Raw genomic sequence first — 57,671 nt, 5'->3', positions numbered from 1 at the left:
GTTCCACAGCTCACGAAGACCTTCCTGCTTTTCTGCTTCTTCACTTGCAAGCAGCAGCTGGTTCTGCACGTCGTCCAGCTTTGTTTCTGCATTTTCAAGCAGCTTGCGGCGCCGTTCTTTTTCCTTTTGCTGCCCTTTCAGCGCACTGGCAGCACGTTGATGCTGCGACTCAAGCTCCTGCAGCTTTTCACCGGCCATTGACCATTTCTCGTGCCGCTCTTTTATCTCTTCAACAAGCACGCCTGTCTCCACTTGGCGAAGATCATCCTTAAGCCCCAGAAATTCCTCTGCCACGGAAGCCTGTTCTTTTAATGGTTCCAGTCTGGATTCAATTTCATACAGAATGTCTCTGACTCTGCTAAGATTGTCCTCCGTATCATGAAGCTTTTTAGCAGCCTGCTGTTTACGCTGTTTATATTTACGAACGCCGGCAGCTTCTTCGAATATCGCGCGGCGGTCTTCCGATTTTGAGCTTAAGATTTCTTCCACCCGTCCCTGGCCGATAATAGAAAATGATTCTCTGCCGATACCGGAATCCATAAAAAGCTCAATAATATCCTTCAATCGGCACGGCTGGCCGTTCATTAAGTATTCACTGTCTCCAGAGCGAAAAACTCTTCTAGTGACGGCAACTTCGGTATAATCAACGGACAGCTGCTTTTTCTCATTATTTAATACGAGCGTGACTTCCGCCATGTTCTGGGCGGCTCTTCCCTCGCTGCCTGAAAAAATGATGTCTTCCATTTTGGCACCGCGCAGATTACGGGCGGATTGTTCACCCAGCACCCACCTGACACTGTCTGATATATTGCTTTTCCCGCTGCCGTTAGGTCCGACAACTGCGGTCACGCCGTTTTCGAACTCTACTGATACAGCCTTCGCAAACGATTTAAAGCCCGACAGTTCAAGCCGCTTCAGGAACATGCCACTCACCTCTGTTTCTAGTAAAATAATCGTTCTAACCAGCCTATTTTATCACAGTTCGGCTGTATTATTAACAACCCCTTTAAAAACGAGTGTATCCATCGTGCGGGCATGTTATCATAAACAGTATATGAATTGGAAAGGATGATAATAGTGGAAGAAAAAGAAGCGCGAAAACAAGAAATTGAGAAAATGATCGATGATATAAAAACGAAGCTGCAAATTGTTAATGCTGGTGCGATGAAGTCGGAATTTTACGCAGCTGACCAGTATGAAGAAATTAAAGAGATTCATCAAATGGTGATGGCGAAGCCGTCTTTCAGCGTGAACGAAATGGATGCCATCGTTAGTGAACTTGGTGCAATGAGGAACAAAGCATAGCAGGAGGTGACTGGAATGGAAACGGGAGAGCTGGTAACGTGCACGTATAAAACAGGCCGGTATATCGGCAAGCTGATCGATCCTACTCCGGCTAAATCAACGTCTGTTGTTCAGATCCTCGCTGTTCTGCGCCATCCAGTGCAAGGTGATCTTCATCAGCCGGGTCAAACCGACGTTGCTTTGTTTCAGGAACGAAAGGCGCTTGCATTTAATGAAAAAGCAAACATTCCGGACACCCACCTCAAGCCTTACAGCGGCGATGTACCAGACTATAACGAATCCCTTATTCGTGCCGTTGAACTGTTTGAGGAAGGGCTCGTAAACGAGCACAGTCCATTTGCAGATGCCTCGCTGCAAGCACTGCGGAGCCTGCAGCGGGACTACCGCTTAAAACCATAGTTTCATACCTGTACAGAAAAAGAGCTTCGCGGATAAGCCCGCGAAGCTCTTTTCAGAGTGTTGATAACGTCATTTCAGGTGAATCACGTTGCATCTGCCTGTATCTGCGGAGACTCGCTTACCGGTAGCAACGGTCTCGGCTTTCCCATCTTCCGTTGGAAGCGCTGGATCTTCGCCACGTTCTGAGCCGAAGTCCTTCGATGCCGGCAGCTGGCAGTGCGTTTCACGTGCCTGGTTATGCCTGCGCGATTGGCTTTCATACGGATAGAACCTTCCCGATGTGTCCAGCGTGCCCGTGGAAGCCGCACCATCCTCCCATGCCTCTTTTCCCTTCATACTGGGTCACCCTGAGAAATAGCTGAAGGCCAGGCCACGGCAGGCTACTTTAAGTAGAGAGAAAATCAAACGATTAAACATGTAAATTGAAAGACTTTTTAACCCTGTTTTTCATCTTCATTTAATTTTTCAAGCGCTTTTTGCGCCGCCATTTGCTCTGCCTCTTTTTTTGAACGTCCGCTTCCTCGTCCGAGCGGATCTTCATCCAATAAAACCTCTGAAACGAACTCGCGCGAGTGGGCCGGACCTTTTTCTTGCACGATGCGATATACGACCTGCCCCTGATTCTCTCGCTGAATCAGTTCCTGCAGCTGACTTTTAAAATCCATCATGTGTGAAAATTCGCCGTCATGAATTTTTGGATACACATAATCCTCCAAAAAGGCATAGACAGCATCCATTCCGGAATCTAGGTAGAGCGCTCCGATGAACGCTTCAAAGACATCCGCAAGCAAAGCTGGCCGCTCTCTTCCACCGGTCATTTCCTCTCCCTTGCCGAGAAGCACGTAATCGCCGAACTTCAATTCTTCCGCATTTTTCGCAAGGGATGGCTCGCATACGATGGCAGCTCTGAGTTTGGTCATCTCGCCTTCGCTCATGTGTTCGAAGAGCTTGAACAAATATTGGGAGATGGCCAATTCCAAAACAGCATCGCCGAGGAACTCAAGCCGCTCATTGTCATCATGAGGACGAATCCGATGCTCGTTAACATAGGACGAATGAGTGAATGCCTGAATAAACAAATCTTCTTTCTGATAGGTTGCACCTATATCATCCAAAAACTGTTTGTATTTGGCTTTTTGTGCTTTTGTCATTTGCAATTTTTTACCGTGACGCTTCATGCCGCGCCTGTAAATCTTTCTTGATTGCTGCATGAGAAAACCTCCACCAGTCTCAATTGTCGGTACAGAGATGCTGAAGAGATGACCCGGACGGCCGGACCGGCCGCCCGGCATATCTTATTTGTGACTCTCTATGTAGTCTACAACATCTCCAACTGTCTCAATCTTCTCTGCATCTTCATCAGAGATTTCGAGATCAAATTCATCTTCTAGTTCCATAACCAGTTCAACTACATCTAGAGAATCTGCACCGAGATCATCCTTGAACGTAGCTTCCCGCTTTACTTCGGATTCATCTACTCCAAGTCGCTCAGAGACGATTTTTGCAATGCGTTCCTGCTTTGTTGCCATGTGTTTCACCTCCTTCCGCTATTATAGGATAAAGCAGTCTCAAATACTAGCAGTTTTCAAGCTCAAGGCATGTACATTCCGCCGTCAACGTGCAGCGTCTGTCCTGTCATATACGCAGAACTGTCTGAAGTTAAAAAACGAACCACTTTTGCAATATCAGCGCCAGCCCCAAGTCTTCCAAGCGGAATTTGCTCTTGAAGAGCTTCTTTTTGTTCATCAGTAAGTTCATCTGTCATTTCAGTTGAAATAAAACCAGGTGCAACAGCGTTGACCAGGATATTCCGATTAGCAAGCTCTCTCGCCATTGATTTAGTGAACCCAATGACCCCGGCTTTCGATGCAGCATAATTGGCCTGCCCCGCATTCCCTAGTGCTCCGACAACGGAGGAGATATTAATAATTCTTCCACTCCGCTGCTTCATCATAGGGCGTGTTACAGCTTTTGAACAATTGAATACACCTTTTAAATTCGTTGAGATGACTTCATCAAATTCAGATTCTTTCATTCGCATTAACAGATTGTCCCGGGTAATGCCTGCATTATTAACGAGTACATCCACCGACCCGAAGGAGTCTATAACTGTTTTTACCATCTCTTGGGCAGAATCACTGTTCCCGACATCCGCCTGAATGATTAGTGCTTCGACCCCTTTTGCACGGCATTCTTCAGCCGTCTGTTCTGCTTTTTCTTGATTACCTGAATAATTGACGGCTACGTTCATACCTGCTTCAGCCAGCTCCAGACAAACGGCACGGCCGATGCCTCTGGAACCTCCTGTTACGAGTGCGTTCATGACTGATCCTCTCCTCCCAGCTGTGAAACAGCTTTCTCAAGCGTTTCCTTATCGTACACCGGTATCGCCGCAGCCCGGCGATCCATCTTTTTCACAAGTCCGCACAGCACTTTGCCTGGACCAGCTTCAATAAAAGTTGTTACCCCTTCGTTCAGTAAATACTTTATCGTATCCTCCCACTTTACCGGCGAATAAATCTGCTGCTCGAGAAGCTGACCTGCTGCTTCACGTGAGACAGGCTCTGCCGTTACGTTCGCAATCACAGTTATATCCGCTTCTCCAAGATGGAGATGAGCAAGCACTTTTTTCATTTCTTCTGCTGCCGGCTTCATCAGGCTGGAATGAAACGGTCCGCTGACAGGAAGTTCAATCGCCCGCCTTGCTCCTGCCGCTTTCGCTAGTTCAACCGCGCGCGCGACACCTTCCGCCCGGCCTGAAATAACGATTTGACCAGGAGAATTAAAATTTGCCGCCTCTACGACACCAGCTTCTTCAGAGGCCTGCTCCAGTACAGCAGAGAGCGGTTCCCGCTCCAGACCGAGAATCGCAGCCATCGCCCCTTCTCCTGACGGCACAGCTGCTTCCATCAGCTGTCCTCGTCGGCGTACGGCCTGAATCCCTTCAGAAAAGGAAAGCATGCCGGATGCCGTTAAAGCAGTATATTCGCCGAGACTGTGCCCTGCAGCATAATCCGCCTGAACGCCGCGGTTTTTCAGAACTTCCCACACTGCCGTACCTACAGCATAAAGGGCAGGCTGCGTATTTTCTGTCTGCTTTAAGAACGCTTCCGATCCGGTAAAGATGGAATCGGAAAATGCTTCATTCAGCGATTCATCTGCAAGTCGAAAAACTGCCTCCGCTTCTGTATAGGTGTCAAACAGCTCTTTTCCCATTCCAGTCTGCTGTGACCCTTGACCTGGAAACAATACTGCTGTTTTAGTCATGGTATTCCTCCTTTGCTGAAATGTCGGTCATGACGTCTTTAATCCGATTCGTCACCTTTTCATCATGCATTTGTTTCGCTTGTTTCACAGCGCTGAAAAACGCTCGGGCGTCTGAAGAGCCGTGCGCTTTAACAACAGGTGCATTTAGTCCGAAGAGGCCGGCACCGCCATACTCGGAATAATCCATCTTATTTTTCACACGTTTAAATGCAGGCTTCAGGACGGCTGCTGCAAGCTTATTTTTAAATGATGATGTCAATTCCTGTTTCAGGATTGAGAATAATGAGATCGCTGTTCCTTCAATTGATTTGAGCACGAGGTTCCCCGAAAATCCATCGCATACTACGACGTCTGCAGCACCATCCAAGAGTTCACGGGATTCCACATTTCCGACAAAGTCAAACGGGGCATCCTGCATCATCGTGAATGCTGCTTTTGCAAGTTCCGTGCCTTTTCCTTCCTCAGAACCGACATTCAAAAGCCCAATTCGCGGACGTTTCACCCCCCGCACCTGCTTCATGTAAATATCGCCCATTACCGCATACTGCAGTAAATGTTCAGGCTTTGCTTCCATATTTGCGCCTACATCAAGCAGCAGAAATCCGCCTCCGTCAATCGTCGGCAGCATCGGCGAAAGGGCAGGCCGGTCAATCCCTTTAATGCGCCCTACGTGCAGCAGTCCCGCAGTCATCAATGCGCCGGTATTCCCTGCTGAAATACATGCGTCTGCTTCGCCTTCTTTCACTTTTCGAACTGCGGTTACCATAGATGAATCTTTTTTTCTTCTCACTGCACGCACTGGTGCGTCATCATTATCAATGACTGAATCTGTGTGAAGAACGGTCACTCTGTCGCCAAATGATTCCATACCGTTGATACGTTTTTCGTCGCCGATCAGCAAAACGTGCAGATCAGCATATGTATTCAGGGCCGTACGACACCCTTCCAGTACAGCGTCCGGGGCGTTATCACCACCCATGACATCTACTGCCAGTCTCATAACTGCTCCTCCTTTTCAGGTCTGTCACTCCTGAACATATGAAATTCTCCTTTAAATACGGGATGCTGGCCAACGAAGCTTTCGACGTTCACGATCGTTCGCGAGCCCCGGATATCTGCTACCCTCGCTTTAGCAATTACTCGTTCTCCAGCTTGAACCTGTCTCGTAAACGATACGGATGCATCTGCCGTCAGCGCGAGTTCATCGTTGATGACCGCAACGGCAAGCGAATTAGCCTGCGCAAATAAATGGTGGCCTCTCGCTATATTTTGTCTTGTAAAGACATGCTCCTGTTTAATATCGAGAATCGATATGGCATAGCTGTCCAGTTCAAGATCCACAATTTCACCAATAATCTCTTCTTCGGCAAGTGCCTTCACCGGGTCATACTGTTTTCTAGCTACTCCCTTAATTCTCTCTCTAACTTCAGGAATACTAAGCTCCAGTCTGTCCAGACGGATGGTTTGGACACTTACTTCAAATTTTTTAGCAAGCTCATCATCTGTGATAAACGGATCTTCTTCGATATACTGCTGGAGCTTCGGCTGCCGCAGCTTTTTCGTCCATTTCATTCGGCCATCTCCTCTGCACTACTAGGACTAGGTACTAATTGTAGTATATAGCTAACACCTTCCCATTTCAACAGGAAGGTGTCAGTCTATCCGTTGAGAAAGATCACCAGCTTGTCTGGCGAGAGCTTCCCGCAGCGGGAGATACTCGTCTCGCTTCCAAAATGCTTCTGACTGCACCAGCTTAGCCGCATCGTCACGTGCTGCCTCAAGAGCACGGTAATCCTCTACGATATCTGCTACCTTCAGCTGCGGCAGACCGCTTTGCTTATAACCGAAAAAATCTCCAGGTCCGCGCATTTCCAGATCACGTCTCGACAGTTCAAAACCATCTGTTGTCTCTGTCATTATCGCCATTCGCTCTCTGCCGGACTCTGACTTTGGGTCTGCAAGCAGAATACAATAAGACTGTTCGCTTCCTCTGCCTACTCTGCCGCGAAGCTGATGAAGCTGGGCAAGCCCGAAACGGTTTGCATCGTAGATGACCATAACCGAGGCATTCGGGACGTTTACGCCGACTTCGACAACGGTGGTGGAGACCAGAATGTCAATCTTTCCGGAAGCAAACGCCTGCATTACCTCTTCTTTTTCCTGCGAGGGCAGTCTGCCGTGCATCAGACCCGTTGTCAAATCTGGAAGCGCCGCCTGAAAACGGGCGTGCAGATCAATGGCGTTTTGCACATCCAGCACTTCTGATTCTTCAATCAACGGACAAATCACGTACGTCTGCCTCCCCTTAGCGACTTCTTTTTGGATAAACTGCATCACTCTAGGCAGTGTCTCCGGCTTTGCCCAGTATGTTTCAATCTGCTTTCGGCCAGCCGGCATTTCATCAATTGTCGAAACATCCATATCACCGAATGCAGTAATAGCCAGGGTTCTTGGAATCGGAGTAGCTGTCATAAAAAGCACATCCGGATTCAATCCTTTTTCCCGAAGCACCCGTCGCTGCTGCACGCCGAATCGGTGCTGTTCATCTGTGATAACGAGCCCGAGGTGTTTAAAATCAACAGTTTCCTGAATCAGTGCATGAGTCCCGGTAACGACATCAATCGTTCCATCTTTCAATTGCTCCAGAATCGTACGTTTTTCCGCTGTTCTGGATGACCCGGATAAATGGCCCACACGAATCCCCGTGCCCTCGTAAAGCTTCGTGAGCGATTCATAGTGCTGTTCAGCAAGGATTTCTGTCGGGACCATCAGAGCTCCCTGGCTGCCAGAACGAACCGCTGCAAGCAGCGCAGCTGCGGCTACAATCGTTTTACCGGAGCCAACATCCCCCTGTAAAAGCCGGTTCATTCTGAAAGGAGACTGCATATCCGTAAGTATTTCATCCAGAACGCGCTGCTGTGCACCCGTCAGCGGAAATGGAAGGGAGTCAACAAATGCAGAAACAGCTCCCTCCGGCCATTCCTTAGCTGTTCCTTCAGAAGATTCGCGCGCTTTACGGCGGAATAACTGCATTTTTAACTGAAATAGAAGCAGCTCCTCATATACCATCCTGCGCTTAGCTTGTTTAAACTCATCCATATCTTCCGGAAAATGCAGCGATTTACACGCTTCCGGACGCGGCATCAGCCGGTACTTTTCCATCGCCTGCTCCGGAAGAATTTCGGGTATGTCCTGCTGATAAAGTTCATATGCGGCGGCAATCCATTTCCGTAAGGATGCAAGCTTTATGTCACCTTTTAATGAATAAACAGGCTCGAATGCCCCTTCCGCTGCCCCGCTTTTGATGATTGCCCCCTGCACAGCAAGGCGGTGTTTATCAAATTTCCCATGGTAGATAACGTGATCGCCTGGAGAAATCTGCCGCTTTAAAAACGGCTGATTAAAGAAAACAGCCTGCACTAACACGCCGTCTGATAAAATTCGCAGCGTAAGCCTCGATTTTTTTCGACCGTAAAAGCGCAGCTCAGGCTCACTGTGAACGGTGCCTTGGAGCGTCACACGTTCTTCATGCTGTACCTCGTCAGCCCGCCGAATTGAGAAATCATCATAGCGAAACGGAAAGTAAAATAACAAATCCTCTACTGTAGCTATGTTCAGCTGGGCAAGCTGTTCTTCAGCTCTTCCTCCAATCCCTTTCAGGGATGTTACAGGCTGCTCCAGAACATTCACGCTTTTTGTTTCTCTCCAAAAATCTCATCGCGCAGGCGACGGCCGGTCGGCGTTCCCGCTAGTCCGCCTTCACCGGTTTCCTTCAGTGCAGTAGGCATATTCTGCCCGATTCGATACATGGCGTCAATCACTTCATCACATGGGATTTTGCTCTCAATCCCCGCTAAAGCGAGATCTGCCGCTACCAGGGCGTGTGACGCCCCGAATGCATTACGCTTTACGCATGGAACTTCTACAAGTCCTGCAACCGGGTCACACACAAGCCCGAGCATGTTCTTCAATGCAATTGCCATCGCCTGCTGAGACTGGCGGGGAGTGCCTCCGGCCATTTCCACAATGGCAGCTGCAGCCATACCTGTCGCGGATCCGACTTCAGCCTGGCAACCTCCCGCAGCCCCTGAAATTGAAGCGTTGTTCGCAATCACGAATCCGAATGCACCGCTCACGAATAAGTAGCGGACCATTTGTTCTCGGGTTGGATTCAGCTTATCCTTTACAGCAAACAGCGTTCCGGGAACCACCCCTGCTGCTCCTGCAGTCGGGGTCGCACAAATCGTTCCCATTGCTGCATTTACTTCATTTGTTGACATAGCTTTCGCAACAGCATCCAGCGTCAAATGACCGGACAGTGTATCATGAAGCATCATGTATTCATGGAGCTTCTTTCCATCCCCTCCTGTCAATCCAGAAACGGATCGTACGCTTTCCGTAATGCCCCGGTTGACCGCACGCTCCATGACATCCAGGTTCCGTTCCATCTGAGCAAAAATATCTTCCCGAGATCGATCGTGTACTTGCATCTCCTGACGAATCATTACTTCTGAAATCTGAATTTGTTCTTTATCAGCCAGTGAAACGAGTTCTTCTGCATTTCGAAACATGGTCTTCCCTCCTACTCGTGAATCTTTGTAACCTGCCGCACGTGCTCAACTTTCTTTAATTCACCCAGAGTGCGTGCCGTTACGTTTTGATCAACTTCTATCACCATAAGTGCATCTTTCCCCTGTTCTTTTCGTGACACTTCCATGTGGCCGATATTAAGCTGCCGGGCAGCCAGGATAGAGGCGACACCTGCCACTACACCGAACCGATCATCGTGCACGACAAGTATGGCCGGATGATTTCCGCTTAAGCGGAGTTCAAATCCATTTAATTCTTTTATTTCCACTTTTCCTCCCCCGATTGAAATGCCAGCAAGCGACATTTCATAGTCCCCGGAACGAAGGACGACTTTAACTGTATTCGGATGGTGGCTGACCTCATCTTCTTCGATGAAACGGGATCGTATGCCTGCTTTTTCTGCTTCCCGGTAGGCATCTTTTATTCGTTCGTCGCTTGTATCAAATCCTAATACGCCTCCGAGAAGTGCTACATCTGTACCGTGCCCCTGATACGTTTTTGCAAATGATCCGTAAAGATGAAAATCTGCCTCTTCAGGCGCTTTTCCGAACAGCTGCCTTGCAACGAGTCCGATTCTCGCAGCCCCAGCAGTATGAGAGCTGGAAGGCCCGATCATGACAGGGCCGATGATTTCAAACACGCTCCGGTATTTCATATTAATCTACCTCCCGCTTCGATTGAAAGCGCTATCATCTTATTATTTTCCTAATATATCATCTCATATCCCAGGTCATTCGTAAACGGCGGTTCCCTCCACACAGAAGAAATCTTCACAGCATATGCCGTGAAGATTTATCAAGCGCTTCATCCATCACTATCGTTTCACAGGTGCAGCACTGATGGAGATCGTACCCGGCCCAACATGCGTGCCGATTACAGGACCGATCGAGGTGATGACCTCCTGCTGAACGTCAAACTGCTCTTTCATGGAATCCATGAATGCGTTTGCCTCATCCTCAGCCAACGCGTGGGAGATACCGACATGGAGCGGCTTTCCGTTAAATCGCCTCAAAAATTCCGCTCTGATTCGCTGGCCGGCCTTTTTAGAGCCGCGCACTTTTTCGAAAGGGAATACTTCTCCTTCTTCCGTAAGCGACAGGATCGGCTTTATCTTTAAAAGGGAGCCCATTAACGCAGAAGCTTTTCCAATCCGGCCATTTTTTTGCAGGTATTCGAGCGTGTCCACCATAAAAAACACCGTTGTTTCTTCTACAAGTGTGTCGATTCTGGCGAGAATCTCCTTCTCATCTGCACCTGCTGCTGCAAGCTCTGCAGCTTCAACGACGATCAGCCCGATCGCATAAGAAGCACGCTTTGAATCAATTACATGCAGCCGGTCTGACGCTTCTATCGTATCTTTCGCAATGGAAGCAGCTTGAAATGTACCACTCAGCTTTGCAGATAGATGAATCGAAATGACTGTATCACCGTTTTGCAGCAAGTCGTTGTAAATCGCTTCAAACTGAGCCGGTGTAGGCTGAGAGGTAGTCGGAATTTTATCCGCATCAGCCAGTTTCTCATAGAATTCATCTGACGTAAGCGTCACCCCGTCCTCAAACGAATCTTCGCCGAAGTGGACTTTCAACGGTACTACTTCAATGTTCAGTTTATCCGTCCATTCTTTCGGAATATCAGCTGTAGAATCAGTTACAATTTTTACTGCTGCCATGATCATGCCGCCCCCTTTATTACGAATGGTTATTCAACTGAAATAATGTAAGAATAAAGCGGCTGTCTGCCCGCATGTATCTCCACTTCCACTTCTGGAAACTGCTCCTCAATATAAGCGGATAGTTCTTCAGCCTCTTCTTCTGACCGGTCTTCCCCGAAGATAATGGTTACAATCTCGCTTTCCTCATCAATTAGCTTCGCCAGCAGCTCTTTAGAGACATCGGAAACTGTTTCGCCGTTAGAAATAATATCTTTGCCAGTAATACCCATGAAGTCCCCTTTTTTAATGGATACCCCATTCAGACTCGTATCACGCACTGCATAAGTTACTTCTCCGGTTTTAACGGTCTGCAGAGACTCTTTCATACCAGAAACATTGTCGTCAAGACTTTGCTCTTCGTTGAATGAGAGCATTGCTGCGAGACCTTGCGGGACTGATTTACTAGGAACAACCGCCACATCGATCTCAGCTACGTCCGCAGCCTGCTCTGCAGCCATGATGATATTGCTGTTATTAGGCAGAAGAATCACGTTCTCGGCATTTACTTCCTCAATTGCCTTAATAAAATCTTCAGTAGACGGATTCATCGTTTGTCCGCCTTCAATGACTTTGCTGCAGCCGAGCCCCTCAAAGAGTTCCGTAATGCCTGAACCCATCCCGACGGTAATGACGGCATACTTTGAAGGACCAGCTTGTTTTTTCGGAGGTTCAGGAGCTTTATCTGCTTCCAGCAGGGATGAATGCTGTTCCCGCATGTTTTCGACTTTAATATTCACTAACGAGCCAAAACGCTGAGCTTCCGTGATCACATCCCCCGGGTATTCCGCGTGGATATGTATTTTCAGTAAATCCTCATCCGATACGACAAGCAGGGAATCGCCATACTCGCTCAGCTTTTCTCTGAATGCTTCTTCATCATACGGATGATCTTTCAATTGCTCATCTGCAAATTTAACCATAACCTCAGTACAGTAGCCAAATTCAATATCTTCGGTAGCCATATGACTCTGAGCAGACTGATGATGCTCAAATTTGACCAATTCTTCCAGTGAAGGTGTTTCCTCAGCTGGAGCAATCGACCGGCCTTCCATTGCAGCTGCAAAGCCTTCGTATATGGTAACCAATCCTTGGCCGCCGGAATCAACGACTCCAACTTCCTTTAACACCGGAAGCAGGTCGGGCGTCCGCTCCAGAGACTCTTCAGCTTCTTGAAGAACCTGCTTCATCAGCTCGAGACAATCATCTTGGCCGGCGCTTTCTCTTCCTGCTGCTGCTGCATCTTTCGCAACAGTTAAAATCGTACCTTCAACCGGCTTCATGACAGCTTTGTAGGCCGTTTCCACGCCCTTATCAAATGCGTCAGCAAGATCCTTAGGAGCCAGTGTTTCTTTCTTTTCGACCGCTTTTGAAAAGCCTCTGAAAAGCTGGGACAGAATAACGCCCGAGTTCCCTCTCGCCCCCATAAGGAGGCCTTTTGCAAAGCTGGCTGCGACGCTTCCCGCATGGTTCTGATCGTTGTTCTTCACTTCCTGAATTCCGGATGTGATGGTTAGATTCATATTCGTCCCTGTATCGCCGTCCGGAACAGGGAATACGTTTAGTGCGTCAATCCGCTGCGAATTGGCAGACAGATTGGCGGCACCCTCCTGCATCATGGCAGCAAGTTTTTTTCCGTTAATTGTATTCATTGCCACGTATGTTCCTCCTGACATAAAACTAATTCGTAACTCTGACTCCGGAAACAAAAATATTGACCGAACTAACTTTCAACCCGAGCATCTGGCTCAGCTGGTATTTTACTTTTTGCTGAACATTATGCGCTACTTCGGAAATTTTCGTTCCATAGCTGACGATAATATACATATCAATGTGGATCTGTTCGCCTTCTTCCCGGATGACAACACCTCTCGCCAGATTTTCTTTACCAAGAAGATCCGTAATGCCATCTTTCAGCTGCTTCTGGGAAGCCATTCCGACAATGCCGTAGCAGTCCACTGCCGCACCGCCTGCGATAACAGCGACAACTTCTCTTGAAACATCAATATTTCCGTATTTCGTATTCATTTCAATCGTCATAGAAGGTAGTCCTCCTCAATGGGGGTATTTGGCTTTTCAGCTATCGTCATTTTACTATACGCATGACAGCTTGCATAGTTCGTGCACCCGTCTAAGAGAATAGCACAAAAGCTCCAAAAATGCGATATCATCTGTCAAGGTTCATTACTTGAAATTACTGCTTGAATTAAAAAATGTACAATGCTACAATATTCAGGTATGATCGATGCTAGTGAAATGAAGGAGGGAATGCATATGTCACGCAGATGTGTTATTACCGGCCGAGGGCCGTCTACAGGCAATAAACGATCCCACGCATTGAACGCTACAAAGCGTCGCTGGGGTGCTAACGTGCAAAAAGTCCGCATCATGGTGGACGGCAAGCCAAAGCGCGTTTACGTATCCGCCCGCGCTCTAAAATCAGGCAAAGTACAGCGCGTATAATCGCTAAAAAAAGCTTCCGCCCCGAAATGGGACGGAAGCTTTTTTCATTTGTCCAGCTCATGCTTGAACGGAAAAATTGACTGCCGGCTTCATGCATCGCCTGATTCGATGAAGTAAAGAAGCCCGTCGTTAAACGACACCTTCGCTTCACGGTGCGTCCATTCATTGCTGACGCTGAGCGATCGATGCCGATAAAGCGTAGCCTGTTGGAGCGGATACAGCAGCCCTGACGTCGTTACACCCGTTACGTTTTGCCCAAGCGGGATCAGCGATACATACTTATGGCCGCGTGTTCGAAGCTGATGCGTGCCCGGACGAAGGAGCTGCACCGAGTAGTGCTCTTCCTCGATTACGGTTTGCTCTGGCGAGGCTTCCAGCAAAAACAAGGCAGACAGTGTATGATCCAATCTTCCTCCGCCCGCTCCGGTTATAATCAGCGGCATTCCCTCTGCTCGCTGCAGCGCAAGCTCCAGATCTGTCCAGTTTTTCGCTGGAGGATGACCCTCGATCTGTTCAGCCAGTTCTGCAATCTGCATCTTTTGTTCGGGCGTCACACTGTCAAAGTCTCCAACAGCTCGTACCATGCGGATGCCGCAGGCAGCTGCACACGCTGCCCCTCGGTCAACTCCAATAACATCAGCTTCCGGATAAAAACGAACCAGCCGGGACAGATGCCTTTCGGTCAGCTCAGGGCTGCCCCCGGCAATGATAACAGGATTCATACTGATCTTCCCTCAGGCTGCAAAATTCTGCCGCCTTTTTTTAATAAAAAGATGGTCACGATCAAAATTAAAAGAAGAGATGGCCCTAAATACCCTAAATTATAGAGAAACGAATACAAGGCGACCGGGGTACCTTCAGGAGCAAACTCTCCAAACCAGATAACACCTGCACTAAAATGAGCAGCAAATCGGAGAGCCACTGCAAGAGCAATTCCAGCAATCACTGCCCCAATCACTCTCCTCCCTCCAAACCAGGCACTGAAAAAGGCAGCCGTACCAACAAGTCCAAAAGCTACAGGATACTCCAGGATCGCCTGAGACCAATGGACGACATAAGGTCCAGTCATTAAGTTCAGCAGTCCGAACACAATGCCACACGCGATTCCTGCAGCCGGACCTCTTCGGAACGACAACAGAATTATTGGCAGCATAGCTAGGTTCACAGATCCTCCAAACGGCATCGTAAATAGTGTAATAAAGCTTAAAATCAGCGCTAGCGCAGCCATAAAAGCTGTTTCAATCATTATAACTATTTTAGTTGAACGCACGTGCGTCACCCTTTCTTTTTTGCAGCGCAGAAAGGCCGCATCCTCAGGATACGGCCAACTCAGAAGCATCTGGCTTCTGATCGATCCCACATCCCTGCGCAAGCATTAACTTACAGGTTCACTGGGTCGGTGCTGCTCTGCACCCTCTCAGCCGTTACAAGGCTCCCCATGCGTTTTTATCATTCAGTTAAACTAATCCGTTCAGGAACGAAGGGATTTCATCGCTTGTTTTCTGTCCGACGCTTGAAAAAATGCAGACCCTGCTACTAATACATCTGCACCTGCTTCCCGGCAAAGCTTTGCAGTATCTGCGTTGACCCCTCCGTCTACCTCTATTTCCATAGCCGCTGGTTTTATCTCACTTGCTCGCTTCATTTTATCCAGCACAGATGGTATGAAAGTCTGACCTCCAAAGCCTGGATTCACGGTCATCAACAGCAGAAGATCGAGCTCGTCCATGACTTCCTCTACCATACTCAACGGACTGCCTGGATTTAAAACAGCGCCCGCTTTTACCCCTCGTCCCTTAATTTGCTGAATCGTCCGGTGTAAATGTGGACATGCTTCAGCATGCACGCTGATAATATCCGCCCCCGCGTCAGCAAAAGCATCAACGTACCTTTCCGGGTTTTCAATCATCAAATGCACATCAAGCGGCAGACTCGTATGCGGACGAACCGCTTCAACGATCAGCGGTCCAATCGTAATATTCGGAACGAAACGGCCGTCCATTACATCAATATGAATGTAGTCGGCTCCTGCTGCTTCGGCTTCCTTTATTTCGGACCCAAGCGCAGCAAAGTCTGCAGCCAGAATCGATGGCGCAATCTTCTCAGTCATTGTCAGTACCTCCGTTTTCTATTGGCTATTTCTTCATAAAACTGCTGATAACTATGATAGCGGAAAGCTGCAATGTCTCCCGTATCAACAGCCTGCTTTACCGCACACCCGGGTTCATTTAAATGGGTGCATCCTCTGAACTTGCAGTCATTGATCCGTGCTGCCATTTCTGGATACATGGCACTTAGCGTCTCCGTTTCGACATGGCGGAAATCAAGTGAACTGAACCCGGGTGTATCGGCAACAAATCCCTGATTGGGCATATGAATCAGTTCAACATGACGAGTCGTATGCTTGCCGCGGTTCAGACTCTTTGAAATAGCTGCAGTTTCCAGATTCAATTCTGGTTTAAGCGCGTTAAGAATGGATGATTTTCCAACCCCTGACTGCCCGGCAAAAACGGAAAGCCGTCCTGACAGAACTGGCAGCAGCTCCTCTACCTGGCCGGAAAGTTCAGAGGACGTGATAATAACACGGTAGCCGGCCTGCTCGTATGCAGGCAGATAAGGCTCTGCTTTATCCAACCCAAGATCTGCTTTTGAGACGCAGATAACTGACTCCAGCTCTGCTGCTTCGGTATGGACCAGAAACTTATCAAGCAGCAGCGGGCTAAAATCAGGCTCTTTAGCTGAAAAAACGAGAATAGCCTGATCAATATTTGCGATTGGAGGCCTGAACAGTTCACTCGTTCGTGCCTCGACCGCTAGAATATATCCATCAGTCGGGTTTTCTGCTTCAAATTCAACCATATCTCCTACGAGCGGCGTAATGTTTTTCTTGCGAAAGTTTCCTCGTGCGCGGCATTGTATCGTTTGTCCCTCCGACTCTACGTAATAAAATCCGCTGAGCGCTTTAATAATACGTCCTTTTGCCATAGTCACCTCACAAATCGATTTTATTCATCCGGACTGTAGGACTGCACTTCCTCATACGAATATTCATATGGCGAAGCATCAAACTCTTCCCCATTCACATACAGGATCAAGTATCCGGTGGAGCCTTCTTCAACGGTCATGGGAACGTCAAATTCAGTGGAGGCCGTTATCTCTTCGTTAATAACTTCAACAGGCGTCTCGTTCTCATCATCAATCACCTGAATCTCAATCTGATAGGATCGTCCGTTATCATTTTCCGGCACTTGAACCGAAAAAGGGACTTCTGCTGAAGCGACTGCCGGGCCTGGTTCCGGACCTCCGGAAAGTGTAACCATCACAGTAGTTGACTCCGAAATCTCTGTCCCCCGAGGCGGATCCTGTTCGATCACTCGTCCCTCACTCATTGATTCGTCATACTCTTCGGTAAACCTGACCGTTACATAAGGGACTCCTTCGAACGATTCTTCCACTTCCTCTTCCGTCATTCCGAACAAATTACCGATCGAAACCACTTCTCGTTCTGCTACCGTAAGCATGACCGTCGTTTCTGAAGGCATTACGGTTTGTCCGGCTGAAGGCTCCTGATCCAACACAATGCCGCCTTCCTGCTCTGAGACCGTTTCATACGACACAGACACGTTGTCAAATGCCTCAAGCTGTGACTCTGCTTCTTCCTCTGAGAGGCCTGTAACATCAGGAACTTCCATGGAAGCGTCATTTTCGCTGATTACGAGTCTCACAGTCGAGCCGACTTTAACAGTCGTTCCCTCATCCGGCTGTACACTGATGACGTGATTATCAGCTGTATCTGTGCTTTCACGGTACGCGCGCTCCACTTCCAAATCAAGGTTTTCGAGCTGTTCAGCAGCCGCGTCTGCATGCTGGCCGGAGACCTCCGGTACGGCTATTTCATCGACATGCAGCAAACCGGGAAGCCATATAAACGCGCTGAGCGTCAGCAGCACGGCTATTAGCACTGGCAGTATCCACTTTTTCTTTCGGTTCGGCTTTGAGGAAACTTTTTCTCCTTCTCCTCCCGAACTAGTTTTAGTATGAACAATGGTTTCCGGATCACTGCCTCGTCCCTCGGGGAAAACAGCGGGCATTTTTTTTGTTTCTTCATCATTCTCTGCCGTCCATTCAAGCAGCCGCTCGGAGCGTCTGGAGCTGTCCAGAACAGTTCTTAAATCCTCCAGCAGCGCCCCGGCACTGTTAAAGCGGTCGATCGGCTTTTTAGCTGTAAGACGGGTGATCATATTTTTTACGCTGTTTGGAACAGCAGTTGTGCGAAGCTCCGGAAGTGGTTCCTGTAAATGCTTTAACGCGATGGTAACTGCCGTATCCCCTTTGAACGGAACGCTCCCGGTAAGCATCTCGTACGCAATAATACCGAGTGAGTACAGATCTGATTTATAGGTGACCTGTCCGCCCCTGGCTTGTTCAGGCGACAAATAGTGAACAGAGCCCAGGATCGAGTTCGTATGCGTGATGGTTGCCTCGCTGATTGCTCTTGCAATACCAAAATCAGTAACTTTAGCCTGACCGTTTACGCTCATTAAAATATTCTGCGGTTTTACATCCCGATGCACAATGTGATTATCATGTGCGTGCTTCACGGCTTCCGAGATTTGCTTTAAAATTCGCACTGTTTCTTCTACCGAGAGTACGCCGCTGGATTGAATATACTCTTTTAGCGTCTGACCCTCTACATATTCCATGACGATGTAGTACAAATCATTCTCTTCCCCTACATCGTAGATCGACACGATATTCTCGTGTGACAAGCTGGTTGCGGCTTCAGCCTCGCGGTGAAACCTGCGAATAAATTCTTCGTTTTTAGAGAATTGGCTTTTAAGCATTTTCACTGCTACGTGGCGGTCGAGGATTAAATCTTTTGCAAGATATACATCTGCCATTCCACCTCCGCCGATTGGACGGATCAGCTTGTACCTTTCATTAATCCTGCGGCCGATCATACGGCACCGCCGTCCTGATCAGAGAAACGGATGAGTGCAGCTGTAATATTATCTTCGCCGCCTCTGTCGTTCGCCGATGCAATTAACCTTTCGCCAGCATCTTCCATACTTGCTGCTTCATACACAATAGCTTTAATCGCCGAATCAGCCAGCTTGTTCGTCAATCCGTCCGTACACAGCAAGAGGATCTCCTGAGGTCTCCACCGTACCGATCCAATTTCACCGGAAACATCGATCTCGGTGCCTAGCGCCTGCAGCAGCACATTTCTGCGAGGATGTACTTCCGCTTCTGCTTCTGTCAGCTCTCCCTGACGGACGAGTTCACCAACCAGAGACTGGTCCTTCGTGATCTGAGTTATCTCATGTTCTTTTAGCAGGTACAGCCTTGAGTCACCGACATTTATGTAAAAAACGTCTTCTCCATTTCCTACTGCAGCGGTTAACGTCGTTCCCATCCCTCTGCAGTCAGGGTGTTCCTGCTGATACGTAAATAAATCGGAATTGATCCGGCTCACTGTTTTCCGAAGCCATTCCTCGATCGTCTCTGTATCCAGTTCATCTGCGGCTAATTTAAACTGATCAAGCATCCGGTTGCAGGCCATGCGGCTGGCAACATCACCAGCCTGGTGGCCTCCCATTCCATCTGCTACTACCGTAAGAAACCAGCCTGAACGTTCATGAAACAATACAGAATCTTCATTATGACTCCGTACTCTTCCAGTATCCGAGTGAATGCTGTAAATCACGTTCATCTCTCCTGCCTTTTCGATTTCGTCAAACTGCAAATAAAGAATCCGTCTGTTCCAATTTTTCCAGGAATTAGCTGCAGAGAAGATTCAGTCGTCATCAGCTGCTGCACGTTTTCGGGAAGCCTGGACTTCATCGTTTCGTCCGGCTCTGCATCCCTATGTCTTTCTAAAAAGGACTGCAGCTGGGCTTCATTTTCTGCTTCATCAATGGTACAAGTGCTGTAAACCATCCGCCCACCAGGTTTTAAAGCGCGCCAGGCTTTATCGAGAATGTCCTTTTGTAAACGAGACAGCCTTTCAATATCGGCCTCCTGCTTCGACCATTTCATATCTGGCTTTCTGCGGATAACTCCAAGCCCGCTGCAAGGTGCATCCACCAGAATTTTATCATAAACAGCTTCCTCTTCCATGCTGCGGGCGTCGCCTGTTTCGGCCAGCAGATTGGTGAGCTTCAGTCTTGCTGCCTGCGACTCAATCAGCTTCACTTTATGAGTGTGAAGGTCTCTGGCAGTGACGCGTCCAGAGTTGTTTAATCGTTCTGCAATCATACACGCTTTTCCACCAGGTGCAGCACACGCATCTAAAATGATATCTTCAGCTTCAGGATCAAGCGCCTGAACCGCTATCATTGATCCTTCGTCCTGAATGCTGATAAACCCTTTTTTAAAAGCTTCTGTGGCAGCAGCACTTCCTCCGCTCACCCGAAAGGCCGTCTTAAAGATCGGACTGTCCCTCACGGTTAATCCTTCCTCCTCTAATAAAGAGCGGACCTCCTCCGGAGATATCAGCATGGCGTTTACTCTGATAGAGGTTACGGGAGGAACATTGTTTTGCACCGCAATGTCTGCAGCTGTTTCTGCTCCGTACTGCCTTGTCCACCTGCTTATCATCCAATCCGGGTGCGACGTTTCAATCGCGGTTCTCGTTACAGTATCTTCTGCTTCAACCGCTGCAAATCCTTTCCGGATGACTGCTCGCAATATTCCGTTGACCATTCCTGAAATTCCTTTATGACCTCGTTTAGCTGCCAGATTAACGGCTTCGTTCACAACCGCATGATCCGGCACACGGTCTAAATACTTCAATTGAAATAAGCTTAGCAGCAGCAGCTGGCGCACCCAGCCTGCCAGTTCATCCGGCGGCCGGTTTGAATAGGCTGCCAGCGTATGATCAAGCAGGCGCTGATGCTGAAGTGTTCCATATACAATTTGAGTAAGCAGTCCGCTGTCACGGCTTGAAAGCTGATGTTTTTTCAGAACCTCATCCAGCAGCAGGTTGCTGTACGCTTGATTTTTTTCTATCCGGAGCAGTGCATCAAGTGCAGCTTCACGTACTGATGCCTCAGCCATTGGCAGCACCGCTTTCAAAACGATGTCCGCGCTTTAGCTTCCTGCCTTTGCCGTTTAAAAAGGTGTCGGCAGTCATAGGCTTTCCGCCTGCAGGCTGCACATGGATCAGACGAATCACCGTTCCCTGTCCGCACGCAGTCTCTAATACGCCATCTTCACACGTCAATATGGTTCCTGGAGCAGCGTCAGTCTGGTGATCGGTGACTGCTGCTTCCCACAGCTTCAACCGGATTCCTTCAATGACCGAATAACCGACAGGCCAGGGGACAAGTCCTCTAATTTGATTTCGAACAGCTTCAGCCGGCTTATGCCAGTTTATTTTTTCCATCTCTCTCGTAATGTTAGGAGCAAACGTTGCACTTTCATGGTCCTGCGGAATTCTCTCCGCAGCTCCTTTTTCAATCTGATGCAGCGCTTTTATTAACAAATCTGCTCCTTCCAGGCTGAGCTTATCGTGCATGGTCCCTGCGGTGTCGTCTGCGTGGATCGGAATGGCTCCCTGCACGATAATATCACCGGCATCCAGCTTTTCAGCCATATACATAATCGTAATGCCAGTCTCTTTTTTTCCATCGATAACGGCCTGGTGAATCGGCGCTCCCCCGCGGTAGTCCGGAAGCAGAGATGCATGAACGTTCACGCATCCAAATGGAGGCAGCTCCAATACATTCGCTGGAAGCAGCTGGCCGAATGCAGCTGTAATAATGATATCAGGCTCTGCCTCTTCTATAGGAGCGATCCCATCGGTCAGCTTTTCCGGCTGCCAGACAGGTATTCCATGTGCTTGCGCTGCCTGCTTTACAGGGGAAGGAATCAATTCTTTTTTTCTGCCGCGCGGCCGGTCCGGCTGCGTGACGACTAACGGGACATCGTAGCCCTCTGCCAAAATCTTTTCCAGTACGGGCACCGAGAAATCCGGGGTTCCCATAAACACTGCTCGTTTCATAAATGCCTCCTAGCTCTTTTTCTTACATCATCATGTATGGATTCGTATCTATGGACAGCTGCAGATCGGTTCCGGCTGTCTCTTTCTGCCATGCACGAAGCATGCTTTTCAACACGTTCGAAAGGTCCGGCTCGCGCTTGTATTTGATCATGCACTGATACCGGTAACGATCTTTAATACGAGGAATGGGTGAAGCCACAGGTCCCAGAATTTTTGCTTGTTGCGACAGGGAATTTCTCAAAAATGCCCCGATTTTTTCAGTGGCCGCTACTGCCTGATTTAAGTCCGTGTGAGAAACATGTACCATCGTCAGAAAATAGTAAGGCGGATAGCCGCCGACTCTTCTTAAATACATCTCTTTTTCATAAAAACCGGTAAAATCATGCTTAATTACATCAGAGATACTGTAATGATCCGGTGAATATGTCTGTATAAAAACTTCTCCCAGTTTTTCATGACGTCCTGCTCTCCCGGCAAGCTGAGTTAACAGCTGAAAGGTCCGCTCTGCAGAGCGAAAGTCAGGTAAATGCAGCATGGAATCTGCTGCAAGTACGCCTGCGAGCGTAATATTTGGAAAATCGAGTCCTTTTGCAATCATCTGCGTGCCAAGAAGTATGTCCGCCTCTCCCTTGCCAAACGACTCCAGCAGCCGTTCATGAGATCCTTTGCGAGTTGTTGTATCGACGTCCATCCGAATTACCTTTACTCCTGGCAGGACCTGATAAAGCTCTTCCTCCACCTTTTGTGTCCCGGTTCCGAAAAAGCGAATTTGGTCGCTTTCACACTCCGGACAGCTTGAAGGAAGTGTCTCCAGATAACCACAGTAATGACACTGAAGCGAATGGGAGCTCCGATGATAGGTTAACGATATATCGCAGTGCCGGCACTGCGGCACATACCCGCAGTCGCGGCACATAATAAAGGATGAATAGCCTCTGCGATTAAGCATAAGGACCGTCTGCTCCCCTTTTTCCATGCGGCTTTTAATAGCATCGAGCAGTGGACGTGAGAACATCGACCGATTGCCTTCCTTCAGCTGCGCTCGCATATCGACGACGTGTACGAAAGGCATGACTTGTTCATTCACACGGTTCTCCATCGTGAGAAGCTCATATACCCCTTTTTCGGCTCTTGCATAGCTCTCCAACGAAGGTGTCGCACTTCCGAGCACGACCGGACACGAAAAATGCTCTGCGCGGATAATCGCAGCCTGACGAGCATGATAACGAGGAGCTTCTTCCTGTTTGTAGCTGCTTTCGTGTTCTTCATCTATAATAATAATTCCAATATTTTTAAACGGGGCGAATACAGCAGATCTGGCTCCTACGACGACCTTCACTCTGCCTTCGCGAATTTTCCGCCACTCATCGTACTTTTCACCTTTGGAAAGCGCCGAATGCATGACTGCCACGAGCGAACCGAATCTTGCCCTGAACCTGTGCACCATCTGCGGCGTCAGGGAAATTTCCGGAACAAGAACGACTGCTTCCTTTCCTTTTTGAAGTACACGTTCAATCGCCTGCAGGTACACTTCTGTTTTTCCGCTTCCAGTTACGCCACGAATCATAAATACCCGGTGAAAGGCTTCTTGAACAGACGCGCCAATTTTATCGAGAGCCTGCTTCTGATCATCAAATAAGAGAAGCGCCTCATCCGGCTGCACATCCCTTCCGGCAAACGGGTCCCTTTCTACGATTTCCTGCCGTTTCAAAACAAGCTGCTTTTTGACAAGCGCTTCTGCTGCCCCCCTTGCACCATCAGACCCCAGCATCGACACCGGCAATGCTTTGTCTGCTTTCAGCAGCTTTCTGAGAACGTCCGCCTGCTTAGGAGCCTTTGAGGCCATCTCGTCGATCAATGCAGGCGAGACACCGGCAGCTGCTTCATAAACAAACTGTTTTTTTGAGGCTTCTTTTGTGCTCACCTGCGGTTCAACTGTCAGGTCCCCCTTTTTCACTGCGGCCAAAAGCTGGGAGCGCTCGGCAGCCGGAGCATGCTGCTGCCAGGTATCCCAGTCCTCGATCGGCAGGAGGCTTGAAAAATGACGTTCCCCTGCGGCTGAAGCCGCGATAACTTTTTTGCGGTACACTGCCCGCATAGCCTGAGGCAGCATCGCCTTCAGTACAGAAGCCTTTAAAGAGAGGGTCTCCTGACATAACCGATCAGCTGTCTTCATTAATTCTTCGGTTAAAACCGGCGTCAAATCGATCAGTTTTTGAACGTCGCGGAGCCTGGATGGCGGTATGTCAGAGGATTCTTTCAGTTTCGTAATAAATCCTTGGACCGGCCTAGGACCGAATGGCACATGAACCCTGCAGCCGGGAGCAGCCGTCTGCCGCATATTTTCCGGTACAGCGTAATCAAATGTACGGTCAACTGCCTGAGCCGGGACATCGACAATCACTTCAGCGATCATAGCGGCTCTTCCACAGTTGAGGGATATGATTCAGAATATGTTTGGCCGCATCTGACTTAGACATAAGCGGAATGTGTGCTTTTTGCCCGTTACGAAAAAAGAGATCCAGTGAGTTCGTATCCACCTGAAAACCGCTGCCTTCTGCCACAACAGAATTTGCACATACCGCATCAATATTTTTCTTCTGCAGCTTTTCTCTCGCATAGGCTTCGATGTTTTCCGATTCAGCAGCAAAACCGACCAGGACCGGCTTCTTCTCTAAGGAGCCAAGTTCAGCCAGTATATCTGCCGTTCGTACCATGTGAAGCACTTCACCGTCCACTGATTTTTTCATTTTTTCTGTTAGAGCTTCAGCAGGCTTATAGTCAGATACAGCGGCTGCTTTTATAACAACATCCATTGCCTCGGCCCGATTCATCACAGCCCGATACATTTCTTCTGCTGACTGTACATCAATCCGGTTAACCCCATGAGGAGTAGCTAGTGTCACTGGTCCGGCAACGAGCGTAACGGCTGCTCCACGAGCTGCAGCTTCAGCAGCCAAGGCAAACCCCATTTTTCCGGAAGACCGGTTGGATAAAAATCTGACTGGGTCGATTACTTCCTGAGTTGGCCCTGCAGTAACAAGCACTCGTTTTCCATTCCATTCGGGATGAGCGGCACGAGTGAAGTGGTGATCGATCATGGCATGCAGATCTTCTGGCTCTGCCATTCTTCCCTTTCCTGTATAACCGCATGCTAAATATCCTTCGTCCGGCTCTACAAACTGATAGCCGTCTTGCTCGAGCTGCTGCATATTACGCTGTACCGCAGGGTTGGCATACATATGTACGTTCATTGCGGGAGCGATGTAGGCTGGTGCAGTAGACGCCATAATCGTGGTAGAAACCATGTCATCTGCCATGCCGTTGGCAAGCCGTGCAATAAGATCAGCAGAAGCTGGTGCGATGAAGACCACATCAGCCCAGTCTGCTACATCGATGTGCGCAATCTTTTCCGGATCCGGCTCGATGAACGTGTCCGTATAAACTGGATTACGCGATAATGCCTGAAACGTTACCTCCCCTACAAAATTCAGCGCATTTTTTGTCATCATGACTTTCACTTCATAATCTGCCTGGACGAGCCGTGATGTCAAAGCAGCCGCTTTAAATGCCGCAATTCCACCCGATACTGCCAGGAGTACTCGCTTTTTATCATTCATCGCATGCAGCCCCCTTCTCTTTCATCCATCCTCGTGTTTTCTGTTCTTAGTATACCCTATCAAGCACCAGTCATGCAGGATTAACCGATGTATATTCATGATGATGGCTGTGCTGACAAGGCCCCCTGCTGTAAGGTGAAAAACCAGAACGCTCGTATGGCATCAACCAAAAAAAGAAACGATCTGGGAACTCAGATCGTTTCGTGGACATCGTCATCATTCAGCTCATACGTTAAACTTTCTGCTTCAATCTCCTCCAGCGCCTTTCCGACAAAGTTTACCGATTTTGAGCCTTGCGGTCTGCTGAACTTATCCGGAAAATCGCGTAATTCACGGGCCCGGGCCGCAGAAACGGTCACAAGGGTGTATTTTGAATTAATTTTAGTTTGTAACGAATCAATTGATGGCTGCAGCATACTGTTGATTCACTCCTCCGCTAGTTGTTTGTACTGATGAATCAGCCGGTCTTTTTTACAATTTTCAGCCGTCACGATGGATTTGATTCGCTCGACAGCAAGCTCTACCTCATCATTTTCCACGACATAATCGTACTTATCCATAAGCTCAATTTCATCCCGCGCCACTGTCATCCGGCTTTCAATAAGATCTCCTGTCTCTGTTCCACGGCCTTCGATCCGGCTGCGAAGTTCATTGAGGCTTGGCGGCATCAGGAAGATAAAAACACCTTCCGGGAAGCTTTCTTTTACTTGAAGAGCGCCCTGTACTTCAATCTCAAGGATCACGTCGTGACCTTTTTCAATCATTTCCGTCACATATGCCCTGGGCGTACCATAGTAGTTATCAACATATCTGGCATATTCAAGCATGTCGCCTTCTTCGATCATCTGCTCAAATTCTTCTTTTGATTTAAAAAAATAATTAATTCCATCCTGTTCCCCTTCACGCGGTGAGCGTGTAGTGGCGGAAACAGAGTATTTTATATCCGTGTCATGCTGCCTCAGCGCACCGCAGACGGTCCCTTTCCCAACACCGGAAGGGCCGGACAGTACGATCAGCAGACCTTTTTCTCGCTTCATTCTTCGCCTCCAACTGAATCCATGATTTCTTTAGTATAGCATGTGCGCAAGCTTGATGCCACGCCCTATTCTTCAGTCGCGTCTTCCTTGCTGGTGATGACTCGCTGCGCTACCGTCTCAGGCTGAACAGCTGATAAGATCACATGGTCGCTGTCCGCGATGATCACTGCTCTTGTGCGTCTACCGTATGTAGCATCTACGAGCATATTCCGTTCTCTGGCATCTGAAATAATCCGTTTAATTGGGGCTGATTCCGGACTTACAATCGAAATAATTCTGTTTGCCGATACAATATTTCCAAATCCGATGTTGATCAGTTTAATATCCATTCTGGCACCGCCTTCTGATTTATTCTGCGTTCTGCACCTGCTCCCGCATTTTTTCCAAAAGATCTTTCATTTCGACTACTTGCCGGCTGACGAATTCCGAACTTGACTTAGATCCAATCGTATTTGTCTCCCGGTTCATTTCCTGGAGTATAAACTCGAGCCTTCTGCCAGACGGAGAGCCGCCGCTGCATGTCGCGCGAAATTGGCTGATGTGACTTGTCAATCTCGAGAGTTCTTCCGAAATGTCAGCCTTTTCGGCCAGCATCGCTGCTTCTTGGATAACGCGCTGCTCATCGACACCTGCTCCATCAGCAAATGTCAGCAGTTTGTGCTTCAACGTATGGTAGATGCCCTCACGATATTCCAGAAATGCTTGCTCCATCTCTGTTCTCCGTTGTTCGAGAGCACCCAGGCTGTTGAGAAGATCCTTCTGCAATGCAGTTCCTTCGGTTACTCTCATCTCCACTGCTTGCTGCAGTGCTTCTTGAAATACCGGTAATACTGCTTCTGTCATGACGTGAACCTCAGGCAGTGATTCCGATTCGCTGATAACACCTGCCTGAAACAGAAGAGCAGAAGCTTCCACACTCAGACTGGTATCGAGAATATGATTAATCTCAGATAATACATCTGCATACTGCTTCAGCCGTTCTCGGTCCAGGATCAGCTTGCCGCCCTGCTCCGGTGAAGTAACGTGCACATGTATTTCTACGCGGCCGCGGATGATAATGTCCTTCAGCTTCGCACGAAATGCTGGTTCAAGCACTCCCCAGCCTTTGGGAAGCTTCGCCGATACATCTCGGAAACGGTGATTTACCGTCTTAATTTCGACTGTAAGGCGGCTTTCTTGAACTGATCCTTCCGAACGGCCAAATCCTGTCATACTTCTTAGCATTGCTATCACATCCACTTCTACATTCTAAACAATTTCCAATAACAGGACAAGTCTGTCGCGTAAATTCCCTCGCCGGACCGCATCTGCTATAATGAGCCGTAGTTATCTTAGAGGAGTGAAACAGCCATGGCATTCGACGGAATCGTTACCCGAGCCGTAACGCAGTCTGTCGCTGATACGTTAGTCAGCGGCAGGGTCGTAAAAATACACCAGCCACACCCGCATGATTTAATCATCACGATTCGAGCAAATGGGAAAAACCACCCGTTGTTTATTTCAGTGAATCCGAGCTTTGCCCGTTTTCAGCTGACAAATGTTAAATTTCAAAACCCTGCCGAGCCGCCTCTCTTTTGTATGGTGCTTCGTAAGCATTTAGAGGGGGCTGTACTGGACTCTGCAGAACAGCAGGGAATGGAACGGATCATCACATTTTCTTTTACCGGCAGAAACGAGCTGGGAGATGTTTCAAAAAAAAAGCTTGTGCTCGAGCTTATGGGGCGCCACAGTAACTTAATATTCATCGATGAGGATACCGGAAAAATTATCGAAAGCATGAAGCATGTTCCGCCATCGATCTCTCAATACAGAACCGTCCTGCCCGGACATGAGTACATGGATCCACCTTACATGGATAAACGAAATCCGCTGGATATCAGCACCGAAGAGCTTATCCGGCAGGTTGATTTTAATCAAGGAAAAATGAATCAGCAGCTGCTGCAGCTTTTCAGCGGGCTCTCTCCGCTTATTATTGATGAAATACTGCACCGTGCCGGATTCGTTAACAGCCGCTCGCTGAGTGAATCGTTTGAGGGGATCATGGGAGATGTCAGAACCGGCACGTATACGCCTGCTATAACTCAAGTCAATGGCAAAGCCTACTTTCACGTTATTGCCCTTCACCACCTGCAGGGCGAGGCTGAAACGTTTGATAATGTTCACAGCATGCTCGACCGCTTTTACGAAGGGAAAGCAGAGCGGGACAGAGTTCGGCAGCAGGCGCACGATCTGGAGAGACTGCTGAAAAACGAGTACGACCGCAGTGCATCTAAAATCAAAAAACTGAAAAAAGCGCTGAAAGATGCTGATAAAGCAGACCATAAGCAAAAGCTGGGTGAACTGCTGACAGCGAATATGCATGCGGTTAAACCTGGTGATAAAGAGGCTACAGTCATTGATTATTATGATGAAAATCAATCTGAACTAACGATTCCTTTATCAGAGCGCCTCACCCCGTCTGAAAACGCTCAAAAATACTTTAAACAATATCATAAGCTTAAAAACTCTGCTGTATATGTCGAACAGGAGATTAAGAAAGCGGAAGTCGATATGGAGTACCTTTCAAGACTGCTGCAGCAGCTTGAAACAGCCGATACACAGGATATTGAAGATATTCGGGAAGAGCTTATGGATGAGGGATACGTAAAAGCAAAGCCGTCGAAAAAGAAAAAGAAAAAAGCTGCTAAACCGGTTCCAGACCGGTATATGTCTTCCGCGGGTACGGAAATTTTTGTCGGCAAGAACAATAAACAAAATGAGTATGTGACAATGCGGCTTGGGCGCCAGGATGAAATTTGGCTTCATACGAAAGACATCCCCGGGTCACACGTACTGATTCGCAGCACCGCTCCTGATGAAACAACGCTGCAGGAAGCAGCAGAAATTGCTGCCTGGCATAGTAAAAGCAGAATGTCGGGCAATGTACCAGTGGACTTCACTAAAATACGTCACGTTAAAAAACCCAATGGAGCGAAGCCTGGCTTTGTCACCTACGACCAGCAAACAACACTGTTCGTGACACCGGACGAACATAAAATCCGCTCTTTAAAGCAAAACCAAAGGGGGTAGCGAGATGATTGTCACCCATCAGCTCGACCACTTCTGGCTGATCGAGCAGCATGAGCATGCACGCTTGTCAGCAGCCATGGCTGCAGCATTTCAACCTGGATTGACATCCATGCCGGAGCTTCTCACAGCAGCTGTGAGAGGCCACGATCGTTCCTGGAAGCTCCCAGATGCAGAACCGCTTTGGAATGACCGCGCGGACAAGCCGTACTCCTTTCTCGATTTTCCAGCTGATATGAAGATGGTATTTTATGAACAGGGTATTGAGGCATCAGAGACAGAGGATCCTGCCTCTGCTCTGCTGCAAAGTCTGCATTACTGCTCCCTTGTCAAAGGGCGTACAGGCGGTGAAAAGCGTTTCTTAAAACAGGAGCAGGTCCGGCAAGCCAGATTAGCAAAGACGGTACCGGAAGCCGAAGTAGACGTGCTGCTGAAACTTCTCCAATTCACCGACAGTCTTTCCTTGTTCGTATGTATGCGGCCGAATCAATCGGGAACGTACCGTCAGAAAGAAAGCGGATTTCACACGTCTGAAGAACTTCCTTTTACAAACGGTCTGCCTTTTCAAGCAGAGTGGAGGGATAGGAGCCTGTCGTGCACTCCTTCGCCGTTTCACAAGAACATTGCCTTTCAGCTTGAGGCCCGCAGACTGAAGGTGGAGGACTGCAAGTGTCACGGCCTGCTCAAAACGTTCCAAAACACCAGACCGATTACGTTGAACATAACTATAACCTAGATTTTCATTTTAATACATGAAGAACATCCAAAACCTCCGGAGCTTTTATAGCCCGGAGGTTTTGCAGTGTATACCGGCCGATCAGCCTGCATCAAGTGCGGCAAACTGCGATTTGACCAGCGCATAATATTCGCCGCGCTGATCGATTAACTCATCGTGGCTGCCCTGTTCTAATATTTGCCCTTGTTCCAATACGAAAATATGATCAGCTTCCCGAATGGTTGATAAGCGGTGCGCGATCATAACAGCTGTTCTTCCATGCAGCAGTTTTTCAAGTGCACGCTGGATCAGCTGTTCGGTTTCCGTATCAATAGAAGCCGTTGCTTCGTCAAGAATTAATATTTGTGGATCTGCAAGCAGTGCACGGGCAAAGGAAATCAGCTGCCTTTCGCCTACCGACAAAATGTTGCCCCGTTCTTCTACTTCCGTTTCATAGCCGTTTGCAAGCTGCTGGATAAATTTATCCGCTCCAACCGTTTGAGCAGCGCGTTTACATTCCTCATCTGTGGCATCCGGTTTTCCGAATCGAATGTTATCAATGATGGTGCCGGAAAAAATAAACGTATCTTGCAGAACGATACTCACCTGTTTTCGAAGACTGTCCAGGCTCACATCACGTAAATCGTGTCCATCTATTTTTACTGAGCCGGATGTCGGGTCATAAAATCGGCTGATCAAGTTGACGATGGTCGTTTTCCCGCTTCCCGTATGACCAACGAGCGCAATGGTCTGTCCGGCCCTCATTTCAAGGTTAATGGACTGCAGCGCCTTTCGCTTACTGTCGTAAGCAAATTCAACGTTATCAAACTCAATATGCCCCTCAACCTGCCCGAGTTCAACGGCATTCTCCTGTTCAGGAACGGACGGAAGTTCGTCCAGAAATTCAAAGATACGCTCTGAAGAAGCCATCCCGACCAGCAGCTGGTTATACACCTGTCCAAGTCTGGAAATCGGCTCCCAAAACATACCGAGAAAAAGAGAAAAGGTAAAGAATTCCCCAATGGTCAGACCGCCTGTTTGAATGAGAAAAACGCCGTACCAAAGCAGAACTGCGGTACCAATTGCGCCGCTCATTTCCACGAACGGCCGGAACATCGCACTTTTTTGAGTAGCATTTCTCCAGGATTCATAGTTTTGACCGTTAATCTTGTTGAAAAAGCCGATGTTCGGCTTTTCTTGTGTATAAGACTGTGTCACGCGAATTCCTTGAATACTCTCATTTAAGTGTGAATTAAGCATCGACTGCTTCAGACGGACATCCTGCCAGGAGCGCCGGATATTTCTGCGCAGCCTCGTCGAAATAAAGAACATGATCGGCAGAACAATCATGATCGCAAGCGTCAGTTCTGGACTGATATAAAAGAGTAGCGCAATAATCCCTACAAGCATGATAATGTCCATCAGCAAATTAATGACGCCATTCGTAAACAGATCCTGCAGACTGTTGACATCGTTTGTGATCCTTACGAGGATGGAGCCTGCGGAACGCTGATCAAAAAAACGATGCGAGAGCCGCTGGATATGGTTAAACAACGCCGTCCGCAGGTCAAAGATGATGTATTGGCCAAGCTTGTTCATGTATTTGATCCGGAGCAGGTTTCCTATCCAGGAAATGACATACAGTCCGGCGATCACCCCAACCATGATAAAAAGAAAGTTCATATCACCAAATTCGATGATGTGATCAAGTGCATAGCTCCCGATTAGAACCGGTGCCAGCAGCCTTACAGCTGTGGACAGCAGCATCCCGAATACAGCGATTGGAAGAATGGTTTTAGCATATGGTTTCATATATTGAAGCAGTCTCGTCATTTGCTTCCAATTAAAAGGCTTTTCAATCGCCTGATCCGTCGAATAATGAAATCGTTTCAGCGTGCGGCTTTCCTGCTTGTTACTCATAGCCTCACCCCCTGTTTATTTGGCTTCCTGCATAAATGTGTGCTTGTCTTTATACTGCAGATCGAATATGCGGCGGTATGCCCCATGCTGCTGCATCAGTTCATCGTGATTACCGCGCTCCATTATTCGACCGTTGTCCAACACAAGAATTTCGTCGGCATGCATGAGAGAAGAAATTCGATGAGCAATGATGAACGTTGTTCGTCCCTTCATAACTTCCTGAAACGCCTTCTGAATCTTCGCTTCCGTTTCCATGTCAACGGCACTTGTCGCATCGTCCAAAATCAGGATGCTCGGGTCGACACAAATGGCTCTGGCAATTGCGATACGCTGCTTCTGACCGCCGGATAATCCGCCGCCCCGTTCGCCGAGCACGGTATCATACCCTTCTGGCAGCTGCATGATAAATTCATGTGCATCTGCACGTTTCGCAGCATCTATGATCTGCTCCATACCAGCTCCTGGATTACCGTATGAGATATTGTCTTTAACAGAGGAAGAAAACAAAAATGACTCCTGAAGAACAACACCCGTACTGCTCCGGATCGTCCTCAGCGTGTAGTCTGCGAGCGGTCTGCCATCTATCAGCACTTCTCCCTCATCTGGTTCATAAAACCGGGTGATCAACTGCGTAATAGACGTTTTACCTGAACCTGTCGCACCTATAAGTCCGATCGTCATTCCAGGCTCGGCTTTAAAGCTGACGTCCTCGAGGGCCAGATCTTCCTCTTCATCATAGCGGTGCCGCACGTTTTTAAACTCTACTCTTCCGTCCAGACGGTCTTTTGAAACAGCACCCGGTTTATCCATGATTTCCTCCGGCTGCTCAAGCACCTGCAGCAGCCGCTCTCCGGAGGCTTTAGCCTGGGAAAAGGTGTTTACAATAAAACCGAGGTTCATTAACGGATTAATAATAAACCAGATTAAGCTGAAAAAGGCAACTAGAACCCCCGGCTGGATATCCCCATTGATGACGAGGAAACCACCATAGCCGAGGAGCACGACGACACATATATGTCCAATTAACTCCATAAACGGAAAGTAAGAGGCCCAGATATTTGACGTATAGATGTACTTATCCTTATAATCTGTGTTTTTATGTTCGAACCTGCCCATCTCATAATTTTCCTTAGACAGGGATTTTACAGTCGTCATCCCGCTGATGTTTTCTTGAACCTTTGTTGTCAGCCCAGCAAAGGATTTCCGAATATCTGTAAAGGCAGGGTGAACCTTTTTATCAAACCGATAGACAGTAACGATCAAAAACGGCATCGCCGCCAGCGTAACGACTGCAAGCGAAGGGCTGTAAAAAAACATAATGCCCAAACTTAGTCCAACGAGCATTACCAGGTTAATCAGCTGAGCAAATCCGAAGGAAAGAAAAAAGCGAAAACCTTCAACATCCGCTGTCAGACGCGACATCAGGTCACCCGTCCTGGCGTTATCATAATAGCGGAAGGGCAAATATTGAAGCTTCTCATACAGTGCATTCCGCAGCTCAAAAACCGCACGGATTCCAAACAAGTCTCCGAGATACTGATGGAAGTAGACAGCGATCCCTTTCAGAAGTGTAATCACAAAAAAACCTACGGCTACATATGGAATCCAGCCGTAGTTCTGATCAAGCACAATATAGTCTATTGTGATTTGCAGAATGACCGGATAGGCTACGGTAAAGCCCGTTACGGCAAGCAGCAGAACGATCGACCAGAAAAAATAACGTTTAAACGGCCAGTAAAACTGTTTTAATTTCTTAAATGTATCCATAACAATTCCTCCTTCCGATCAATGGCAGTTCTTCTAATATATCGGTTTCCGAAATAATAATCCAGCGCTGTTTTCAGCCGGATATGGCTTTCAACTGGAATGATCAGGTGATTTCTGAATATTTTCACCTTTTCACTGGATTATACTCTTACATGCGCGGAAATAATACGAATCTGCCTCGTGTTTCGTCTTGTTACCTGTCTTTAAATCGAAAAAACTGTCCAGAGCATCGAGCTCTGAACAGTTGCTTCTTACATAAACATCATCACTGCCGCCCAGCCAAACAGGAGCAGCGGAATATTGAAGTGCAGGAAGGTCGGAACAACGGTATCCCAGATATGATTATGCTGGCCGTCTGCATTCAGCCCGGCTGTCGGCCCAAGCGTACTGTCAGAGGCCGGACTTCCTGCGTCTCCAAGCGCACCAGCGGTTCCGATCAGGGCAATAACTGCCAGCGGTGAAAATCCGAGTGATGCGGCAAGCGGCACGAAAATGGCTGCCAAAATAGGCACAGTAGCAAAAGAGGACCCGATTCCCATTGTGATAAAAAGACCAATCAGCAGCATAACGAGCGCAGCCAGAGCCTGCCTGCCATCAAACCAGTCTTCTGTAGATGCAACAAGAAGCTCTACGTGGCCGCTCTCCCGTATCACTTCTGCAAATCCTCCAGCTGTGATCATAACAAACCCAATGAAGGCGAGCATTTTCATTCCGCTTGTAATTAGGCCGTCCGCTTCCTGAAGCGTGAATTTTTTTAAAACGTGCAGCACTCCAAAGTACAGATACAACAGTGCCAACCCTGCAAAGACACCAAAAATCATGGAATCTGACCAGATTTGAGCAGCCAGTACGGCGAGCACAGCGAGCGTTCCCACTGCTGTTCCGTAAGGCGGTGCTTCCCTGTCAGAGCCGGCTTCTGCAATATCTCTGTTTTCATAGGAGCGATTTTTGCGGTACGTCACTAAGATGGCAACTGCGAGTCCTGCCACCATTCCGGCTACAGGGAGTGCCATAGCGACGGGAATGTCAGCGAGGTCAATCGCCATTCCGCTCGCTTCCATGTTTTCTGCTATTGTCTGGTGGAAAATCAGGCCGTATCCTGCTGGAAGCAGAATATAGGGAGCTTTTAATCCAAACGTTAAAGCAGTGGCTGCTGCCCGCCGGTCAAGCAAAAGTTCATTAAACACCTTCAGCAAAGGCGGGATGAGAAGCGGGATAAACGCAATGTGAACCGGTACAAGATTCTGGGAAAAGCAGGCGATCAGTGCTGTAGTGAAAAGAAGCAGCACTTTCACAAGTGTCGTTTTCCTTGCCTCACCGCGCCTTCCCAGCAGCTTTACTGCTCCAGCTACGAGCTTATCAGGAATACCCGTAAACGTGATACCTGCTGCAAATGCTCCAAGAAGTCCGTAGCTTAACGCGATTTGCGCATTTGTCCCCAGTCCATCTGAGAACACTTGGATTGTCTCACTTATCCCCATTCCGGCTGTGATTCCACCGGCTGCCGCCCCGAGGAGAAGAGCCACAACTACGTGAACACGGGATAGGCTGAGAACGATCATGACTAATACGGCAATGATAACTGCATTCATAAAACGGTACGCTCCTGTCTTTATCGTGATAAATCACTAATGTAAAAAAGCCTTCATGAGAATATCATGGAGGCCGCAGAAAATCAATGCTTTGTCTTCAAAATAAGATAAACCGGAACTAAGAACACATACAGATGCAGCAGCAGGACCGTCCCTGCAAGTGGTTCTGCCTGCATCAGCCTCTCAACAAGCTGCGGTAGCTCGGGTGCCGGATAGCTGTATGTCATCAGCTCCAATATAGAAACCAGTGGGATTAACGCTGCTGCGATTACAACGGATCCGGCGGCAACGTATCGATTCAGCTGAAGACCCTTCCAAATAGAAAAGCATACCACCGCAGCAGTTACAGTAACAACTAACAGCCAGCTGCCAGTCGAAAGCGGTTCGTGAAACAATTCATCTCCCCCTATCCTCATCTCCTATGCTGACCGTACCCTGATCATGAGAATCAAAACGCCGATTCAACATCTTCCTTGGAAGCTGTCTTGTGACAGCATGACGATAGAAAATCAGCACCAGCCCTTCTTTTGACTAGAAGAGCCGGTGCTGGGTCTGTCTGCTTTGAATACGTGAATAAGATGGACCAGGGATTATAAAGCCATAAGAGAAAACCTAGAAACGGCAGCACTTGTCACCTTCCTCTCAGCTTTATTTAATGGCAGCAGCAATCGTTGCACGCCCGCACGTGGATAAAGAGACATCTGCTTCCCGGTAGCCAGCAGCAGCAAGTCGATGCTTCAGTTCAAGCTCAGTAAATCGATGCCGCCGTTCAGCTATACGCCCCCACTGAAGCAGGCCGTTTCGTTCTTGTGCAGGCAAATGATGAGCATCTTTTTCCGCCCGCGCGAAGGAAAATGCAGGAGAAGGGTTTAACAAGCGCAGTTCTCCCCCTTTTGTCTGTACCCGGTATAATTCTGCTAAAGCGCGTTCTGGATCAGGGAGCAGAAACAATACGCAAGTGCTGATGACGGCATCAAATTGATAATCCGGAAACGGGAGCGCCTCCACGTCTGCTGTTACAAATGTCAGTCCAGCTTCTTTGCTGTGAAGCTCAGATGCTTCTCTGACCATCTCTGTGGAAAGATCAACACCCACTCTGTTTTCAAACTGCTGAAGCCTTGCGGCAAGTCTTCCTGTTCCGCAGCCGGCATCGAGAAGGTTCGTTCCTGATAAATTCCGGCTGGCCTCATGTTGAAGCTGAATAAACCAGGATGAAGCTGCCATTTGATCAAAGAAATCGGTTTTATTGTCAAAATCTGCTGCAGTAAATCTTCTCACGCCGCTCAACTCCTTGTAAAAGCATCGCTCCATCCTGCAGGATCTGTATTCCAGTTCGCTAACTGATCTGCCTCTTGGCCGGAGATAACTTTCCGGCTTTTTGCGGTATCAAGCAGAATCGGAAAAGACGTTAATGCCTCTACGGGAAAAGAACGCTTTTCAATTTGCCGCTGAAGAATATGCAGTTCGTATGTAAAAATGGCTGCAATGCCAACCGGAATGCCGCCTTCTTCTTCAACAGCCTCCGCTGCTTTGAAGGCAGATCCTCCTGTTGAAAGTAAATCTTCAACAATCAATACTTTCGCTCCCTGCGGAAGATTTCCTTCTATTTTATTTTTCCGCCCGTGTGATTTTGGTGAACTCCGTACATAAATCATGGGCAGTCCGGCCAGATCAGCAGCCCAGGCAGCATGTGGAATTCCTGCTGTTGCAGTGCCTGCAATTATATCCGCACCGAGCTCACGAGCTTTTGCGGAGAACCATTCTGCTACTTGTTTACGGGCATCCGGATAACTCATCAGTAAACGGTTATCACAATAGATAGGGGATTGCAGTCCGGAGCTCCATGTAAACGGGTGCTCAGGTGATAGGACAACAGCTTCTATATCAAGCAGCAATTCCGCTGCCTTATACTGGTTCATTGCTTAACCACTCCTTTTGAATTGCTTGATACGCTTTATAAGGATTGCTGCTTCTCGTAATTTGCCGGCCGCACACAATCGCATCTGCTCCTGCTGCTGCAGCATCAGCGGGAGTCGCAGTCCGCACCTGATCGTGCTCTGCTGTTTGAGCCGAGCGGATTCCAGGTGTGACACAAAGAAAATCACTGCCGCAAACGTGTTTAATCTGTTTTGTTTCATGAACGGAGCACACGACCCCATCCAACCCGCTCTGCTTCGTAAGGAGAGCAAGCTGTTCAACCGAATGCGCTAATCCGGACGTCACGCCTTGTTCCGCAACAACTTGCGCATCAGAAGTACTCGTCAGCTGGGTCACAGCAATCAGTGCAGGACGGCCGGGAGAGCCTGAACCAATTTCGATGCCTTCCCGGGCTGCTTCCATCATGCGTCTTCCGCCGAGTGCATGGACATTAACAAGATCAATTCCGGAAGCAGCGACAATCGTCATCGCCCGCTTGACAGTTTCGGGAATGTCATGCATTTTGACATCCAGAAATACTCCGTGTCCGCGCTGTTTAACAGATTCAACAAAAGAAAGGCCTTCCTTATAAAACAACTCCATGCCGATTTTGACATAGACATCGCTCCCGAGCTGCTCCAGGAGCATCGATGCTTTTGCTTTATTTTCAACATCCAGTGCTACAATGATGGGACGCTGCAAGATTTCCAACTCCTTCCTGTTAAATCAGAAACATGCGCTATTTGCCGTCTTGCAAGCCATTCATCCAATTGCTCAATCAACTCCGGACAGATGAACGGGTTTTGAAAATTAGCTGTTCCCACAGCGACAGCAGATGCCCCTGCACTGAAAAAGTCAATAATATCTTCAACCGATGAAATTCCGCCCATCCCGATAATTGGGAGGTCCGTTTGCTGGCTTACTTCATAAATCATTCGAATTGCTACAGGCTTGACTGCCGGTCCGGAAAGTCCTCCGGTTTTATTTGCTAATATTGGCTTTCCCGTTTCCGTATCCAGGCGCATGCCTATCAATGTGTTGATCATACTGAGACCTGAAGCGCCAGCTTTCTCGACGGATTTCGCAATCGCTGAGATGTCCCCGGTATTCGGAGAAAGCTTTACATAAACGGGCTTGTTGGAGATGTTGCAGACAGCCCGCGTTACTTCGGCAGCGAGCTCCGGATCATTACCAAATTGAATGCCGCCTTCTTTCACATTTGGACAGGAAATATTAAGCTCCAGCGCCCCAACTTCCGGGGCATCCGCCATCACACTTGCTGCTTCGCAGTAATCGTCGATGGAGGTGCCTGCAATGTTAGCCAGTACGGGAATCCCGGCTTGTCCGCAATGGTTGAGATGATCCGCCTTGATCGCTTTGGCACCTGGATTCTGAAGCCCGATTGCATTGAGCATCCCGCTGTCTGTCTCAGCTACTCTTGGAACCGGATTGCCGCGCCTGGGCTCTGGTGTTGCTGCTTTTACCGCAGCGGCTCCAAGCAGTGACAGATCGTACAAATCAGCAAATTCCGCGCCGAACGCAAAACAACCTGAAGCCGGCATCACTGGATTTTTCATATCCAAACCCGGCAGCACCGTTTTTAATCTGCTCACAGCTGAACCACTCCTTTCTCAAACACAGGGCCATCGCTGCATATTTTCACGTAGCCGCCTTCCTTTTTATCGCATACGCAGGCAAAGCAGGCCCCGATTCCGCATCCCATTCGTTCTTCAAGAGAGACGTAGCCAGGAGCATCCATCGTATCTTGAAGCGGACGCAGCATTGCTTTCGGGCCGCACGCATAAAAGGTGGTAAACGCTGATTTGAGTAGTGCAGCATCAGTGACGTATCCTTTTGTGCCGTATGAGCCGTTTTCCGTTGTTACTTCTACTTCGCCCAGGTGGCGAAGCTCTTTTTCAAGAAACACATCTTCAGCTGACCGGAAGCCAATAACTGCTTTTACGCTGACACCGTTTTTTACCAGCTCTTCCGCAAGGAAATAGAGCGGCGGTACTCCTACCCCGCCGCCTATCAGCAGAGCTGTACCATCCTCAAGCATGGGAAATCCCTGGCCGAGAGGGCCAAACACATCAATCGTATCCCCGATCCTTACGGAGGCAATTGCTTCTGTCCCTGCCCCGGACGCTCGAAAGATAATGACAACCGTTCGTTCATCAGCAGCGCTTATGCTGATAGGTCTTCTTAGCAGCATCGCTCTCCCATCCCCTGCCTGCACGTGCAGAAATCGGCCTGGTGTGCATTGAGACGGAATCTGAGAACCTTCCATGGTGAATTTGTAGACATTTTTTGCGACTTCTTCCTTCTCCACTAACTTCAGTTTTTCTTTGATCATACAGTCACCGCCTGCTTCTCCCTTACCGGAATGGTACTGAAGTGCATCGACTCAATCACTTGCAGTACTGCTTTTGTCGTATCGAGCGACGTATTACAGACAATGCCTCGTTCCACTGCCTCCCGACGGATCCGGAAACCATCCGTTGCGGGCTTTTTGCCAGTCGTCAGTGTGTTTACAATGTATTGTACTTGGCGTGTTGAAATTAGGTCCAGCATATCCGGCTTTCCTCCGCCGACCTTGTAAACCGTCTCGGAAGGAATACCTAAACCTCTCAAATACGCCGCTGTGCCAGGAGTTGCAGTGATATCGAAACCGAGCTGATGAAATCGCTGGGCAAGAATCCCTGCTTCCTCTTTGTCCTGATCGGCGATTGTAAAGAGCACGTTGCCGTGCAGCGGCACGTCCATACCTGATGCTACCAGTCCTTTATACAGAGCCTTTTCCAAAGAATGATCGCGTCCCATTACCTCTCCTGTTGATTTCATTTCAGGTCCGAGCGTTATGTCGACACTGCGCAGCTTTTGAAAGGAGAAAACAGGTACCTTAACGGACACTTCCTCCGGCTCATCCAGCAGGCCGGAGATAAAGCCTTGCTCTTTAAGTGATTGACCAAGCAGGCTCTTTACCGCCGCTTCTGCCATGTTCATCTCCGTAATTTTACTGAGAAACGGAACGGTTCTGCTGGAGCGTGGATTTACTTCCAGTACATAGACATCATCTTCCTGAATGACAAACTGAATATTCATAAGTCCTTTTACTTGAAACCCTTTTGCCAGTTTAATCGTGTAGTCTATCAGTTTTTCTTTGACAAGGTCACTGATATTCTGAGGCGGATAGACAGCAATGGAATCTCCGGAATGTACCCCGGCCCGCTCTATATGCTCCATAATCCCTGGAATAACAACTGTCTCGCCGTCACAAACGGCATCGACTTCCACTTCTTTCCCGACGAGGTACTTATCAATAAGCACCGGATAGTTGTGATTAACCTTGACAGCTTTTTTCATATACGTGACAAGCTCTGATTCATGATAAAGAATCTGCATGGCTCTTCCTCCTAAAACGTAGGAGGGTCTGATTAAGACCGGGTAGCCGATGCCGGACGCAATGGCTGCAGCTTCATCCACCGATACGGCCGTTCTTCCCTCTGGCTGTGGAATATTTAGTTTTTGCAGAGTGGCTTCAAACTTATCCCGATCTTCACACGCATCAAGAAACTCAAGGGAAGTCCCAATAATTGGCACCCCGCGCTTTTCCAATTCTCCAGCGAGGTTCAAAGCCGTCTGGCCACCAAACTGGACAATGACTCCTTCCGGCTTTTCGTGCCGAATCACATTCATTACATCTTCAATGGTAAGCGGCTCAAAATAAAGCTTGTCTGATATTTCAAAGTCCGTCGAAACAGTCTCGGGATTATTGTTCATGATAATGGCTTCCCTGCCGCTTTCCTTAATCGTTTTAACCGTGTGTACAGTCGCGTAGTCAAATTCGATCCCCTGGCCGATCCGGATTGGCCCGGACCCCAGCACCAGAATAGAAGGCTTCGCAGTTACAATCGATTCATTTTCCTCTTCGAATGTACTGTAATAGTAAGGTGTAGCAGATGCAAACTCTCCTGCGCACGTATCCACCATCTTAAAAACGGGGTACAGCTTCTGTGTTTCCTGCATCGCTTCGACTGCCTCGATCTCTTTTCCGGAAAAGTAGGAGACTGCCTGATTCGAAAACCCTGCTTCTTTCACTTCCTGAAGCAGTTCACTCGATAATGGTTCTGTTTCAAGCCTCTGTTCGAGCTTCACGATCTCCTGAATTTCATAAAGAAAGTAAAGATCAACAGCAGTAACAGCGTGAATGTCTTCCGGAGTCCATCTTTCGCGAAGCGCTTCTGCACAATAAAGAAGGCGTTCATCATCTTGTGCTGCAAGCTTTCCACGCAGATCCGTTCGATCCGCATCTTCCGGCATCAGGTGAAACAACCCGATCTCGGCCGACCGAACAGCCTTCAGCAAAGATTCAGACAAGGTTCTGCCGATTGCCATCACCTCTCCAGTCGCTTTCATTTGCGAGCCGAGCGTGCGATTGGCAGAATCAAACTTATCAAAAGGAAACCTTGGCCATTTTGTAACAACGTAATCCAGGGCAGGTTCAAAGCTTGCAAATGTATTTTTAGTAACCGGATTTTGCAGCTCATCCAATCTGTAACCGACGGCGATTTTAGCTGAAAGCTTGGCGATCGGATATCCTGTTGCTTTGGAAGCGAGGGCAGATGAGCGGCTCACACGCGGATTCACTTCAATGATGTAATAATCTTCACTGTGAGGATCAAGGGCACACTGAACGTTGCAGCCGCCTTCGATGCCAAGTGCAGAAATAATATCCAGTGAAGCGGTGCGCAGCATTTGATACTCTCTGTCTGAGAGTGTCTGACTGGGAGCTGCTACGATAGAATCTCCTGTGTGTACGCCGACGGGATCGAGGTTTTCCATATTACAGACCACTATCGACTGCCCGCTTTTATCGCGCATCACTTCATATTCCACTTCTTTAAAGCCGGCGATACTTTTTTCGATCAGGCACTGGTTAACGGGACTCGCGTAAAGTCCTTGAGCCGTGATTTCTCGAAGCTGTGCCTCTGTGTGCGCCATTCCTCCGCCCGTACCGCCGAGCGTATAGGCAGGACGCACGATAACTGGAAGTCCGATCGCATTGGCAAATACTTCTGCTTCTTCAACTGTATGAACAATTTCACTATCCGGCACAGGCTGAGATATAGTGCGCATTAATTCACGAAATGCTTCTCTGTCTTCTGCCTGGCGGATCGCATCCAAGTCGGTTCCCAGAAGTTCAATACTGTAACGCTCGAGAATCCCCTGCTTTTCCAGTTCCATGACAAGGTTCAGACCAGTTTGTCCCCCAAGCGTCGCAATGATGCCGTCCGGCCGCTCCCTGCGGATCACTGAAGTGACAAATTCAGGGGTCAGGGGTTCAATATAGACACTGTCAGCCGTTGCAGCATCGGTCATAATCGTAGCCGGATTAGAGTTGACGAGAATAACTTCATATCCTTCTTCCTTCAGAGCTTGACAAGCCTGTGTCCCTGCATAATCAAATTCAGCCGCCTGACCGATAATAATTGGTCCGGACCCTACTACGAGGATTTTTTGAATATCTGTACGTTTAGGCATGAATCGTTCCCCCTGTCTGCTCATGTACGAGCGCTTTGAACTGGTCAAACAAAATAGCGGATTCCGTCGGTCCAGGAGCGGCCTCCGGGTGATACTGTACGCTGAATACTGGAAGCGTCTCGTGTTTCAATCCTTCAATTGAACCATCGTTGACGTTGACATGCGATACATGAAGTCCCGTTCCGGAAAGCGATGCTTTTCTTACCGTATAACTATGATTTTGAGAGGTGATCGCTACTCTTCCGCTTTCAAGATGGCGGACAGGGTGGTTCCCGCCCCGGTGTCCAAACGTCATTTTTTCTGTGTCCGCCCCAAAAGCAAGCGCCAGCAGCTGATGCCCGAGGCAAATGCCAAACACCGGCAGGACATCGGCCAGTTTTCGAACGTGCTGCACCGCCTCCGGAATATCCTGCGGATCTCCGGGGCCGTTACTTAACATGACGCCGTCCGGTGAAAGGGAGAGGACGTCTTCTGCTGTCGTATTCCATGGCACCGAAATGACTTCAAATTCCTGCTGGAGCAGATGGCTGATAATGCCTTTTTTCGCCCCGTAATCAATAAGGACAATCCGGTGCCGCCCGCGCCCCGGGTACCAGTACTGCTGAGAAGCTGAAACTTGACGAACCTGATCACTGCTATGAACAGCCGCCGCTCGTATCTGTGCCTCTTCCACAGATTCCGTACTATCTGAAAGCACCCCTCTCATCGTTCCACCTGTACGGATGATTCTCGTCAGCTTGCGTGTGTCGATGCCTTGGATACCAGGAATGTTGTGGTGATGTAACCACTCATCAAGCGTCCGTTCCTGGCGAAAATGACTCGGATTCGCTGCCGCTTTTTTAACAATCATACCAGCGCAGTGTGGAATTATATTTTCAAAATCATCGCGGTTAATGCCGTAATTGCCAATCAGCGGATAGGTCATGCATATGATCTGGTCACGGTACGATGGATCTGTTACTATCTCCTGGTAGCCCGTCATACTCGTATTGAAAACAACTTCTCCTTGCCCTGCCCGATCACTGCCTAACGCCTTCCCTTTAAAGACTGCTCCATTCTCCAGTACTAATTTCCGCATTATGCTTTCCCCTCTTTCCAAACTTCTTTTCCATTAAATATTGTCATCACTGGCTGACCAACTGTTACCCATCCGTTAAATGGAGTGTTTTTCCCGCGCGAGACAAAGCTGGAGGAATCAATCGTTCGCTGTTTCTCCAAATCCAGCACCGTAAATTCAGCCTGCTGTCCAGGAGCCAGCTTTCCGTAAGGCAGGTTAAAGACAGAAGCTGGTTTATCAATCATCCAACCGAGCAGATCCTCCAGCTTAAACTGTTTCGTTTTCACAAAAAACGTGTGCAGCAGCGGGAAAGCCGTTTCCAAGCCTGTTATACCGAAAGGCGCATGCTGAATAGACCCGGCTTTTTCTTCTTCTGTATGCGGTGCATGATCAGTCGCGATAAAATCGAGAGTACCGTCGATAAGTCCTTCTATTAATGCAAGCTGGTCTCTGCGGCTCCGAAGCGGCGGATTCATTTTATATTGAGCATCATCTCCTGGAATATCCTCTTCGTTTAGCAGCAGGTGATGCGGGGACACTTCAGCTGTCACGTGAATGCCGGCTCGTTTTGCATCCCGGATTACTCTGACGGATGCTTCTGTGCTGACGTGGCAGACATGGTAATGTGCTCCAGTTTCTTCTGCAAGCAGCACGTCTCTTGCAATATGTACAGATTCTGCTGAAGAAAGAATCCCGTTAATGTGAAGCTCCTCCGCTTTTATCCCTGCATGAAGATGCCCTCCGAATAGCAAGCTGTTATCCTCACAGTGGGCAGCGACAGGAATACCGGCTTCTGAAGCCTGCTGCATAGCTCGATACATCATACCGGCCGACTGCACACCGACACCATCGTCAGTAAGTGCAAAAGCGCCTCCGTGCTTTAATGCTTTGGCATCGGTAAGCTCCTTGCCAGCTTCACGGATCGTGATGGAACCGTACGGCAGCACACGGATGTGCGCATTGCGGCTGATCATGTTCTGCAGTGCTTCCATCTGCTCCTTCGTATCCGGCACCGGTCTCGTATTTGGCATCGCACACACTGTTGTGTATCCACCTTTAGCTGCTGCCTTCGTCCCGGAGCTGATTGTTTCTTTTTGTTCACCGCCTGGCTCACGAAGATGAACATGTACATCGATAAAGCCTGGACTAATTATCAGCCCGCTCACATCGACTGTTTGATCCGCTGTGTCTGGTGAAAGCTCTCCAGCCATCTGTTCAATCAGCCCGGTTTCCTCGGAAACCACAATATCCTGTCTGACCAGCTTTCTGTTTTGATAAACTTGTGCACCTTTATACAGCTTTTTCATAGCGTTTTTCCTCCTTTGTTTTCAACACCTCAGCTAGAACAGCCTGTCTAACCTTTACACCGTTTGCCATCTGCTTAAAAATCCGGGAAAAAGGAGCTTCAACGAGTGATGTATGCAGTTCCACTCCGCGATTCACAGGGCCTGGATGCATTAAGATCGTATGCGGCTTAAACCTTTCAGCACGCTCAGGCGTCAATCCGAACTGTTCCAGGTAGTTCGGAAACACCGGCTCCATCGCATCGTGCCGTTCCAGCTGTGTTCGGAGCGACATCCACACATCAGCTTGTCTGCACCCCTCATCTGCTGAAATCGGCGTGATCCCATCCGGCATCCATTCCTGAGGACCGCTGAACCAAACTTCTGCCCCGAGCCGCTTCAAGACTGATGCATTGGCAGAAGCAATCCTGCTGTGACGAATATCTCCGCTGATCACAATCTGCAGACTGCGGAACGAACCAAATTCCTGTTTAATCGTCAACAGGTCCAGCAGCGATTGTGTCGGATGATCACCAGATCCGTCTCCCGCATTGATGATGGGAATATGAACATCCTGCAGCTCGTTATAAAATGCTTTTTCTTTACTGCGGATAATGACCGCACTTACGCCGATCGCCTCCAGTGTCTTAACCGTATCGTAGAGCGTTTCCCCTTTTTGGAGGCTCGATCCGGCTTCATCAATCGAAAGCGAGCGCATTCCGAGATTCATCTCTGCCATTTCAAAGCTGCACCTCGTTCGTGTGCTCGGCTCCAAAAAAACGTTTGCTGCCATTCGATTAGCAAAGTCCGGAAATTCGGTTCCGTCCGCTTGCTCGAGAATTGATAAAATAGCTTGATCCGACAGGTGCTGCAGTGACGTTAATGATTTCATCGAATACCTCCTTTGAAAATGAGCGCTGCAGGTTACTGGCAAAAAAAGACACCCGTTGACGATGCACGGGTGCCTGAGCTTCCGGAAAGAGACCGGAAGCAGTCACCCTTTGCCGGTTCACTGACCGGCTTTAAAAGGTGTTGCTTATGCAGCTGAGCCGTCTTTTTTACGGCTCATATCGTGAAACATTTCTTCATTCGTTTTAACAGGATCCCGTCCCGGTAAAATAAGGTTAAGTAAAATGCCGACAATCGTTGCGAGCGCCATACCAGCAATTTGCACATCATCTGATACTTGGATAAAGGCGCCTCCAATGCCGATGACCAAAACGACGGATACGATAACTAAATTGCGCTTTTTACCAATTTCCACTTGATTGTCAATCAACATACGCAGTCCGTTTGAAGCAATAATTCCAAAAAGAAGGATGGATACGCCTCCCATGACAGCTGTCGGAATTGTGGTAATTAGAGCTGAAACCTTCCCGACAAAACCGAACAGTACCGCAGCGACAGCGGCGCCTCCTATGACGAAAACGCTGAACACTCTTGTCAAAGCGACGACACCAATATTTTCACCGTATGTTGTATTCGGCGGACCTCCGAGAAGGGAGCTGATGACAGTTGCGACCCCGTCCCCCATAATGGAGCGATGCAGTCCCGGCTCTTTTACAAGGTTTTTCTCCACTACTTTGCTGAGAACCATCTGATCTCCTATATGCTCACTGAGCGTCACAACTGCGATCGGTACCATGATTGCTACAATCGTCCAGTTTAGGGAAGGCTCGTATGTGACAAAGGGAATGAGAAATTCTGGTGACTGGATCCAGGCTGCCTCCCGGACAGCACTGAAATCGACAAGTCCAAAAAACCAGGCCGTGGTATACCCTCCGACAATTCCTGTAAGAATCGGTACAAGGCTGAAAAATCCTCGGAAAAAGATTGCGGCTGTAATGGTTATTGCGAGTGTGATCATTGCTACGCTAAAATGCGTGCCGCTGTAGCTTTCTGTAGCGGGGTTCTCCATCGCCATCTCAATCGCAACGCCTGCGAGCCCGAGTCCAATTACCATTATAACCGGTCCAATCACAACTGGCGGAAGAAGTTTCATGAGCCAGCTTACACCTGTAGCCTGAATGATAAGTGCTACAATTCCATACAAAATCCCTGCAAAAAAGCTTCCGATCATGGCGCCTTCGGGGCCTCCAATGCCGACCGCCGCTATCAGCGGAGCAATAAACGCGAACGAAGAACCTAGATAAGCGGGAATTCGTCCTTTCGTGATGACGAGATAAGCCAAGGTGCCCAGTCCGCTGCTGACTAAAGCTACTGCAGGACTTAATCCTGTGAGAAGCGGTACCAGAATCGTTGCACCGAACATGGCAAACAAATGTTGAATGCTGAGCATCAGCCATTTATCAAGTCTAGGTACTTCTCTTATTCCTACTGTGTTTGATTCCATAATATGACCTCCTGAACAGCAAAAAACCTCTTAGTCTCCCTAAGAGGTCTGTTTACTGAAAAGGTCCGTAACGAACAGGCTTTCAGAAAACACACCCCTTTTCAGGCTCACAGGCCCGCTTTAAAAGGGAGGTTTCTGCTGATAGTATATATTCGGTGGTTAGAGGATGCTGACGCCTTCCTCCCCATCTGATTCCTGAAGCTTTACTTCGACAATTTCAGATTTAGCCGTCGGTACGTTTTTCCCAACGTAATCCGGTCTGATTGGGAGCTCCCGATGGCCCCGATCTACGAGAACGGCAAGCTGAATTTGTGCAGGTCTGCCCAGATCGACGACTGCGTCCAAAGCAGCCCGGACTGTCCGTCCGGTATAAAGCACGTCATCGACAAGAATCACTTTACGGTCTGTCACATCCGTTGTTATTTCCGTACCGTGAACTTCCGGCTCTTCATCATGACGCTTATGCGTCAGATCATCCCGGTAAAGAGTGATATCAATTTCACCAGTTTTTACAGCTGCGCCTTCAATCGATTCGATTCGTTCAGCCAGCCGCTGCGCCAAGAAAACGCCTCGTGTTTTGATACCAACAAGCACACAGTCTTCGATTCCTTTGTTGCGTTCGATAATTTCATGAGCAATGCGGGTAAGGGCTCGTCTCACCGCCTGATCGTCCATTAATTCTTTTGTCATTACCAACTTCCACCTCCAGCACAAAAAACTCCTGCCCAGGAAACTAGGCAGGAGGATATACGGAGTCCATGGACTCCGAAACGTTCCTTACCAGTCTCTCTGAACTGATTTAAAGGCTTTATTCATCTTTAAAAAGTATGTCATACCGTGTTTTACTTGTCAACTTAAAAAGAAGCAGCATGTGTCAGGCAGGCGTTAAAATCAGACGGAGGCTCCACTTCGCAAAGGATTTCTTCATCTGTAACAGGATGACGGAAACCAAGGAGTGCTGCATGAAGCGCCTGACCTTCGATTGGGAAGTCGTGTTTTTTTCTTGGACCGTATTTTGGGTCGCCGACAATAGGGAACTCGATATACTTCATATGAACGCGAATTTGATGCGTTCGTCCCGTTTCAAGCTCACAGCTGACATGCGTATGCCTGGAGTAGCGGTGAATAACCTGAAAGTGAGTCACAGCTTCTCTGGAATGACGGTCGGTAACTGCCATCTTTTGACGGTCTTCCGGATCACGCCCGATTGGAGCATCGATTGTGCCTTTATCATGAGGAACAATCCCGGCTACAATAGCCTCGTATCGTCTTTTCGTTGTTTTATTTTTTAGCTGCTCGACTAGTGACTGGTGTGCCCGGTCGTTTTTAGCAGCAACAATCAGACCGGATGTATCTTTATCAATACGATGTACAATACCTGGTCTGACAACACCATTGATAGATGATAAGTCAGTACAGTGATGAAGCAGACCGTTTACGAGCGTACCTGACGGATGTCCAGGAGCCGGGTGAACGACCATTCCGCGAGGTTTGTTCACGACGATAACATCCTGATCTTCGTAGATGACGTCCAGCTGCAGATCCTCTGCAATAAGCTCCAGCTCTTCCGGTTCTGGCTCCTGCACGTGAATAAGATCTCCTGCTTTCAACTTGTAATTGCTTTTTTCCTGGCTGCCATTTACCTTAACGTATCCAGACTTCACCCAGTCCTGAACAGCGCTTCTCGTCCAATCGGAATGATCGCTCAGCCATTTGTCCAATCGAATGCCGGTTTCTTCCGGCTGAAATTCATGTTCAATCATGTCGCATTCGTCTCCTGACGTTTTTCTTCTATAAATACATGCAGTATCACCATTATAACACCGGTAACAAGTGCACTATCTGCTACATTAAAGATAGGGAAGTTATACGTGAAGATGTATACATCGATAAAATCAACAACGGCTCCAGCATATACCCGGTCGATAAAGTTTCCAAGTGCACCGCCGAGAATTAAACCGAGCGCAACTCCGTACCAGCGGCTGCCGTCCAGCTTCGCCTGAATCATATAGATAATGACTCCAACCACGACGACAGTAGCGATGTAAAACAGCCACATTTGTCCTTGCAAAATACCAAAAGCAGCGCCGGCATTCCGATGAGAGGTTAAATAAAGAAAACCTTCGATCAGCTCAATGCTCTGTCCAATTTCCATTCGGTCGATAACAAGCCATTTCGTCAGCTGGTCAGCGCCGATAATAACTGCTGCGATCACGTAATAAATCAAGCGCATTTCCTCCGTTTTCCCCTGAACAGGGACCGGCAGTTCACACTGACGGCCCCCTGTATCCGGGTTTAGACTTTATCTGCGTAATACGTTTCCACTGTTTCCGCACACTCCGGGCATAGTTCCGGATGATCGGCGTGTGTGCCGATATCGCTGCGAACGTGCCAGCAGCGTGCACACGTATTCCCTTCTGCTTCTTCTACAAGAACCTTAGCTTCATCACCTGTAAACGCTTCTTCAGGTGCTTCGGAAAGCGGCTTTACGACAGCCTTGGAGGTGATAAATAAACGGTGCAGATCAGCCGTGTTATCAAGCATGAGTTTATCTTTTTCCCCCGCATATACGGTTACTGCCGCATGAAGGCTTCGCTTTATGCCTTTTTCATTTTTTGCAAGCTCCAACGCTTTCAGCACGTCGTCCCGCAGGTCCATGAATCGATCCCACTCGGATACGAGCGTTTCCGTTCCAGGGAATGCAGCCGGCTCAGGCATGTCTGTCAGCTGTACTGCTTCTGATTTGCTGCCGGGAATATGCGCCCAGACTTCTTCAGAAGTGTGTGACAGAATCGGACTCATCAGCTTCACTAACGACGTGAGCGTTTCATGCATCACTGTCTGGATCCCCCGCCGTTCTTCATGGTCAGCGTGTTCCAGGTAAAGCGAATGCTTGGAAATATCCATAAAGAACGAGCTTAGTTCAATCGTACAGAAATTGTGTACCTTGTTAAAAACCGTTGAAAACTGATAGGTTTCATAAGCTGTTTTCACATCTTTGATGAGATCGTGCAGCTTTACCGTCATGAATTGATTGACTCCAGATAAGTCGTGAAAAGCACGAGAGTGATGCTCAGGGTTAAAATCATGCAGATTGCCAAGCAGAAAGCGGAACGTGTTCCGAATTTTGCGGTAAGCTTCTGCCACCTGCTTTAAAATATCATCTGATACTCGCACGTCTGCCTGATAGTCTACAGATGCCACCCACAATCGCAGAATGTCAGCGCCGAGCTGCTTCATGACTTTATCAGGTACAATAACGTTGCCGAGTGACTTACTCATTTTTTTGCCTTTGCCGTCCAGCGTGAAGCCGTGGCTGATGACGGACTTGAACGGGGCCTTGCCGGTAACGGCTACAGATGTTGAAAGGGAGGAGTTGAACCAGCCTCTGTACTGATCAGATCCCTCCAGATAAACATCTGCCGGACGGGCGAGATCTTCTCGTTCCTCAAGAACCGCCTGGTGCGAAGAGCCAGAGTCGAACCAGACATCCATAATATCTGTTTCTTTCGTAAATGTTCCATTCGGACTATGCTCGGAAGTAAACCCTTCCGGCAGCAGTTCACCTGCATCCCATTCGAACCAGATGTTTGATCCGTGCTCCCGAAATAAATTCGAAACGTGATCAATCGTTTCGTCCGTGATGATCGGCTCGTTATTCTCGCCGTAAAAAATAGGAATTGGCACGCCCCAAGCGCGCTGGCGGGAAATGCACCAGTCTCCTCTGTCTCGAACCATATTATAGAGGCGGGTTTCCCCCCACTCAGGCAGCCAGTTTACTTCTTTTATTTCTTGCAGCAGTTCTTCCCGAAAATCTTTAATTGAAGCAAACCATTGTGCAGTTGCCCGAAAGATTACCGGTTTTTTTGTACGCCAGTCATGCGGATAGGAATGCGTAAAGAAGGTCAGCTTCAGCAAGTGGCCAGCTTCATCAAGTTTTTCCGTGATCGGCTTGTTGGCAGTATCATAAAAAAGTCCTTCGAACATCGGTGCTTCATCTGTAAATACACCCTTATCATCAACTGGGCAAAGAACGTCCAGGTCATAGCGCTGACCGACGATATAGTCATCTTCCCCATGTCCCGGTGCTGTGTGTACACATCCAGTACCAGCATCAAGAGTGACGTGGTCTCCTAAAATAACAAGAGATTCTCTGTCATAAAGCGGATGTTTCGTGCGGACGCCTTCAAGTTCCTGACCACGGAACGTTTTAACAATGTCTGCCTCTTCCCATTCAAACACTTGCTTCAATTCATCTAAAAGTCCAAGAGCTACTACATATTTTTCTCCCTTTTCCTTTACGACAGCATATTCCAGCTCAGGATGCAGCGCAATCGCAAGGTTTGCAGGAATGGTCCAAGGAGTAGTTGTCCAGATAACGAATTTCTCATCTCCCAGCAGAATTCCTTTCCCTTCCGTAACATCGAACGTCACATAAATGGAAGGGGAACGCTTATCGTGGTACTCGATTTCCGCCTCTGCCAATGCGGATTCAGAAGAGGGCGACCAGTAAACTGGTTTCTTTCCTTTATAAATATATCCTTTTTTAGCCATGTCACCAAACACTTTAATTTGCTGTGCTTCATAATCATGTGTGAGCGTGACGTACGGGTTCTCCCAGTCGCCGCGTACACCCAGGCGTTTAAACTGCTCACGTTGGCTGTCGATTTGACCGAGCGCATATTCTTCACACTTTTGACGAAACTCCGCAATGCTCAGCTTTTTTCGGTCGACTTTCCCCTTTTTTGTAAGTGCCGTCTCAATTGGCAGACCGTGCGTATCCCAGCCGGGTACATAAGGCGCATGCCATCCCATCATGGAACGAGACCGCACAATAAAGTCCTTCAGGATCTTGTTAAGCGCGTGACCCATGTGAATATCTCCGTTGGCGTAAGGAGGTCCGTCATGCAGTACAAATAGTGGACGCCCCTTCGTACGCTCCTGAACTTTATCGTACATGTCTTTTTCCTGCCAGTCCTGCTGCATAGCCGGCTCTTTATTTGGAAGGTTCCCCTTCATTGGAAAATCCGTTTTCGGCATGAGCAGCGTCTGTTTATAATCCATGTTTCATTCCTCCTGAAAAAGTAAATTGCATGATAAAAACAAAAGCCCCGTCCCTGAAAACAGGGACGAGGCGTAAAACCCGCGGTACCACCCAGCTGCAGTTATCAAACTGCTCTCTAAGGCATGAGGTAACGGTCATGACCCGGCTTCCCTAATGCTGCTGAAAGCAGGTTCAGGTTGCGGCTCGAGGGTGATCTTCACATTCAGCCTGCTCTCGGGCTTTCACTGTCCCCGATTCGCTGGTCAGCAGAGTCTAAAAGCTACTCGTCCCTGTCTAAGCCTATATGAAAGTAACTATCAGTATAAGCGACGTTTCTTTCTTCGTCAAGAACGCTCTTCCTGCGGCTCGTAGTGCGCTTCATCATGAGAATCGATGATTTCTTCCCAATCATCTGTCTGCAGCATTTCCAGCTGTGCTTCGAGGAGCATCTTGAATCTGGTGCGGTAAACTGCTGCCTGCTTTTTCAACTCTTCAATCTCCAAAGCAATTTTACGAGATTTGGAAAGAGCCTCGTTTACAATGCGGTCTGCATTTTTCTCCGATTCTTTAATGATAAGTTTAGATTCTTTGTCTGCATTTCGCTTTACTTCCTCTGCAGTTTCCTGCGCAACAAGAATAGACTTATTTAATGTCGTTTCAATGTTAGAGAAATGACTCAGCTTTTGCTCCAGCTCATTCACCCTGTCAAAGAGTTCTTTTTTCTCTCGCGTCACCGTTTCATAATCTTTTATGACCTGGTCAAGGAATTCATTAACTTCATCTTCATCATAGCCTCTGAACCCTCTCGTGAACTCTTTATTATGAATATCAAGCGGTGTTAATGGCATTATGTAAGGCACCTCCACATAAAATGTTTGTATATGCATGAATTCGACATGCGAAGCAAATTTCCTTCTCAGCTCGAAGAACCGATTTTTTCAGCCTTGAGCACTGTATTTCCTTTTCTTGTCGTACCGCCAAGCGCTACTATTTTACAACGCCCCATTCCTCTGACCGAAATCATATCGCCTTCTTCGATCCGAAACGAAGGATCGTCCGTGATCTTCCAGTTCACCTTCACTTTTTCCTGCTGAATCAATGGCTTTGTTTTGGCACGTGAAAGCCTGTAAAGCTCTGATGTCACCGTATCCAGCCTGAGAGAGGAGACAGTTACCTGTACATCCGTCGTTTCTTCATCGGGCAGCTTGAGCTCTGACAGCTCAATTCGTTTTGGCAGCACCGGAGCACGACCTGCTTCACGAAAATGCTGCTCGACATAATCAGCCGTATCTGCACACGTAACAAACTGAACCGCGTTGCTGCTAATCATAATATCTCCGAACTTCCCCCGTTTCAAACCGAGCGAGAGTAAAGCACCCAGTACTTGCGGATGGGTCATGCGAACAAATTTTGATGGGAAATCAAGTTCAAAAGCAGCTAGTTCAAACAGCGATTTTTCAGGTTCTATGTAATCCGGATATAGGAGCGCCCTGCGGCGTTCGGCCTTATCAGCTCCGCCGAAAAAAGCACAGCGCACAGCGTTTCCCTGACCGGTCAAACTTGTCACGATAAACTGTTGACGAGGATCGAGAAAATCTGTCAGCTTAGTTCGATACTCATTTTCAACAGTCTCAAGCCAATCCGTAACCTGGTCGATAAACGGATGCTCATCTTTCCGGAAATGTTCATACAGACTCATCTACTTCTTCACCCGACCAATCCAAACAGAAATTCTACTCCCCGAATGGCAAAACGCAGACCGATCAGCGCAACGATCGGGGAAATGTCTAACATGCCAATCGGAGGGATCATTTGCCGGAATGGTGCAAAGAAGGGCTCTACAATACGGCCGATGGCCTGTCCAAACGCAGAGTCACGGGCATTGGGGAACCAGGACATGAAAATATAAATAATGCAGACGATCCAGTACAAGTTTAACACTTGTACGACAATATCTCCGAGCAGTGCCATTTGTGCCACTCTCCTTGTTATTCGTGAAGCATTTCAGAAATGCTGCCGCTGACATCAACGTTATCAGGGGTGCAAAGGAAAATTTGTTCACCCAGCTTTTGAATATCCCCGCCAATAGCATAAACTGTTCCGCTTAAAAAATCGACGATCCGCCTTGCCTGATCACGGGGAAGGCGCTGAAGGTTGATGACCACTGCTTTCCTGTTCTTTAATTCATCAGCAATATCCTGCACTTCATCATACGAGTGCGGCTCAAGCAGCATCACTTTTGATCCTTGCTGTGAAGTCACGGAGCTGAGGCTGACCACGTTCTGACGCTCCTGCTTCTTCGATTTTTTAATTCTGGCAGGCGGCTGGTACTCTTCCGGTTCTTCTTCGACAACAATTTCCTTTTCTTCGTACTCATCTTCCATGTCGAAAAACCGCTTAAGTTTATTTTTAAACGTCATGGCTGTCTCCTTTCGATCAGAAGATTATTGAGACCCTACGAGAGATGAACCGAGCCTGATATACGTTGCTCCCTCTTCGACTGCAATATGATAGTCATTCGACATGCCCATCGACAGCTCCGTGCAAGGAGCATGGGGCAGCTTTTTCGCTGCTGTTTCATCGCGCAGCTCTCGAAGCTTTTGAAAGTAAGGTCTGACTTCTTCCGGATCGTCTGTGTAAGGGGCCATTGTCATTAAACCAATCACTCTTACGGCTGGATAATGTTGAAGCATATCCAAAAAGCCTGGCAGCTCATCTGCTCGAATACCTGCTTTGGATTCTTCTCCGCTTACATTAAGCTGAATGAAACAATCAGTAATCATTCCATCTTCTGAGCGCTTTTGTATTTCTTTTGCGAGTGACTTCCGGTCCAGTGAATGGATAATGCGATATGCATGAAGCAGATCTTTTACCTTGCGCGACTGAAGGCTGCCAATAAAGTGCCAGTTGACGTGATCGCCAAGAGCTTCATACTTTTCCATTGCACCTTCAAGACGATTCTCTCCAAAATCTGTTATGCCTGCTGCTACCGCCTCTCGTGCCCGTTCAATCGACACGTACTTGGTAACTGCTATGATGGTCACATCTTTCTCATCTCTTCCGCTTTTTTGACAAGAAGCTCGAATCTTCTCGTTCACAACTGCTAACTGTTCTGAAACGGACACTGCTGTCGACCTCCCACTTGACTCTTGTACCTATAATCATAAAGAAAATAAGGGTAACAGGCAATCTTTTCTTCCTAATGAAAGGCCCGTTGAAGCTCAGCAGTTACAGAAAATGAGCCCGGGGAGAGCTTCTCCCGGGCTCATGAGCAGCTGGACAGATCAGCGCTTCCTTCTGTTACGCAGAAAAGCAGGGATATCAAGAGCCTCTTCCTGCTGCTCCTGTTCAGGCTCATGGTGCTCTGCCTGCGGCTGCGGCTCCTGTTTTGGAACTTCCTTGCCGGCTTGCGCCTGCTGTGGTCGTGATGTACGTCCCGCCTTCACTTGGGTGCGCTGCTGGATTTTTTCATCAAATCCCGTAGCGATTACTGTCACGACAATCTCGTCTTTCAGGTTTTCGTTGATGACCGAACCGAAAATCATGTTGACTTCTTCATCCGATGCGGATGAAACAATTTCTGCTGCTTCATGTACTTCAAACAGGCTGAGATTCGCTCCGCCTGTAATGTTCATGAGTACGCCTTGTGCACCATCTACGCTCGTTTCAAGAAGCGGAGAGGAAATAGCTTTTTTGGCAGCTTCCGCTGCACGGCTTTCTCCTGTGGCAACACCAATTCCCATCAGTGCAGAGCCTTTTTCGCTCATAATGGTTTTTACATCGGCAAAGTCAAGGTTGATCAGACCCGGAACAGCGATGAGATCTGAAATGCCCTGAACACCTTGACGCAGAACATTATCGGCCTCACGGAACGCTTCCAGCATCGGAGTGTTTTTATCGACTATTTCAAGCAGTCGATCATTTGGAATGACGATCAGCGTATCGACTTTTTCTTTCAATGCTTCGATTCCGGCTGCTGCCTGCGTCATCCGCTTCCGGCCTTCGAAAGTAAATGGACGTGTGACAACGCCTACTGTTAAAGCACCAGCATCCTTGGCAATTTCAGCGATAACCGGAGCAGCACCGGTTCCCGTGCCGCCGCCCATTCCGGCTGTGATAAACACCATATCAGCACCCTGCATATGTTCTTCGAGCTGGTCACGGCTTTCCTCGGCAGCTTTTTTGCCAATTTCAGGGTTCGCCCCTGCGCCAAGACCTCGTGTCAGCTTGCCGCCAAGCTGAAGACGTTCGCTGGCTTGTGACATTTGAAGCGCCTGTGCATCTGTATTAAGGGCAATAAACTCCACACCCTGAAGTCCGTTTTCAATCATACGGTTGACAGCATTGCTGCCGCCTCCGCCGACGCCAATTACCTTTATCGTTGCGAGTGATTCTGTTTCCATTTCAAACTCTAACATAGTAGCGATCCTCCAATCCGATTATGCCGGAACCTGTCCGGGTCAGCCTATTCTAAAAACGATTTAAACATGCTAGAGACCCGTTTTTTTAGTCCTGGGCCTGTCTTTGCCGGCTTTTTCGCCTGCGGACGGGGTCTTTCCCGTTCACGTCTCGGTTCGTCCTGAACGCCTGCTGCAACTGGTGAGCTTTCAAGTCCTGCATCAAGATCTTTTCCCTGCACCCGGGCGTTCTTATGGGCGAACGTGATCAAACCGACACCGTTCGTATACTGAGGTTCGCGGACGCCGATGTAGTCCGGCACCGAAATTCGTACGTTCTGCTGAAAAATATCTCTGGCAAGGTCAAGCATACCTGGAATCTTGGCATTTCCTCCGGTCAATACAAACCCTCCCGGAAGATCATCGTATCCCATTCGGCGAAGCTCCTGCTCCACGAGCATAAAAATTTCTTCTGCCCGCGGTTCAATCACATTCGCCAGCTGCCACTGTGAAAATTCCTGCGGCTGGTCGCTGCCGATTTCGGATACTTCAAACATCTCATCATCTGAAGCCTCTTCAATAAGAGCATGACCGAACTGTACCTTTACTTCCTCAGCTTCTTCAG

Annotated in this window: 58 protein-coding genes and 1 riboswitch (2 of these 59 running past the window's edge); of the genes, 5 read left to right on the top strand and 53 right to left on the bottom strand. The window is 48.3% G+C overall.

Translation table 11 applies throughout. The features are described from left to right. Positions 1-924 carry the 5' portion of a chromosome segregation protein SMC gene (gene smc, locus ACSZLD_RS02790; protein ID WP_444684163.1) on the bottom strand. Its footprint begins 2,667 nt before the window's first position, so 924 of the gene's 3,591 nt are visible here — the first part of the coding sequence; the start codon lies at positions 922-924; its stop codon lies off the left edge, out of view. A gap of 153 nt (positions 925-1,077) precedes the next feature. Here smc and ACSZLD_RS02785 point away from each other — a divergent pair, with 153 nt between their 5' ends. Together ACSZLD_RS02785 and kapB are read left to right on the top strand one after the other, a co-directional pair. Continuing rightward, positions 1,078-1,305 carry a DUF1128 domain-containing protein gene (locus ACSZLD_RS02785; protein WP_377908196.1) on the top strand — a complete coding sequence of 76 codons (228 nt, stop codon included), beginning with the start codon at positions 1,078-1,080 and terminating at the stop codon, positions 1,303-1,305. Between the two features lie 15 nt (positions 1,306-1,320). Further along, positions 1,321-1,704: a kinase-associated lipoprotein KapB gene (gene kapB, locus ACSZLD_RS02780; protein WP_444684162.1), complete on the top strand. Its 384-nt coding sequence runs from the start codon at positions 1,321-1,323 to the stop codon at positions 1,702-1,704. A gap of 69 nt (positions 1,705-1,773) precedes the next feature. Here kapB and ACSZLD_RS02775 read toward each other — a convergent pair whose 3' ends face one another. From ACSZLD_RS02775 to ACSZLD_RS02715, 13 genes are all read right to left on the bottom strand, one after another. Next, positions 1,774-2,040, bottom strand: coding sequence for a hypothetical protein (locus ACSZLD_RS02775; protein WP_444684161.1), 267 nt, complete (start codon positions 2,038-2,040; stop codon positions 1,774-1,776). Between the two features lie 98 nt (positions 2,041-2,138). After that, a complete protein-coding gene (gene rnc / locus ACSZLD_RS02770; RefSeq protein WP_377908193.1) occupies positions 2,139-2,915 on the bottom strand; it encodes a ribonuclease III in 777 nt (258 codons plus the stop codon). Between the two features lie 84 nt (positions 2,916-2,999). Continuing rightward, the gene (gene acpP, locus ACSZLD_RS02765; RefSeq protein ID WP_168004671.1) at positions 3,000-3,233 is read right to left on the bottom strand and encodes an acyl carrier protein; all 234 of its coding nucleotides are present in this window, start codon (positions 3,231-3,233) and stop codon (positions 3,000-3,002) included. 62 nt (positions 3,234-3,295) lie between these two features. Further along, on the bottom strand, positions 3,296-4,027 hold the full coding sequence (gene fabG, locus ACSZLD_RS02760) for a 3-oxoacyl-[acyl-carrier-protein] reductase (RefSeq protein ID WP_377908192.1): 732 nt from the start codon (positions 4,025-4,027) through the stop codon (positions 3,296-3,298). Further along, positions 4,024-4,971, bottom strand: a complete 948-nt coding sequence (gene fabD / locus ACSZLD_RS02755) for an ACP S-malonyltransferase (protein ID WP_444684160.1) — start codon at positions 4,969-4,971, stop codon at positions 4,024-4,026. Before fabD ends, fabG begins: the two co-directional genes overlap by 4 nt. Beyond that, positions 4,964-5,971 (bottom strand): phosphate acyltransferase PlsX, encoded by a 1,008-nt coding sequence (plsX, locus tag ACSZLD_RS02750; protein ID WP_377908190.1) that lies wholly within the window; start codon positions 5,969-5,971, stop codon positions 4,964-4,966. Before plsX ends, fabD begins: the two co-directional genes overlap by 8 nt. Further along, complete coding sequence (gene fapR / locus ACSZLD_RS02745) at positions 5,968-6,543, bottom strand: transcription factor FapR (protein ID WP_377908189.1); 576 nt, start codon at positions 6,541-6,543, stop codon at positions 5,968-5,970. Before fapR ends, plsX begins: the two co-directional genes overlap by 4 nt. 81 nt (positions 6,544-6,624) lie before the next feature. Next, positions 6,625-8,661 (bottom strand): ATP-dependent DNA helicase RecG, encoded by a 2,037-nt coding sequence (gene recG / locus ACSZLD_RS02740; protein ID WP_377908188.1) that lies wholly within the window; start codon positions 8,659-8,661, stop codon positions 6,625-6,627. Continuing rightward, positions 8,658-9,542: an L-serine ammonia-lyase, iron-sulfur-dependent, subunit alpha gene (sdaAA, locus tag ACSZLD_RS02735; protein WP_377908187.1), complete on the bottom strand. Its 885-nt coding sequence runs from the start codon at positions 9,540-9,542 to the stop codon at positions 8,658-8,660. The genes recG and sdaAA overlap by 4 nt, the downstream gene beginning before the upstream one ends. 11 nt (positions 9,543-9,553) lie before the next feature. Continuing rightward, positions 9,554-10,216 (bottom strand): L-serine ammonia-lyase, iron-sulfur-dependent subunit beta, encoded by a 663-nt coding sequence (gene sdaAB, locus ACSZLD_RS02730; RefSeq protein ID WP_377908186.1) that lies wholly within the window; start codon positions 10,214-10,216, stop codon positions 9,554-9,556. Between the two features lie 159 nt (positions 10,217-10,375). After that, entirely contained in the window at positions 10,376-11,230 is an 855-nt protein-coding gene (locus tag ACSZLD_RS02725; protein ID WP_377908185.1) for a DegV family protein, read from the bottom strand. Positions 11,231-11,259: 29 nt separating this feature from the next. Further along, positions 11,260-12,927, bottom strand: a complete 1,668-nt coding sequence (locus ACSZLD_RS02720; RefSeq protein WP_444684159.1) for a DAK2 domain-containing protein — start codon at positions 12,925-12,927, stop codon at positions 11,260-11,262. 22 nt (positions 12,928-12,949) lie between these two features. Next, a complete protein-coding gene (locus ACSZLD_RS02715; RefSeq protein ID WP_168004681.1) occupies positions 12,950-13,309 on the bottom strand; it encodes an Asp23/Gls24 family envelope stress response protein in 360 nt (119 codons plus the stop codon). Between the two features lie 234 nt (positions 13,310-13,543). Between ACSZLD_RS02715 and rpmB the strand changes: the two genes are divergently transcribed. Next, complete coding sequence (rpmB, locus tag ACSZLD_RS02710) at positions 13,544-13,732, top strand: 50S ribosomal protein L28 (protein ID WP_168004682.1); 189 nt, start codon at positions 13,544-13,546, stop codon at positions 13,730-13,732. Positions 13,733-13,821: 89 nt separating this feature from the next. Here rpmB and ACSZLD_RS02705 read toward each other — a convergent pair whose 3' ends face one another. The 14 genes from ACSZLD_RS02705 to ACSZLD_RS02640 form a co-directional block, all read right to left on the bottom strand. Next, on the bottom strand, positions 13,822-14,454 hold the full coding sequence (locus tag ACSZLD_RS02705) for a thiamine diphosphokinase (protein WP_444684158.1): 633 nt from the start codon (positions 14,452-14,454) through the stop codon (positions 13,822-13,824). Continuing rightward, positions 14,451-15,002 (bottom strand): energy-coupled thiamine transporter ThiT, encoded by a 552-nt coding sequence (gene thiT / locus ACSZLD_RS02700; protein ID WP_377908181.1) that lies wholly within the window; start codon positions 15,000-15,002, stop codon positions 14,451-14,453. The genes ACSZLD_RS02705 and thiT overlap by 4 nt, the downstream gene beginning before the upstream one ends. Before the next feature lie 74 nt (positions 15,003-15,076). Further along, positions 15,077-15,181, bottom strand: a riboswitch (TPP riboswitch). A 22-nt stretch (positions 15,182-15,203) separates the two neighbouring features. After that, positions 15,204-15,842, bottom strand: a complete 639-nt coding sequence (gene rpe / locus ACSZLD_RS02695; RefSeq protein WP_377908180.1) for a ribulose-phosphate 3-epimerase — start codon at positions 15,840-15,842, stop codon at positions 15,204-15,206. A 2-nt stretch (positions 15,843-15,844) separates the two neighbouring features. Continuing rightward, positions 15,845-16,717 carry a ribosome small subunit-dependent GTPase A gene (gene rsgA, locus ACSZLD_RS02690; RefSeq protein ID WP_444684157.1) on the bottom strand — a complete coding sequence of 291 codons (873 nt, stop codon included), beginning with the start codon at positions 16,715-16,717 and terminating at the stop codon, positions 15,845-15,847. A gap of 20 nt (positions 16,718-16,737) precedes the next feature. Then, entirely contained in the window at positions 16,738-18,693 is a 1,956-nt protein-coding gene (gene pknB, locus ACSZLD_RS02685) for a Stk1 family PASTA domain-containing Ser/Thr kinase (RefSeq protein ID WP_377908178.1), read from the bottom strand. Then, positions 18,690-19,439: a Stp1/IreP family PP2C-type Ser/Thr phosphatase gene (locus tag ACSZLD_RS02680; RefSeq protein WP_444684156.1), complete on the bottom strand. Its 750-nt coding sequence runs from the start codon at positions 19,437-19,439 to the stop codon at positions 18,690-18,692. The genes pknB and ACSZLD_RS02680 overlap by 4 nt, the downstream gene beginning before the upstream one ends. 2 nt (positions 19,440-19,441) lie before the next feature. Beyond that, positions 19,442-20,791, bottom strand: a complete 1,350-nt coding sequence (rsmB, locus tag ACSZLD_RS02675) for a 16S rRNA (cytosine(967)-C(5))-methyltransferase RsmB (protein WP_444684155.1) — start codon at positions 20,789-20,791, stop codon at positions 19,442-19,444. Then, a complete protein-coding gene (fmt, locus tag ACSZLD_RS02670) occupies positions 20,784-21,737 on the bottom strand; it encodes a methionyl-tRNA formyltransferase (RefSeq protein ID WP_444684154.1) in 954 nt (317 codons plus the stop codon). Before fmt ends, rsmB begins: the two co-directional genes overlap by 8 nt. Positions 21,738-21,759: 22 nt before the next feature. Next, complete coding sequence (priA, locus tag ACSZLD_RS02665) at positions 21,760-24,153, bottom strand: primosomal protein N' (protein ID WP_444684153.1); 2,394 nt, start codon at positions 24,151-24,153, stop codon at positions 21,760-21,762. Beyond that, a complete protein-coding gene (gene coaBC / locus ACSZLD_RS02660; RefSeq protein WP_444684152.1) occupies positions 24,143-25,357 on the bottom strand; it encodes a bifunctional phosphopantothenoylcysteine decarboxylase/phosphopantothenate--cysteine ligase CoaBC in 1,215 nt (404 codons plus the stop codon). Before coaBC ends, priA begins: the two co-directional genes overlap by 11 nt. A gap of 191 nt (positions 25,358-25,548) precedes the next feature. Further along, a complete protein-coding gene (rpoZ, locus tag ACSZLD_RS02655; RefSeq protein ID WP_168004693.1) occupies positions 25,549-25,773 on the bottom strand; it encodes a DNA-directed RNA polymerase subunit omega in 225 nt (74 codons plus the stop codon). A gap of 9 nt (positions 25,774-25,782) precedes the next feature. Then, positions 25,783-26,394 carry a guanylate kinase gene (gmk, locus tag ACSZLD_RS02650; RefSeq protein ID WP_377908172.1) on the bottom strand — a complete coding sequence of 204 codons (612 nt, stop codon included), beginning with the start codon at positions 26,392-26,394 and terminating at the stop codon, positions 25,783-25,785. Between the two features lie 65 nt (positions 26,395-26,459). Continuing rightward, positions 26,460-26,723 (bottom strand): extracellular matrix/biofilm regulator RemA, encoded by a 264-nt coding sequence (remA, locus tag ACSZLD_RS02645; protein ID WP_168004695.1) that lies wholly within the window; start codon positions 26,721-26,723, stop codon positions 26,460-26,462. Between the two features lie 19 nt (positions 26,724-26,742). Then, positions 26,743-27,618 carry a YicC/YloC family endoribonuclease gene (locus tag ACSZLD_RS02640; RefSeq protein ID WP_444684151.1) on the bottom strand — a complete coding sequence of 292 codons (876 nt, stop codon included), beginning with the start codon at positions 27,616-27,618 and terminating at the stop codon, positions 26,743-26,745. A 126-nt stretch (positions 27,619-27,744) separates the two neighbouring features. On the opposite strand from ACSZLD_RS02640, the gene ACSZLD_RS02635 reads away from it, so the two are divergent. Together ACSZLD_RS02635 and ACSZLD_RS02630 are read left to right on the top strand one after the other, a co-directional pair. Then, on the top strand, positions 27,745-29,463 hold the full coding sequence (locus ACSZLD_RS02635; protein ID WP_444684150.1) for an Rqc2 family fibronectin-binding protein: 1,719 nt from the start codon (positions 27,745-27,747) through the stop codon (positions 29,461-29,463). 4 nt (positions 29,464-29,467) lie between these two features. Beyond that, positions 29,468-30,196 (top strand): DUF3891 family protein, encoded by a 729-nt coding sequence (locus ACSZLD_RS02630; RefSeq protein ID WP_444684149.1) that lies wholly within the window; start codon positions 29,468-29,470, stop codon positions 30,194-30,196. An 81-nt stretch (positions 30,197-30,277) separates the two neighbouring features. Here ACSZLD_RS02630 and ACSZLD_RS02625 read toward each other — a convergent pair whose 3' ends face one another. From ACSZLD_RS02625 to ftsA, 25 genes are all read right to left on the bottom strand, one after another. Then, complete coding sequence (locus ACSZLD_RS02625) at positions 30,278-32,095, bottom strand: ABC transporter ATP-binding protein (protein WP_444684148.1); 1,818 nt, start codon at positions 32,093-32,095, stop codon at positions 30,278-30,280. Between the two features lie 15 nt (positions 32,096-32,110). Continuing rightward, positions 32,111-33,862, bottom strand: a complete 1,752-nt coding sequence (locus ACSZLD_RS02620) for an ABC transporter ATP-binding protein (RefSeq protein ID WP_377908166.1) — start codon at positions 33,860-33,862, stop codon at positions 32,111-32,113. A gap of 251 nt (positions 33,863-34,113) precedes the next feature. After that, on the bottom strand, positions 34,114-35,454 hold the full coding sequence (locus ACSZLD_RS02615) for a Na+/H+ antiporter family protein (protein ID WP_444684147.1): 1,341 nt from the start codon (positions 35,452-35,454) through the stop codon (positions 34,114-34,116). 83 nt (positions 35,455-35,537) lie between these two features. Further along, the gene (locus ACSZLD_RS02610) at positions 35,538-35,849 is read right to left on the bottom strand and encodes a hypothetical protein (protein ID WP_377908163.1); all 312 of its coding nucleotides are present in this window, start codon (positions 35,847-35,849) and stop codon (positions 35,538-35,540) included. Positions 35,850-36,102: 253 nt separating this feature from the next. After that, positions 36,103-36,732, bottom strand: coding sequence for a class I SAM-dependent methyltransferase (locus ACSZLD_RS02605; protein ID WP_444684146.1), 630 nt, complete (start codon positions 36,730-36,732; stop codon positions 36,103-36,105). A gap of 5 nt (positions 36,733-36,737) precedes the next feature. Further along, complete coding sequence (pyrE, locus tag ACSZLD_RS02600) at positions 36,738-37,373, bottom strand: orotate phosphoribosyltransferase (protein ID WP_377908160.1); 636 nt, start codon at positions 37,371-37,373, stop codon at positions 36,738-36,740. Continuing rightward, positions 37,360-38,073: an orotidine-5'-phosphate decarboxylase gene (gene pyrF / locus ACSZLD_RS02595; RefSeq protein ID WP_444684145.1), complete on the bottom strand. Its 714-nt coding sequence runs from the start codon at positions 38,071-38,073 to the stop codon at positions 37,360-37,362. The genes pyrE and pyrF overlap by 14 nt, the downstream gene beginning before the upstream one ends. Continuing rightward, positions 38,052-38,984 (bottom strand): dihydroorotate dehydrogenase, encoded by a 933-nt coding sequence (locus ACSZLD_RS02590; protein ID WP_444684144.1) that lies wholly within the window; start codon positions 38,982-38,984, stop codon positions 38,052-38,054. Before ACSZLD_RS02590 ends, pyrF begins: the two co-directional genes overlap by 22 nt. Continuing rightward, positions 38,981-39,724: a dihydroorotate dehydrogenase electron transfer subunit gene (locus ACSZLD_RS02585; protein ID WP_377908157.1), complete on the bottom strand. Its 744-nt coding sequence runs from the start codon at positions 39,722-39,724 to the stop codon at positions 38,981-38,983. The genes ACSZLD_RS02590 and ACSZLD_RS02585 overlap by 4 nt, the downstream gene beginning before the upstream one ends. Then, positions 39,721-42,912, bottom strand: coding sequence for a carbamoyl-phosphate synthase large subunit (carB, locus tag ACSZLD_RS02580; RefSeq protein ID WP_444684143.1), 3,192 nt, complete (start codon positions 42,910-42,912; stop codon positions 39,721-39,723). The genes ACSZLD_RS02585 and carB overlap by 4 nt, the downstream gene beginning before the upstream one ends. Further along, a complete protein-coding gene (locus ACSZLD_RS02575) occupies positions 42,905-43,993 on the bottom strand; it encodes a carbamoyl phosphate synthase small subunit (RefSeq protein ID WP_444684300.1) in 1,089 nt (362 codons plus the stop codon). Before ACSZLD_RS02575 ends, carB begins: the two co-directional genes overlap by 8 nt. Continuing rightward, the gene (pyrC, locus tag ACSZLD_RS02570) at positions 43,990-45,276 is read right to left on the bottom strand and encodes a dihydroorotase (RefSeq protein WP_444684142.1); all 1,287 of its coding nucleotides are present in this window, start codon (positions 45,274-45,276) and stop codon (positions 43,990-43,992) included. The genes ACSZLD_RS02575 and pyrC overlap by 4 nt, the downstream gene beginning before the upstream one ends. Further along, the gene (locus ACSZLD_RS02565; protein WP_377908153.1) at positions 45,260-46,144 is read right to left on the bottom strand and encodes an aspartate carbamoyltransferase catalytic subunit; all 885 of its coding nucleotides are present in this window, start codon (positions 46,142-46,144) and stop codon (positions 45,260-45,262) included. The genes pyrC and ACSZLD_RS02565 overlap by 17 nt, the downstream gene beginning before the upstream one ends. A 144-nt stretch (positions 46,145-46,288) precedes the next feature. Next, positions 46,289-47,605, bottom strand: a complete 1,317-nt coding sequence (locus ACSZLD_RS02560) for a solute carrier family 23 protein (protein ID WP_377908152.1) — start codon at positions 47,603-47,605, stop codon at positions 46,289-46,291. Between the two features lie 159 nt (positions 47,606-47,764). Then, complete coding sequence (pyrR, locus tag ACSZLD_RS02555; RefSeq protein ID WP_377908151.1) at positions 47,765-48,295, bottom strand: bifunctional pyr operon transcriptional regulator/uracil phosphoribosyltransferase PyrR; 531 nt, start codon at positions 48,293-48,295, stop codon at positions 47,765-47,767. Positions 48,296-48,459: 164 nt separating this feature from the next. Next, a complete protein-coding gene (locus tag ACSZLD_RS02550; protein WP_444684141.1) occupies positions 48,460-49,368 on the bottom strand; it encodes an RluA family pseudouridine synthase in 909 nt (302 codons plus the stop codon). Beyond that, a complete protein-coding gene (lspA, locus tag ACSZLD_RS02545) occupies positions 49,365-49,832 on the bottom strand; it encodes a signal peptidase II (protein ID WP_377908149.1) in 468 nt (155 codons plus the stop codon). The genes ACSZLD_RS02550 and lspA overlap by 4 nt, the downstream gene beginning before the upstream one ends. A gap of 68 nt (positions 49,833-49,900) precedes the next feature. Then, positions 49,901-52,669 (bottom strand): isoleucine--tRNA ligase, encoded by a 2,769-nt coding sequence (gene ileS, locus ACSZLD_RS02540; protein WP_377908148.1) that lies wholly within the window; start codon positions 52,667-52,669, stop codon positions 49,901-49,903. 324 nt (positions 52,670-52,993) lie between these two features. Further along, positions 52,994-53,497, bottom strand: a complete 504-nt coding sequence (locus ACSZLD_RS02535) for a DivIVA domain-containing protein (protein ID WP_168004717.1) — start codon at positions 53,495-53,497, stop codon at positions 52,994-52,996. A 68-nt stretch (positions 53,498-53,565) separates the two neighbouring features. Beyond that, positions 53,566-54,348 (bottom strand): YlmH family RNA-binding protein, encoded by a 783-nt coding sequence (locus ACSZLD_RS02530; RefSeq protein WP_444684140.1) that lies wholly within the window; start codon positions 54,346-54,348, stop codon positions 53,566-53,568. An 8-nt stretch (positions 54,349-54,356) separates the two neighbouring features. Next, entirely contained in the window at positions 54,357-54,620 is a 264-nt protein-coding gene (locus ACSZLD_RS02525; protein ID WP_444684139.1) for a YggT family protein, read from the bottom strand. A 17-nt stretch (positions 54,621-54,637) separates the two neighbouring features. Next, on the bottom strand, positions 54,638-55,069 hold the full coding sequence (locus ACSZLD_RS02520) for a cell division protein SepF (protein WP_377908145.1): 432 nt from the start codon (positions 55,067-55,069) through the stop codon (positions 54,638-54,640). Between the two features lie 24 nt (positions 55,070-55,093). Further along, a complete protein-coding gene (locus tag ACSZLD_RS02515) occupies positions 55,094-55,774 on the bottom strand; it encodes a YggS family pyridoxal phosphate-dependent enzyme (protein WP_444684138.1) in 681 nt (226 codons plus the stop codon). A gap of 159 nt (positions 55,775-55,933) precedes the next feature. Continuing rightward, on the bottom strand, positions 55,934-57,067 hold the full coding sequence (ftsZ, locus tag ACSZLD_RS02510) for a cell division protein FtsZ (RefSeq protein ID WP_377908143.1): 1,134 nt from the start codon (positions 57,065-57,067) through the stop codon (positions 55,934-55,936). Positions 57,068-57,114: 47 nt separating this feature from the next. Continuing rightward, positions 57,115-57,671 carry the 3' portion of a cell division protein FtsA gene (ftsA, locus tag ACSZLD_RS02505; RefSeq protein WP_377908142.1) on the bottom strand. It continues 745 nt past the right edge of the window, so 557 of the gene's 1,302 nt are visible here — the last part of the coding sequence; its start codon lies beyond the right edge, outside the window; it ends in the stop codon at positions 57,115-57,117.

It is taken from the genome of Alkalicoccus luteus, assembly GCF_052061695.1.
Lineage (GTDB): Bacteria > Bacillota > Bacilli > Bacillales > Salisediminibacteriaceae > Alkalicoccus > Alkalicoccus luteus.
This window is presented reverse-complemented; position numbering and strand designations above follow the sequence as displayed.

Excerpts from the sequence above, each read along its gene's own strand:
- fapR (WP_377908189.1), bottom strand. The coding sequence starts at position 6,543 with ATGAAATGGACGAAAAAGCTGCGGCAGCCGAAGCTCCAGCAGTATATC.
- rpe (WP_377908180.1), bottom strand. The coding sequence starts at position 15,842 with ATGACTGAGAAGATTGCGCCATCGATTCTGGCTGCAGACTTTGCTGCG.
- ileS (WP_377908148.1), bottom strand. The coding sequence starts at position 52,669 with ATGGATTATAAACAGACGCTGCTCATGCCGAAAACGGATTTTCCAATG.
- pyrC (WP_444684142.1), bottom strand. The coding sequence starts at position 45,276 with ATGAAAAAGCTGTATAAAGGTGCACAAGTTTATCAAAACAGAAAGCTG.
- ACSZLD_RS02725 (WP_377908185.1), bottom strand. The coding sequence starts at position 11,230 with ATGGCAGCAGTAAAAATTGTAACTGATTCTACAGCTGATATTCCGAAA.
- plsX (WP_377908190.1), bottom strand. The coding sequence starts at position 5,971 with ATGAGACTGGCAGTAGATGTCATGGGTGGTGATAACGCCCCGGACGCT.
- pyrR (WP_377908151.1), bottom strand. The coding sequence starts at position 48,295 with ATGACAAAAGAATTAATGGACGATCAGGCGGTGAGACGAGCCCTTACC.
- ACSZLD_RS02585 (WP_377908157.1), bottom strand. The coding sequence starts at position 39,724 with ATGATCAAAGAAAAACTGAAGTTAGTGGAGAAGGAAGAAGTCGCAAAA.
- rsmB (WP_444684155.1), bottom strand. The coding sequence starts at position 20,791 with ATGGCTGAGGCATCAGTACGTGAAGCTGCACTTGATGCACTGCTCCGG.
- priA (WP_444684153.1), bottom strand. The coding sequence starts at position 24,153 with ATGATCGCTGAAGTGATTGTCGATGTCCCGGCTCAGGCAGTTGACCGT.
- ACSZLD_RS02620 (WP_377908166.1), bottom strand. The coding sequence starts at position 33,862 with ATGGATACATTTAAGAAATTAAAACAGTTTTACTGGCCGTTTAAACGT.
- rpoZ (WP_168004693.1), bottom strand. The coding sequence starts at position 25,773 with ATGCTGCAGCCATCAATTGATTCGTTACAAACTAAAATTAATTCAAAA.
- ACSZLD_RS02640 (WP_444684151.1), bottom strand. The coding sequence starts at position 27,618 with ATGCTAAGAAGTATGACAGGATTTGGCCGTTCGGAAGGATCAGTTCAA.
- sdaAA (WP_377908187.1), bottom strand. The coding sequence starts at position 9,542 with ATGTTTCGAAATGCAGAAGAACTCGTTTCACTGGCTGATAAAGAACAA.
- remA (WP_168004695.1), bottom strand. The coding sequence starts at position 26,723 with ATGGATATTAAACTGATCAACATCGGATTTGGAAATATTGTATCGGCA.
- coaBC (WP_444684152.1), bottom strand. The coding sequence starts at position 25,357 with ATGAATGATAAAAAGCGAGTACTCCTGGCAGTATCGGGTGGAATTGCG.
- ACSZLD_RS02530 (WP_444684140.1), bottom strand. The coding sequence starts at position 54,348 with ATGAGTCTGTATGAACATTTCCGGAAAGATGAGCATCCGTTTATCGAC.
- sdaAB (WP_377908186.1), bottom strand. The coding sequence starts at position 10,216 with ATGAAATACCGGAGCGTGTTTGAAATCATCGGCCCTGTCATGATCGGG.
- rsgA (WP_444684157.1), bottom strand. The coding sequence starts at position 16,717 with ATGGCAAAAGGACGTATTATTAAAGCGCTCAGCGGATTTTATTACGTA.
- rnc (WP_377908193.1), bottom strand. The coding sequence starts at position 2,915 with ATGCAGCAATCAAGAAAGATTTACAGGCGCGGCATGAAGCGTCACGGT.
- carB (WP_444684143.1), bottom strand. The coding sequence starts at position 42,912 with ATGCCTAAACGTACAGATATTCAAAAAATCCTCGTAGTAGGGTCCGGA.
- ACSZLD_RS02520 (WP_377908145.1), bottom strand. The coding sequence starts at position 55,069 with ATGACGTTTAAAAATAAACTTAAGCGGTTTTTCGACATGGAAGATGAG.
- acpP (WP_168004671.1), bottom strand. The coding sequence starts at position 3,233 with ATGGCAACAAAGCAGGAACGCATTGCAAAAATCGTCTCTGAGCGACTT.
- ACSZLD_RS02615 (WP_444684147.1), bottom strand. The coding sequence starts at position 35,454 with ATGAATGCAGTTATCATTGCCGTATTAGTCATGATCGTTCTCAGCCTA.
- ftsZ (WP_377908143.1), bottom strand. The coding sequence starts at position 57,067 with ATGTTAGAGTTTGAAATGGAAACAGAATCACTCGCAACGATAAAGGTA.
- kapB (WP_444684162.1), top strand. The coding sequence starts at position 1,321 with ATGGAAACGGGAGAGCTGGTAACGTGCACGTATAAAACAGGCCGGTAT.
- ACSZLD_RS02535 (WP_168004717.1), bottom strand. The coding sequence starts at position 53,497 with ATGCCATTAACACCGCTTGATATTCATAATAAAGAGTTCACGAGAGGG.
- ACSZLD_RS02630 (WP_444684149.1), top strand. The coding sequence starts at position 29,468 with ATGATTGTCACCCATCAGCTCGACCACTTCTGGCTGATCGAGCAGCAT.
- fabG (WP_377908192.1), bottom strand. The coding sequence starts at position 4,027 with ATGAACGCACTCGTAACAGGAGGTTCCAGAGGCATCGGCCGTGCCGTT.
- ACSZLD_RS02560 (WP_377908152.1), bottom strand. The coding sequence starts at position 47,605 with ATGGAATCAAACACAGTAGGAATAAGAGAAGTACCTAGACTTGATAAA.
- ACSZLD_RS02705 (WP_444684158.1), bottom strand. The coding sequence starts at position 14,454 with ATGAATCCTGTTATCATTGCCGGGGGCAGCCCTGAGCTGACCGAAAGG.
- pknB (WP_377908178.1), bottom strand. The coding sequence starts at position 18,693 with ATGATCGGCCGCAGGATTAATGAAAGGTACAAGCTGATCCGTCCAATC.
- pyrE (WP_377908160.1), bottom strand. The coding sequence starts at position 37,373 with ATGAACCAGTATAAGGCAGCGGAATTGCTGCTTGATATAGAAGCTGTT.
- gmk (WP_377908172.1), bottom strand. The coding sequence starts at position 26,394 with ATGAAGCGAGAAAAAGGTCTGCTGATCGTACTGTCCGGCCCTTCCGGT.
- rpmB (WP_168004682.1), top strand. The coding sequence starts at position 13,544 with ATGTCACGCAGATGTGTTATTACCGGCCGAGGGCCGTCTACAGGCAAT.
- ACSZLD_RS02775 (WP_444684161.1), bottom strand. The coding sequence starts at position 2,040 with ATGAAGGGAAAAGAGGCATGGGAGGATGGTGCGGCTTCCACGGGCACG.
- fmt (WP_444684154.1), bottom strand. The coding sequence starts at position 21,737 with ATGAAACGAGCAGTGTTTATGGGAACCCCGGATTTCTCGGTGCCCGTA.
- ACSZLD_RS02550 (WP_444684141.1), bottom strand. The coding sequence starts at position 49,368 with ATGATTGAACATGAATTTCAGCCGGAAGAAACCGGCATTCGATTGGAC.
- fabD (WP_444684160.1), bottom strand. The coding sequence starts at position 4,971 with ATGACTAAAACAGCAGTATTGTTTCCAGGTCAAGGGTCACAGCAGACT.
- ACSZLD_RS02715 (WP_168004681.1), bottom strand. The coding sequence starts at position 13,309 with ATGACGATTGAAATGAATACGAAATACGGAAATATTGATGTTTCAAGA.
- ACSZLD_RS02635 (WP_444684150.1), top strand. The coding sequence starts at position 27,745 with ATGGCATTCGACGGAATCGTTACCCGAGCCGTAACGCAGTCTGTCGCT.
- ACSZLD_RS02565 (WP_377908153.1), bottom strand. The coding sequence starts at position 46,144 with ATGAAATCATTAACGTCACTGCAGCACCTGTCGGATCAAGCTATTTTA.
- ACSZLD_RS02625 (WP_444684148.1), bottom strand. The coding sequence starts at position 32,095 with ATGAGTAACAAGCAGGAAAGCCGCACGCTGAAACGATTTCATTATTCG.
- ACSZLD_RS02525 (WP_444684139.1), bottom strand. The coding sequence starts at position 54,620 with ATGGCACTGCTCGGAGATATTGTCGTACAAGTGTTAAACTTGTACTGG.